At 43.3% G+C, this 57,671-nt stretch carries 53 protein-coding genes and 2 tRNA genes; 20 read left to right on the top strand and 35 right to left on the bottom strand.

Annotated elements, in window-relative coordinates; all coding sequences use genetic code 11:
• Positions 1 to 2: 2 nt before the first annotated feature.
• The 8 genes from VL121_RS12075 to VL121_RS12040 all read right to left on the bottom strand — a co-directional run bounded on the left by VL121_RS12075 (position 3) and on the right by VL121_RS12040 (position 8,279).
• Positions 3 to 770 (bottom strand): slipin family protein, encoded by a 768-nt coding sequence (locus VL121_RS12075; protein WP_325405599.1) that lies wholly within the window; start codon positions 768 to 770, stop codon positions 3 to 5.
• Positions 771 to 792: 22 nt separating this feature from the next.
• The gene (locus tag VL121_RS12070; protein ID WP_325405597.1) at positions 793 to 2,073 is read right to left on the bottom strand and encodes an NfeD family protein; all 1,281 of its coding nucleotides are present in this window, start codon (positions 2,071 to 2,073) and stop codon (positions 793 to 795) included.
• Between the two features lie 213 nt (positions 2,074 to 2,286).
• On the bottom strand, positions 2,287 to 4,215 hold the full coding sequence (locus VL121_RS12065) for a M1 family metallopeptidase (RefSeq protein ID WP_325405595.1): 1,929 nt from the start codon (positions 4,213 to 4,215) through the stop codon (positions 2,287 to 2,289).
• A gap of 159 nt (positions 4,216 to 4,374) precedes the next feature.
• Positions 4,375 to 4,824 (bottom strand): PepSY-like domain-containing protein, encoded by a 450-nt coding sequence (locus VL121_RS12060; protein ID WP_325405593.1) that lies wholly within the window; start codon positions 4,822 to 4,824, stop codon positions 4,375 to 4,377.
• A gap of 425 nt (positions 4,825 to 5,249) precedes the next feature.
• Entirely contained in the window at positions 5,250 to 5,918 is a 669-nt protein-coding gene (gene rsmI, locus VL121_RS12055) for a 16S rRNA (cytidine(1402)-2'-O)-methyltransferase (protein WP_325405591.1), read from the bottom strand.
• A 10-nt stretch (positions 5,919 to 5,928) separates the two neighbouring features.
• Positions 5,929 to 6,183: a phosphoribosylformylglycinamidine synthase subunit PurS gene (gene purS, locus VL121_RS12050; RefSeq protein WP_325405589.1), complete on the bottom strand. Its 255-nt coding sequence runs from the start codon at positions 6,181 to 6,183 to the stop codon at positions 5,929 to 5,931.
• Positions 6,180 to 6,947 carry a CDP-alcohol phosphatidyltransferase family protein gene (locus VL121_RS12045; RefSeq protein WP_325405587.1) on the bottom strand — a complete coding sequence of 256 codons (768 nt, stop codon included), beginning with the start codon at positions 6,945 to 6,947 and terminating at the stop codon, positions 6,180 to 6,182. Before VL121_RS12045 ends, purS begins: the two co-directional genes overlap by 4 nt.
• A 42-nt stretch (positions 6,948 to 6,989) precedes the next feature.
• Entirely contained in the window at positions 6,990 to 8,279 is a 1,290-nt protein-coding gene (locus VL121_RS12040; protein WP_325405585.1) for an aminopeptidase P family protein, read from the bottom strand.
• Positions 8,280 to 8,475: 196 nt separating this feature from the next.
• On the opposite strand from VL121_RS12040, the gene pckA reads away from it, so the two are divergent.
• From pckA to VL121_RS12025, 3 genes are all read left to right on the top strand, one after another.
• On the top strand, positions 8,476 to 10,083 hold the full coding sequence (pckA, locus tag VL121_RS12035; RefSeq protein ID WP_325405583.1) for a phosphoenolpyruvate carboxykinase (ATP): 1,608 nt from the start codon (positions 8,476 to 8,478) through the stop codon (positions 10,081 to 10,083).
• A gap of 30 nt (positions 10,084 to 10,113) precedes the next feature.
• Complete coding sequence (locus tag VL121_RS12030) at positions 10,114 to 10,488, top strand: CoA-binding protein (protein ID WP_325405581.1); 375 nt, start codon at positions 10,114 to 10,116, stop codon at positions 10,486 to 10,488.
• 197 nt (positions 10,489 to 10,685) lie between these two features.
• On the top strand, positions 10,686 to 11,159 hold the full coding sequence (locus VL121_RS12025) for a ribonuclease H-like YkuK family protein (protein ID WP_325405579.1): 474 nt from the start codon (positions 10,686 to 10,688) through the stop codon (positions 11,157 to 11,159).
• Between the two features lie 91 nt (positions 11,160 to 11,250).
• Here the strand turns inward: VL121_RS12025 and yihA are convergent, their stop codons facing one another.
• Positions 11,251 to 12,054, bottom strand: coding sequence for a ribosome biogenesis GTP-binding protein YihA/YsxC (gene yihA / locus VL121_RS12020; RefSeq protein WP_325405577.1), 804 nt, complete (start codon positions 12,052 to 12,054; stop codon positions 11,251 to 11,253).
• 90 nt (positions 12,055 to 12,144) lie between these two features.
• Here yihA and VL121_RS12015 point away from each other — a divergent pair, with 90 nt between their 5' ends.
• The 3 genes from VL121_RS12015 to glk all read left to right on the top strand — a co-directional run bounded on the left by VL121_RS12015 (position 12,145) and on the right by glk (position 16,112).
• Positions 12,145 to 13,377, top strand: a complete 1,233-nt coding sequence (locus tag VL121_RS12015; protein WP_325405575.1) for an isocitrate dehydrogenase (NADP(+)) — start codon at positions 12,145 to 12,147, stop codon at positions 13,375 to 13,377.
• Between the two features lie 388 nt (positions 13,378 to 13,765).
• A complete protein-coding gene (locus VL121_RS12010; RefSeq protein WP_325405573.1) occupies positions 13,766 to 15,022 on the top strand; it encodes an aminotransferase class I/II-fold pyridoxal phosphate-dependent enzyme in 1,257 nt (418 codons plus the stop codon).
• 79 nt (positions 15,023 to 15,101) lie between these two features.
• Positions 15,102 to 16,112, top strand: a complete 1,011-nt coding sequence (glk, locus tag VL121_RS12005) for a glucokinase (protein ID WP_325405571.1) — start codon at positions 15,102 to 15,104, stop codon at positions 16,110 to 16,112.
• A 44-nt stretch (positions 16,113 to 16,156) separates the two neighbouring features.
• On the opposite strand, the gene VL121_RS12000 is transcribed toward glk, so the two are convergent.
• The 6 genes from VL121_RS12000 to VL121_RS11975 form a co-directional block, all read right to left on the bottom strand.
• The gene (locus tag VL121_RS12000; protein WP_325405569.1) at positions 16,157 to 17,017 is read right to left on the bottom strand and encodes a universal stress protein; all 861 of its coding nucleotides are present in this window, start codon (positions 17,015 to 17,017) and stop codon (positions 16,157 to 16,159) included.
• 14 nt (positions 17,018 to 17,031) lie between these two features.
• Entirely contained in the window at positions 17,032 to 17,553 is a 522-nt protein-coding gene (locus VL121_RS11995; protein ID WP_325405567.1) for a DUF2231 domain-containing protein, read from the bottom strand.
• A 118-nt stretch (positions 17,554 to 17,671) separates the two neighbouring features.
• Complete coding sequence (locus VL121_RS11990) at positions 17,672 to 18,676, bottom strand: MlaD family protein (RefSeq protein ID WP_325405565.1); 1,005 nt, start codon at positions 18,674 to 18,676, stop codon at positions 17,672 to 17,674.
• Positions 18,677 to 18,682: 6 nt separating this feature from the next.
• Positions 18,683 to 19,459 (bottom strand): ABC transporter ATP-binding protein, encoded by a 777-nt coding sequence (locus VL121_RS11985; RefSeq protein ID WP_325405563.1) that lies wholly within the window; start codon positions 19,457 to 19,459, stop codon positions 18,683 to 18,685.
• Between the two features lie 6 nt (positions 19,460 to 19,465).
• A complete protein-coding gene (locus VL121_RS11980) occupies positions 19,466 to 20,236 on the bottom strand; it encodes an MlaE family ABC transporter permease (RefSeq protein ID WP_325405561.1) in 771 nt (256 codons plus the stop codon).
• 216 nt (positions 20,237 to 20,452) lie between these two features.
• A complete protein-coding gene (locus VL121_RS11975) occupies positions 20,453 to 20,902 on the bottom strand; it encodes an Hsp20/alpha crystallin family protein (protein ID WP_325405558.1) in 450 nt (149 codons plus the stop codon).
• Positions 20,903 to 21,073: 171 nt separating this feature from the next.
• On the opposite strand from VL121_RS11975, the gene VL121_RS11970 reads away from it, so the two are divergent.
• Complete coding sequence (locus VL121_RS11970; RefSeq protein ID WP_325405556.1) at positions 21,074 to 22,303, top strand: phospholipase D-like domain-containing protein; 1,230 nt, start codon at positions 21,074 to 21,076, stop codon at positions 22,301 to 22,303.
• A 193-nt stretch (positions 22,304 to 22,496) separates the two neighbouring features.
• On the opposite strand, the gene VL121_RS11965 is transcribed toward VL121_RS11970, so the two are convergent.
• Positions 22,497 to 23,798, bottom strand: coding sequence for an amidohydrolase (locus VL121_RS11965; protein WP_325405554.1), 1,302 nt, complete (start codon positions 23,796 to 23,798; stop codon positions 22,497 to 22,499).
• Positions 23,799 to 23,880: 82 nt separating this feature from the next.
• Here VL121_RS11965 and VL121_RS11960 point away from each other — a divergent pair, with 82 nt between their 5' ends.
• Positions 23,881 to 24,984, top strand: a complete 1,104-nt coding sequence (locus VL121_RS11960; protein ID WP_325405551.1) for an acyl-CoA dehydrogenase family protein — start codon at positions 23,881 to 23,883, stop codon at positions 24,982 to 24,984.
• Positions 24,985 to 25,185: 201 nt separating this feature from the next.
• On the opposite strand, the gene VL121_RS11955 is transcribed toward VL121_RS11960, so the two are convergent.
• The 7 genes from VL121_RS11955 to VL121_RS11925 all read right to left on the bottom strand — a co-directional run bounded on the left by VL121_RS11955 (position 25,186) and on the right by VL121_RS11925 (position 33,571).
• Positions 25,186 to 26,046 (bottom strand): glycerophosphodiester phosphodiesterase family protein, encoded by an 861-nt coding sequence (locus VL121_RS11955; RefSeq protein WP_325405549.1) that lies wholly within the window; start codon positions 26,044 to 26,046, stop codon positions 25,186 to 25,188.
• 147 nt (positions 26,047 to 26,193) lie between these two features.
• A complete protein-coding gene (gene pafA, locus VL121_RS11950; protein WP_325405547.1) occupies positions 26,194 to 27,852 on the bottom strand; it encodes an alkaline phosphatase PafA in 1,659 nt (552 codons plus the stop codon).
• Between the two features lie 111 nt (positions 27,853 to 27,963).
• Positions 27,964 to 29,247, bottom strand: a complete 1,284-nt coding sequence (locus VL121_RS11945) for a purple acid phosphatase family protein (RefSeq protein WP_325405545.1) — start codon at positions 29,245 to 29,247, stop codon at positions 27,964 to 27,966.
• Positions 29,248 to 29,307: 60 nt separating this feature from the next.
• Positions 29,308 to 30,594, bottom strand: a complete 1,287-nt coding sequence (locus VL121_RS11940; protein WP_325405543.1) for a purple acid phosphatase family protein — start codon at positions 30,592 to 30,594, stop codon at positions 29,308 to 29,310.
• A gap of 24 nt (positions 30,595 to 30,618) precedes the next feature.
• Positions 30,619 to 31,731 (bottom strand): alkaline phosphatase family protein, encoded by a 1,113-nt coding sequence (locus VL121_RS11935; protein ID WP_325405541.1) that lies wholly within the window; start codon positions 31,729 to 31,731, stop codon positions 30,619 to 30,621.
• Positions 31,732 to 31,741: 10 nt separating this feature from the next.
• Positions 31,742 to 33,388 (bottom strand): glycerophosphodiester phosphodiesterase family protein, encoded by a 1,647-nt coding sequence (locus tag VL121_RS11930; RefSeq protein WP_325405539.1) that lies wholly within the window; start codon positions 33,386 to 33,388, stop codon positions 31,742 to 31,744.
• Positions 33,389 to 33,397: 9 nt separating this feature from the next.
• Positions 33,398 to 33,571 (bottom strand): hypothetical protein, encoded by a 174-nt coding sequence (locus VL121_RS11925; RefSeq protein WP_325405537.1) that lies wholly within the window; start codon positions 33,569 to 33,571, stop codon positions 33,398 to 33,400.
• A 374-nt stretch (positions 33,572 to 33,945) separates the two neighbouring features.
• Between VL121_RS11925 and VL121_RS11920 the strand changes: the two genes are divergently transcribed.
• Complete coding sequence (locus tag VL121_RS11920; RefSeq protein ID WP_325405535.1) at positions 33,946 to 34,947, top strand: SMP-30/gluconolactonase/LRE family protein; 1,002 nt, start codon at positions 33,946 to 33,948, stop codon at positions 34,945 to 34,947.
• Positions 34,948 to 35,184: 237 nt separating this feature from the next.
• Here VL121_RS11920 and VL121_RS11915 read toward each other — a convergent pair whose 3' ends face one another.
• Entirely contained in the window at positions 35,185 to 35,415 is a 231-nt protein-coding gene (locus tag VL121_RS11915; RefSeq protein ID WP_414635415.1) for a type II toxin-antitoxin system RelE/ParE family toxin, read from the bottom strand.
• Positions 35,416 to 35,590: 175 nt separating this feature from the next.
• On the opposite strand from VL121_RS11915, the gene VL121_RS11910 reads away from it, so the two are divergent.
• Positions 35,591 to 35,851, top strand: coding sequence for an MFS transporter (locus VL121_RS11910; protein ID WP_325405531.1), 261 nt, complete (start codon positions 35,591 to 35,593; stop codon positions 35,849 to 35,851).
• Complete coding sequence (locus tag VL121_RS11905) at positions 35,809 to 36,171, top strand: hypothetical protein (RefSeq protein ID WP_325405529.1); 363 nt, start codon at positions 35,809 to 35,811, stop codon at positions 36,169 to 36,171. Before VL121_RS11910 ends, VL121_RS11905 begins: the two co-directional genes overlap by 43 nt.
• Here the strand turns inward: VL121_RS11905 and VL121_RS11900 are convergent.
• Positions 36,152 to 36,379 (bottom strand): DUF2795 domain-containing protein, encoded by a 228-nt coding sequence (locus VL121_RS11900; protein WP_324554678.1) that lies wholly within the window; start codon positions 36,377 to 36,379, stop codon positions 36,152 to 36,154. The two genes, VL121_RS11905 and VL121_RS11900, sit on opposite strands and share 20 nt — an antisense overlap.
• Before the next feature lie 385 nt (positions 36,380 to 36,764).
• Positions 36,765 to 37,364, bottom strand: a complete 600-nt coding sequence (locus VL121_RS11895; protein WP_325405527.1) for a helix-turn-helix domain-containing protein — start codon at positions 37,362 to 37,364, stop codon at positions 36,765 to 36,767.
• A 139-nt stretch (positions 37,365 to 37,503) separates the two neighbouring features.
• On the opposite strand from VL121_RS11895, the gene VL121_RS11890 reads away from it, so the two are divergent.
• The 7 genes from VL121_RS11890 to VL121_RS11860 all read left to right on the top strand — a co-directional run bounded on the left by VL121_RS11890 (position 37,504) and on the right by VL121_RS11860 (position 48,213).
• Complete coding sequence (locus VL121_RS11890; protein WP_325405525.1) at positions 37,504 to 38,592, top strand: zinc-binding dehydrogenase; 1,089 nt, start codon at positions 37,504 to 37,506, stop codon at positions 38,590 to 38,592.
• A gap of 25 nt (positions 38,593 to 38,617) precedes the next feature.
• Positions 38,618 to 39,889 (top strand): MFS transporter, encoded by a 1,272-nt coding sequence (locus tag VL121_RS11885; protein WP_325405523.1) that lies wholly within the window; start codon positions 38,618 to 38,620, stop codon positions 39,887 to 39,889.
• A gap of 92 nt (positions 39,890 to 39,981) precedes the next feature.
• On the top strand, positions 39,982 to 40,536 hold the full coding sequence (locus VL121_RS11880) for an RNA polymerase sigma factor (protein WP_325405521.1): 555 nt from the start codon (positions 39,982 to 39,984) through the stop codon (positions 40,534 to 40,536).
• A gap of 131 nt (positions 40,537 to 40,667) precedes the next feature.
• The gene (locus VL121_RS11875) at positions 40,668 to 41,804 is read left to right on the top strand and encodes a FecR family protein (RefSeq protein WP_325405519.1); all 1,137 of its coding nucleotides are present in this window, start codon (positions 40,668 to 40,670) and stop codon (positions 41,802 to 41,804) included.
• A 106-nt stretch (positions 41,805 to 41,910) separates the two neighbouring features.
• Positions 41,911 to 45,195, top strand: coding sequence for a SusC/RagA family TonB-linked outer membrane protein (locus tag VL121_RS11870; protein WP_325405517.1), 3,285 nt, complete (start codon positions 41,911 to 41,913; stop codon positions 45,193 to 45,195).
• A gap of 24 nt (positions 45,196 to 45,219) precedes the next feature.
• Positions 45,220 to 46,887 (top strand): RagB/SusD family nutrient uptake outer membrane protein, encoded by a 1,668-nt coding sequence (locus tag VL121_RS11865; RefSeq protein WP_325405515.1) that lies wholly within the window; start codon positions 45,220 to 45,222, stop codon positions 46,885 to 46,887.
• Positions 46,888 to 46,917: 30 nt separating this feature from the next.
• On the top strand, positions 46,918 to 48,213 hold the full coding sequence (locus VL121_RS11860; protein ID WP_325405513.1) for a PHP domain-containing protein: 1,296 nt from the start codon (positions 46,918 to 46,920) through the stop codon (positions 48,211 to 48,213).
• Positions 48,214 to 48,548: 335 nt separating this feature from the next.
• On the opposite strand, the gene VL121_RS11855 is transcribed toward VL121_RS11860, so the two are convergent.
• The 5 genes from VL121_RS11855 to VL121_RS11835 form a co-directional block, all read right to left on the bottom strand.
• Positions 48,549 to 49,019: an L-rhamnose mutarotase gene (locus VL121_RS11855; RefSeq protein WP_325405511.1), complete on the bottom strand. Its 471-nt coding sequence runs from the start codon at positions 49,017 to 49,019 to the stop codon at positions 48,549 to 48,551.
• Between the two features lie 54 nt (positions 49,020 to 49,073).
• Positions 49,074 to 50,399, bottom strand: coding sequence for an alpha-L-fucosidase (locus VL121_RS11850; RefSeq protein ID WP_325405509.1), 1,326 nt, complete (start codon positions 50,397 to 50,399; stop codon positions 49,074 to 49,076).
• A 37-nt stretch (positions 50,400 to 50,436) separates the two neighbouring features.
• Complete coding sequence (locus VL121_RS11845; RefSeq protein ID WP_325405507.1) at positions 50,437 to 52,086, bottom strand: sodium:solute symporter; 1,650 nt, start codon at positions 52,084 to 52,086, stop codon at positions 50,437 to 50,439.
• A gap of 133 nt (positions 52,087 to 52,219) precedes the next feature.
• A complete protein-coding gene (locus tag VL121_RS11840; protein ID WP_325405505.1) occupies positions 52,220 to 53,440 on the bottom strand; it encodes an enolase C-terminal domain-like protein in 1,221 nt (406 codons plus the stop codon).
• A 17-nt stretch (positions 53,441 to 53,457) separates the two neighbouring features.
• Entirely contained in the window at positions 53,458 to 54,222 is a 765-nt protein-coding gene (locus VL121_RS11835) for an SDR family NAD(P)-dependent oxidoreductase (RefSeq protein WP_325405503.1), read from the bottom strand.
• Positions 54,223 to 54,352: 130 nt separating this feature from the next.
• On the opposite strand from VL121_RS11835, the gene VL121_RS11830 reads away from it, so the two are divergent.
• A complete protein-coding gene (locus VL121_RS11830) occupies positions 54,353 to 55,222 on the top strand; it encodes an AraC family transcriptional regulator (RefSeq protein ID WP_325405501.1) in 870 nt (289 codons plus the stop codon).
• Positions 55,219 to 55,383, top strand: coding sequence for a hypothetical protein (locus VL121_RS11825; RefSeq protein ID WP_325405499.1), 165 nt, complete (start codon positions 55,219 to 55,221; stop codon positions 55,381 to 55,383). Before VL121_RS11830 ends, VL121_RS11825 begins: the two co-directional genes overlap by 4 nt.
• Before the next feature lie 7 nt (positions 55,384 to 55,390).
• Here VL121_RS11825 and VL121_RS11820 read toward each other — a convergent pair.
• The 4 genes from VL121_RS11820 to VL121_RS11805 form a co-directional block, all read right to left on the bottom strand.
• A tRNA-Pro gene (locus VL121_RS11820) sits at positions 55,391 to 55,457 on the bottom strand.
• Positions 55,443 to 55,694: a GIY-YIG nuclease family protein gene (locus VL121_RS11815; RefSeq protein ID WP_325405497.1), complete on the bottom strand. Its 252-nt coding sequence runs from the start codon at positions 55,692 to 55,694 to the stop codon at positions 55,443 to 55,445. The genes VL121_RS11820 and VL121_RS11815 overlap by 15 nt, the downstream gene beginning before the upstream one ends.
• Positions 55,695 to 55,735: 41 nt before the next feature.
• Positions 55,736 to 55,809, bottom strand: a tRNA-Ala gene (locus tag VL121_RS11810).
• A gap of 296 nt (positions 55,810 to 56,105) precedes the next feature.
• Positions 56,106 to 57,431 carry a citrate (Si)-synthase, eukaryotic gene (locus VL121_RS11805; protein WP_325405495.1) on the bottom strand — a complete coding sequence of 442 codons (1,326 nt, stop codon included), beginning with the start codon at positions 57,429 to 57,431 and terminating at the stop codon, positions 56,106 to 56,108.
• Between the last annotated feature and the right edge of the window lie 240 nt (positions 57,432 to 57,671).

Here is a 57,671-nt window from a genome sequence, read left to right as displayed (position 1 = left end):
CTTTATTTTTCCGGCTTACTCAAAAAGGGTTTTAATATATCAATCGGTATAGGGAAGATAGTAGTTGAATTGTTTTCAGTAGCTATTTCACGCAGGGTTTGCAGGTAACGCAACGTTAGCGCACTGGGCTGATCTGATAATATTTTTGCGGCATCGGCAAGGCGTTGCGAAGCCTGGAACTCACCTTCCGCGGCAATCACTTTGCTTCTCCGCTCCCTTTCCGCCTCCGCCTGTTTGGCCATCGCTCTTTGCATTTCCTGCGGAAGATCAATCTGTTTTACTTCCACATTCGATACTTTAACACCCCAGGGTTCGGTGTGCATGTCAATGATTTGCTGCAGCTTGATATTTATCTTTTCACGTTGTGAAAGCAGGTCATCCAGTTCCGACTGTCCTAATACGCTCCGCAGCGTGGTTTGCGAGAACTGCGAGGTAGCCATCAGGTAATTTTCAACCGCCACTATAGCCTTCTGCGGCTCTACCACCCGGCAATACACCACCGCGCTTACCTTAACCGAAACGTTATCCTGCGTAATAATATCCTGGGTGGGCACATCCATTACCACCACCCGGAGACTCACCTTTACCATTTTATCTATAACAGGAATGAGTATAATAAGTCCGGGGCCTTTTACACCATCGCCCCCAATCAGGCGGCCAAGCCTGAAAATAACGCCTCTTTCGTATTCGCGTAATATACGAACGGAATTAGCAAGAATGATAATCACAAAAAAGAGGAGCACAATAAGTCCGATGGGAAGCTGTTCCATGGTTGTTGTTTTATTTTATGAATTAAACATTGGTCTTTTCAACATATACTTTCAGGTCTTTCATTTCCCGCACTATTACGCTTTCTCCTTTTTTAATTTCACCTCCAACAGATTCGGCATTCCATATTTCTCCTTCCAGCATAATAATACCCATAGGGTTGAGTGTTTCCATAGCAATACCGGTAACGCCCCCAAATCCTTCCCTGCCGGTAACTATTTTTCTTCGCTGCGCTTTTAAGCCCATTCCAACAACAAAAAGAAAAAACAAAGCGGTAACCAATGTAGCGGAAAAAATAACAACCCGGGAAATTTTTGCCAGTTCCAGCCCCGATGTGGTGCGGATAAGCATCATTGAACCAAGCAAAAGAGAAACAATGCCACCAATGGTTAATAAGCCGTGACTTACTATTTTAATCTCAAGAATAAAAAGAATTACGCCAAAAACTATGAGCGCCAGTCCCGCATAGTTAACCGGCAGCGAATGCATGGAATAAAAAGCAAGTATTAAACTGATCACACCTACTATGCCCGGCAGCATAGCGCCGGGATTGTATAGTTCAAACATTATTCCATACATGCCCAGCAGCAGCAGAATATACGCAATGCTGGGGTCGCTGATGATATTCAGCATTTTTTCCCAAACGCTCATGCTGTATGTTTGCACTACAGCATTTTTAGTTTGCAGCACATGCGTTCCAAAAGGAAGCTGAATCACTTTTCCATCTATCTGGCTAAGCAAATCTTTTTCAGTAACAGCAATAATATCAATAACATTTTTCTGCAGGGCTTCTGTTTCGGTTATGGAAACACTATTTCTTACCGCGTCTTCAGCCCAGTCAAGATTGCGGTTGCGTTTATCGGCAATGCTGCGTATAAAAGCCGCCGCATCATTGGTTGCCTTACTGTTCATGGTACTGTCCATTTCACCCTGCATGGCTACAGGATGCGCCGCGCCAATATTGGTAGCAGGCGCCATAGCGGCAATATTCGCGGCCATGGTTATAAAAACACCTGCCGAGCCGGCATGGGCGCCACCGGGAGATACATATACGATTACAGGCACCGGAGACACCAGCAGGTCGCTAACAATATTCCTCGTTGAGGTTAATAACCCACCGGGCGTATTGAGGCGGATGATCAGGCATTCTGCTTTTTCCTGACCTGCTTTTTCAATAGCATTATGAATAAAATCCGCGGAAGCGGGATTAATGGTTCCGTCAATTTTTATAGCCATTACCTTCTGCCCAAGTGCAAAAACCGGGAAAAAAAGTATAAGAAAAAAATATAGTAAAAACCGCTTCATACAAAAATACCCAGATGGCAAACCCTGTAAATAACTCTCCTGTGTAATATACTGAATTTCCGGCAGAGTGAAGCAGGATAGCAGGGGTAAATACAAAATATGAAGCGGGAATTTCCAAATACGAAAAAATACAAAGCGCCAAATAATCCATCCCGCAAGCCTCATGAATTTTACCGCTTCCGAATTCTCACATTTCCACATTTTCACATTTTCCTACCATTTCAACTCCAGCTTGTTGTTCTTCCTGTTCACATCCGCCATGCGCCAGGTAGGGTCTATTTCAATGGACTGCACATTCATTAAACGCTGATCCACTTCAAACACATAAACAGGATGCGTCCACTTCCAGGACTCCTTTACAAGCCGGGGAATATCACCTTCCGCGGGCTTTTCTCCAAACATGCTCAACTGCGGTATATATACTGTTGCTTTCGAGCCGTCTTTGTACTGCAATAACACATCTATGGGCATGGGCACCTGCCCTATCATACGCAGGCGTATTTTTGTTTTGCCGCCCTGCTCCCACAAACTGTCTATACTGTAATCAATAGTTTTGGTAGTGCTTACCCAATATTCTTTGTACCAGTCTAATTGTATGCCACTCACCTTTTCGGCTACACGAATAAAATCATTGGCATTGGGGTGTTTAAACCGCCATTGTTTATAATATTCCAGTAAAGTTTTGTCTCTTAACGAGTCGCTTATAATATATCCTAACTGCGCCAGGAATACGGCCCCTTTCGAATAAGCGGCCCTGGCATAGGCAAAATTCGTATTAAAATGGTCGGCATGCGTGGTTAAAGGTTCTTCCAGCCCGCTTTTCACCAGGCTAAAGTACCCGGCATAGCTGCCGGCATGATACAATGGCAGCTCAGTGCCCGCATAAGAAGGTCCGGTAGAAAGTTCGTTACCCCTTACCGGGCTGTTTTTTTGCTGCTTATAAAAAGCGGAAACCAGGTCTTCCGCATACGTAACAAACCCCTCATCTATCCATGCATACAGCGATTCATTGGTAGCCAGCATCATCTGGTACCAACTGTGCATCCATTCGTGAAAAGCAGTACCGAGGCCCGGACCACTCACTAAAGTTGCCATAGGATATTCCATTCCTCCATCACCCCCATGTATAAACGAATATTGTTTATAGGGATATTCACCAAAATGTTTTTCAATGAACGGTAATACTATTACTGCTGCATCGGCTACTTCTTTCCACGCGTTGTCATTAGCGGTATCATTGGGTTTGTTTTTATATAAAACGTGAATGGTGGGACCGTTTGGAATGTCGCGGGTTATATGTTTAAACTCCGTATCGGCTGCCCAAACAAAGTCGTGTACATTAGGCGCGGTAAAACGCCAGGTTAAGGTATTGCCCTGCTGACGAACCACTTTTGTTCCTTTTTTTTCATATCCATACCCTACCTGGTTTGCGTTTTGTAAATAACCGGTACCGCCAATAATATAATTTTTATCGAGGGTAATATTTACTTCATAATCGCCCCATACGCCATAAAACTCCCTTGCCACGTAAGGGGTAGGATGCCAGCCTTCTTCATCATATTCACATAGCTTAGGGTACCACTGACTCATAGAATAACGCACGCCGGTATTGGGGTTATCTCTTCCCGCCCGCCTGATCTGGAGCGGCACCTGCGCTTCAAAGTCCATATCAAATACCACTTTTGATTTAGGCGGTATGGGCTTGGTTAACCGTACTTCCAGGATGGTTTCCTGTACTTTAAACGCCTGGGAAGCACCATTCATTTTCAGAGAAAGAATTTTTTGATACCCGGTCTCATCCGGCTCCAGGTGCCGGATGCGGTCTCTCACGCGGCTGTCCCAATCCTTAATGATCTGATTATCTGCCGTGCGAAATTCAATATTGCCCAGCTCGCGGCTGCGCATATCCATCATGCTGTTGGGCTGAAACGCATTCCAGTATAAATGATAAAACACTTTATACAAAGTATCGGGCGAATTATTCCAGTACTCTAACTTTTGCTTCCCTTTCAGCCGGTTGGTCTGTACATTCATATCAATATCCATCACATACTTCACCTTTTGCTGCCAGCGGTCTGACTGGGCAAAAGCAATAGAATAGCCACTACATAAAAACAATGCTACGAGTAATATCCTGTTCATCCCGGAATAATATTTTATTATTTCAATATAGCCAAAGATAATAAGGCCGCCAGTATACAGCCCGCATTATAAAAATTAAAAGGTGAAAGGCTAAAGAGGGTTTTCCTCTTACCTCCCACCTCTTACTATCTTACTATTCTTACCCTTTACTATCTTACCCTATAATGTAAGATTATCCTTCAGCAACTTTCCCTTCTCATTAAAAAGTAAATTTTTTTGCTGGATATCCGATTTAGCTACACGTATCCGGTATTGTTTTACATCATCGGGCAGTTCAATCTCGTACACGGATTTTATTTCCCATTCCGAATATTTACTCTTTTCAAATCCATCATTTACTTTACGGGAAAGGTCGCTTATTTCCAATTGCTTTTCTGTACTCAGCCATCCTCCCTTTTTATTGAATTTTGCTTCATATTTATTGCCATCCTGCTCAAAACTGGCTACAAATGCGCTCAGGTTATCTCTCCATTCCACATTTTTAGCATCGTCATATTTTTCTGAAAAAGCATTGGTAACTTCCGCAGGTATTTTCCTGATCTGGGCATTAACTGTTTGCATACAACTTACGGCACTGATCAATACGGCTAAAAAAAATAGTCTTTTCATGATGTTGATTTTTTAAATATAGATGCAATTTCATGCCATGAACTTCAATAAACATATTTTGACTGGTAAAAAAAGCTTAAATATGAGTTTATGATTTATGGTTTTATCTGGGTTGCCCCCCTCAGTTTCCCATTTTCAATTAATAAATGTTCTTTTTACTTTTTCTCTTGAAAGAAAAAGTAGCAAAAAAGTTCAAGCACGGATGAGGATACGACACATCCGTGCACACGCCTTGATTTAGCTATGTTACTACTGTAGCTTAAGCTATATATCCCTGATAAATATGCAAAGAGCCTGAAATATTGTTACTTTACGAGATTTATAGTTCCCAACCGCTATTGCATAACATAAAAGTTAGAGAACCATACTGCTTTGCGACTGATCCACCCGATCTTATTTTCACATTTTCAAATTTTCAAATTCTCTCATTGCTCTTTACCACTTACTACTACTACAATCTCTCCTTTTACCGTTTTGGCATTAAAGTAATCGCACACTTCACGCAAACTGCCTCTTTTATTTTCTTCAAACATTTTAGTGAGTTCCCTGCTTACACAACACTGTCTTTCTTCACCAAAAAACTGTATACAGGTTTCTAAGGTTTTCACCAGGCGCATGGGCGATTCATAAAAAACAATGGTGCGTTCTTCTTCGGCCAATTTTTTAAATAAGGTTTGCCGTCCTTTTTTTAATGGTAAAAATCCTTCAAAACAAAACCGGTTGATGGGTAGCCCACTGTTCACCAATGCCGGCACAAATGCCGTAGCCCCTGGCAGGCATTCCACCCTGATATTATTTTTTACGCATTCTCTTACCAGTAAAAACGCGGGATCGGAAATACCCGGTGTGCCCGCATCCGTAAGCATGGCCATAGTTTTACCTGCCAGCATCTGCTCCACCAAATGATGCACTATTTTATGTTCGTTGTGCTGGTGATGCGGTGTAACGGGCTTTAGTATATCGTAGTGCCGGAGCAATACCGATGACGTGCGGGTGTCTTCCGCCAGTATGAGGTCAGCGCTCTTTAAAACCGCTACCGCCCTGAAACTAATGTCGGCAAGATTACCTATCGGAGATGGAACAATGTAAAGCATAATTGCTCCTTTAGGCAGCGGGGGCTACCATTATCTCAAAATATTCCATTACCTGGTTGGCTAACAATTTTTGCGAAGCTTCCTCCGCTATTTTTTTCGCTTCTTCGGCAGATCCCGCTTCTACCTGCAGGGTAATGCGTTTTCCAATGCGAACGTCTTCCACACCTTTCAGTCCCAGATTGCTTAACCCGCTCATTACCGCTTTCCCCTGCGGGTCCAGTAATTCTTTCAGCGGCATAATGTTGATATGAACAGCGTAGGTCATGATGCTATTTTATTTTTGAGCGGCAAAGATAACAGAATGTAGGCGATAAAAATAAGCGGAACCGCAGTCCATCTGAACAATACTACAAGCGATATCGCCAGTATAACCAGTATCCATTTGGACACATTGTTCTTAAAGGAATAATCTTTAAACTTAAGGCTCATAACGGGCATATTAGATACCATTAGCCAGCTCAGCAATAATACTACCGCATACCATATCCATTTATTCAAAAAAATACCGGTAACAGCCGCCACAGAGCTGTGCCAAAAGATAAGCGGAAAGGAAGCAACCAGCAAACCCACAGCAGGCACGGGTACGCCTTTAAAGTGATAGGTTTGCGTTTCATCTAAGTTAAACCTTGCCAAACGCCATGCCGCGGCACAGGGCAACAGCAATGCCGGCAGCAGCCATGCAAAAGAAGCGTCTAACCCGTTTTCCTCCCTTGCCACCGATAAGCGCAAAAACTGGTAAATAATCAGTGCGGGCGCCACGCCAAAGCTTACCACATCCGCCAGCGAATCCAATTGTTTGCCCATACCGGATGTTGTTTTCATTAACCGGGCAACAAAACCATCAAAAAAGTCAACTACCGCCGCCAGGGCAATAAACAACGATGCCAGGAATATTTGCTCCGGCATATTCATCATTTGAACACCATCGCCGGTAGTTACTAAACCAATGCCGCTTTGCAGTATTACAATAATAGCCAAACAACCAAAAACCAGGTTGAGGAGTGTAAATAAATTAGGGATATGCTTCATTAATGGTGCAATTTGTAATACTGTATTATGTAAGCTGGTTCGTTATTTTTTCATCAGGGCTTCTATTTCTCCGGTAGTAATCGGAATTTTCTTCATCAAATCTTTATTGCCATTTTTAGTAACCCAGAAATTATTTTCGATGCGTACGCCAATCTGCTCTTCTTCAATATAAATACCGGGTTCTATGGTAAATACCATGCCTGCCTGTACAGGTTCGGTTCGCGTACCCAGGTCGTGTACATCCACGCCCAGGTGATGCGAAATGCCATGATATAAATATTTCCGGTAAGCCCTGTTTTCCGGGTCTTCATTTTTTATATCCTCTTTCTTCAGCAGGCCAATCTTCAAAAATTGCTTCGTTGCTTCCTCCCCCACTTTTTCGGTATAATCAACCATCGTAATGCCGGGCTTTAAAATAGAAGCGGCGTAATGGTGCAAATGCAAACAGGCATCATACACCACCTTCTGGCGTTTGGTAAACTTTCCGTTTACCGGAACCGTGCGGGTAAGATCGGCGCAATAGCCGCCATATTCCGCCCCAAAATCCATTAATACCAGTTCCCCGTTTTTGCACTCATTATTGTTAGACACATAATGCAGGGTTCTTGCCCTGTCGCCGCTGGCGATGATAGAACCATATGCAGGGCCGGTAGCCCGGTTGCGTAAAAACTCGTGCAAAATTTCCGCTTCTATTTCATATTCCATCACACCCGGACGAATAAACGACAATAAGCGCCTGAACGTTTTTTCCGTTATATCCATGGCCTGCTGCATTACTTCTATTTCAAGCGGTGTTTTAATGCCCCTTAATTCTTTCAATATCCTGGCGCTGCGCCTGTATTCGTGCAAGGGATAGCGGCGCCGCATTTGTCTTGCATAACGGTAATCTCTTACCGGAACTATATTTGTCTTCCTGTCGTTTTCATTTGTATTCAGATACATGCTATCTGCCAAATGGATCCAGGGCTGAAGCAATGCCTCCAGCGTATCTAACCAAACAATTGTTGAAATACCCGATATGGCTTCGGCTTCCTTGGCCCGCAGGCGGCGCCCGTCCCATTTCTCCTTTAGCTCATTGGGACGAACCAGCACCAGCACTTCCCTGTATTTTTTATCGGGGTTGCCCGGAAAAAGAATCAGCATGGAGTCTTCCTGTTCAACACCGGTAAGCCAGTATAAATCCGAATTCTGCTTAAACGGAAAAAGTGCATCGCCATTCGATGGTAATTCATCATTGCTGTTGAATATGGCAATGGCGTTTTTCTCCATACGCGCGGTAAATCTTTTGCGGTTCTGAATAAAGATTTCAGGATTTAACGGCAGATATTTCATGGCATAATGCTTTACCCGGTTGAATAATAACGCAATATCCGCATAAAATGCGGGGTTGCAAAAAATCTGACCTATTCCCCCGTTCCGGAAAATACTAACCCTACTTTTTGCGGCTGAATAAAGCAGTAGTTAAAAAACTAACGATCGTTAGGTTTTTAGAAATTTGATCTTTAGCTTTGCCTTTCAAATTTATCATATGTCAGTACCGGTATTCCTGTTTTCACCTCAAAAGCTTACGCATTACGGATTAAAAGTTTCGGATCATATGCATTACCAGTCCACCCCGGAAGACCTGGTAAACGCAACGCTCCGTTTAAGGCAAGGAGTGCTGAGTAACACCGGTGCACTGGTAGTAAAAACCGGGAAATTTACCGGGCGCAGTCCGCAGGACAGGTTTATAGTAAAAGACAATATCACCGAAAACAGCATTAACTGGAACGATATTAATCAACCGCTGGAAGAACATTACTTCAATATCATCTTCGGGCATATTACCACCTACCTCAATGAGCAACCCGAACTTTGGGTAAGAGATTGCTATGCCTGTGCCAACGCGGACTTCCGGCTCAATATCCGTATCGTAAATGAAAAGCCCTGGATCAATTTATTCGCCTGCAATATGTTCCTCCGGCCAACGGATGGGGAACTGGAATATTTTAGTCCGCACTGGCATATTTTTTCGGCGCCCGGATTGCAATTACCACAGCAAGCATGCGGTATAAGGCAGGGCAACGCGGTGGTGATCAGCTTTAAGCACAAAATGATATTAATAGCCGGAACCGCCTATACGGGCGAAATTAAAAAGGCTGTTTTTTCGGTATTGAATTACCTGCTGCCTGCTGAAAACAAAGTATTGGGTATGCATTGCGCCGCCAATATTGGCGAAAAAGCAGATACCGCTCTTTTTTTCGGATTAAGCGGCACGGGCAAAACCACGCTCAGCACATCGCCGGAACGTAAATTAATAGGAGATGATGAACATGGATGGAGCGATGAAGGTATTTTTAATTTTGAAGGAGGCTGTTACGCCAAATGTTTTGAACTGGAAGAAGAAAAAGAGCCCAACATTTATAAAGCTATACGCTATGGCGCTTTGGTAGAAAATACCCATTTTATTAAAGGGTCGCGGCAAATCAATTTTTTTGATAAAAGCATTACTGAAAACACGCGGGTGTCTTACCCGCTGCATTTTATACCCGGTGGGGCTGAGCCTTCGCGTGGCCCTTCACCCGGTCATATTTTCTTTTTAACCTGCGATGCCTATGGCGTGCTTCCACCCATTTCAAAACTCAATCATGCGCAGGCAATGTATCATTTCATTAGTGGCTATACCGCCAAGGTTGCCGGAACAGAAACGGGTATTACAGAGCCGAAAGTGGTTTTCAGCGCCTGTTTTGGAGCGCCTTTTCTTCCATTGCATCCGGCAGTGTACACGAAAATGCTGGGTGAAAAACTGCAAAAATATGAAGCGGATGTATGGCTGATCAATACCGGCTGGAGTGGAGGCGCTTACGGAACAGGCAAACGTATTCCATTGCGCTATACCCGTGCCATGATCAATGCCGCACTGCAGGGCACTTTAATGAATGTGGTATACAGCACCGATAAATTTTTTGGACTGGCTGTACCCCAAAGCTGCCCGGACGTTCCTTACAGCATCATTAATCCTGAAAGTGCCTGGAATGATAAAAATGCCTACGTGCAAACCGCTAAAAAATTAGCCTGGGCGTTTATTAAAAATTTTGAGCAGTACCCGGATAAGGTTCCTGATGATATAATGGGAGGAGGTCCGGTATTGCTTTAAGCCATAACTTTGCCTATCACCTCTTGTATTATGCCAGCAACAGAAAAAAAGAAAACGCTTATCCTGGGTGCATCGCCCAACCCTCAACGATATAGCTATCTTGCACTTGACCGCCTCCGCAATGCCGGACACGAAGTAGTGGCCATTGGAAAAACGAATGCAATAGTAAAAGATGTTCCTGTTGATACAGCAAAAAAACCATACCCCGGTGTGCATACGGTAACACTCTACCTGAACCCTGCTCACCAGGAAGAATACTACGATTACATTTTATCGCTTCATCCCCAACGGATCATTTTTAATCCCGGTGCGGAAAATGAGGCATTGCAGCGCATTGCCAGTGAAAATGGTATTGAAACAATGGAAGCATGTACATTAGTTTTGCTCAGTACGGGGCAATACTGAAAATACAGATCAGGCAAAATTCAAATCCGGTGGAGGCTGTCAGCGTTCAGCTATGTGTTATGAGCAAAAAAGAAGTACCCAGCCTGTCGTTAGTAGTTATTTGCTGATACCTGATCGCTCGTTCTCCAACAGAATATTAACCTAACGGTAATGAGCATATTCAGAAAAAAACGTACATTGGGAAAACCTATTCATGTATGTTATGGAGAAGATTTAACGGAGAACGTATTCACCTCCCCATCAAAGAAGAAGTAAAGGAAGCCATCATTCGCGAAACGCAAAAGGGCTTTCACTTAAAAGTTTGTATTGGCACAGACTCACAGGTAAAAGGCGCTGAAACGGAATTTGCAACGGTAATCGTATTCCTACGGGAAGGCCGCGGCGGCTTTATGTTCATTCATAACGAAAAAACCGGCAAGCAGTATTCCATTAAGGAAAGAATGCTGGTAGAGGTGGCCAAGAGCATAGAGATCGCTTATGAATTATGTGATCTGTTTACCGAATTTGATGTTGATATGGAAGTGCATGCCGACATCAACACCAATCCTCATTTTAAAAGTAATGAAGCCCTGCGCGAAGCCATGGGCTACATACTGGGGATGGGATTTGCGTTCAAAGCCAAGCCGGAAGCCTTTGCCAGCAGCAGTTGCGCCAATAAGGTGGTTAATTAGGCGTGAGAGGAAAAACGTGAGCGGCGAATAGTGAATAGTGCCTGGCATTTCTTGTCTGACATTTCACATGTATCGTTTTTCGTTTCACATTTCACCCTTGCCTATTCACATCCTGCTTAGGCCCACCTGCTGCAAATGCTTCATTCCATTTTTCTATAGCGTCCAGTATCTTATCTTTACCCAGTTTTTTAACCGTGCTGGTAATGAAATGCGCAGGCAAAAACTGCCAGGTTTTACGCATGGCGCTTAGAAAGGCTTTGATATTTTTACTTACTTCTAATTGCGTTGTTTTATCGGCTTTAGTGAACACTATGCAAAAAGGCACTTCCCATTCGCCCAGGCGGTTCACAAATTCCAGGTCGGCCTTTTGCGGACTATGCCGGCTGTCAATCAATACAAACACATTTACCAGGTTCTCCCTTTTTCGCAGGTACGCTTCAATCATTTCGCTCCAGTTCCTGCGTTGCTGCTGCGATACTTTTGCGAACCCGTAACCCGGCAAATCAACAATATACCATTGCGCTTTACGCTTCCTTTCGGTATCGCTTACCATTTCAAAATGGTTGATCATCTGCGTTTTACCCGGGGTGCCGGAGGTTTTGGCCAGTTTCTGGTTATTGCTCAGCATATTGATCAGTGAAGATTTTCCCACATTACTCCTCCCTATAAAAGCATATTCCGGGCGGTCAGCCTTCGGGCATTGCAAATAACCGGGGCTGCTGATCAGGTAAGTGGCAGAAGTAATAACCATAGGTGCAAGATACAATGAGAAACGGAGGTATGAGCTATCAGCCGTCAGCCAGGAGCTAAAACCACTAACGACAGTCCAGGTATTTCTTTTCTTACCGGAACTTATACCCTGCAACTTGTACCCTGCACCCTGTCTCCTGTCCATTTCCCAACTTTACAGGTTCAATACTTTCAAATCAGGATTCAGGATGTACATTTGCCAACAATTATATACTATAACCTTAAAAATTCTGGCATGGCAGAAAAAATTAAAGTGGCTAATCCGGTAGTTGAACTGGATGGAGATGAAATGACAAGGATCATATGGAAGTTTATTAAAGACAAGCTGATCCTGCCTTATCTTGACATTGATATTAAATACTACGACCTAGGTATTGAACACCGCGATCAAACCAACGACCAGGTAACCATAGAGGCAGCTTCTGCTATTAAACAATATGGTGTTGGCATTAAATGCGCCACCATTACGCCCGATGAAGCAAGGGTTAAAGAATTTAACCTGAAACAAATGTGGAAAAGCCCGAACGGCACTATCCGGAATATACTGGATGGCACGGTTTTTCGCGAACCCATTGTAATGAAAAATGTTCCCAGGCTGGTAACCAACTGGACGGCGCCTATTATTGTTGGCCGTCATGCTTTTGGCGACCAGTACCGGGCAACCGATACCGTAATCAAAGGCAAAGGGAAACTCACCATGACCTTCACTCCAGAAGACGGCAGCGCACCTGAAGTTTTTGAAGTGTTCGATTTTAAGGGAGGCGGCGTAGCCCTGAGCATGTACAATACAGATGAAAGCATACAAGGTTTTGCCAGGAGCTGCTTCAATATGGCGTTAAGCAAGCAATGGCCATTATATCTTTCTACAAAGAACACGATCCTTAAAAAATACGATGGAAGGTTTAAAGATATTTTCCAGGATATTTATGAGCAGGAGTTTAAAGCGCAGTTTGAAGCGGCAGGCATTGTATACGAACACCGTCTGATTGACGACATGGTAGCCAGCGCCTTAAAATGGAACGGTAATTTTGTATGGGCCTGTAAAAACTATGATGGCGATGTGCAAAGTGATTCTGTTGCGCAGGGATTTGGCTCTTTAGGCTTAATGACATCGGTACTCATTACCCCCGATGGTAAAACGCTGGAAGCAGAAGCGGCACATGGAACCGTTACCCGTCACTTCCGCGATCACCAGGCAGGGAAACCCACTTCTACCAATCCCATTGCTTCTATTTTTGCATGGACAAGAGGCTTGGCCTTCCGCGGAAAGTTAGACAATAACCAGCAGCTTATTGATTTCAGTCACGCGCTGGAAGCGGTTTGTATAGAAACGGTAGAAGGCGGTAAAATGACAAAGGACCTTGCCATTTGTATACATGGCAATAAAGTAAAGCTTGGCGAACATTATCTCAACACCGAAGATTTCTTAGAAGCCATCAATAATAATCTTTCGGCGAAGCTGAAATAAAAACGGGCATAATTACTTTTTTGTAAAATACGCTATTTAAAGAAATAATTTCAGATGGCGCGTCAACAAAAAACAATCCTGTACCTGTAATGTATAGTTGAAAGCATATCAAATTTCATTAAAGACTAAAGTGCATCACAATAAACCGGTGCACTTTTTCTTTATGCCTGTCTTGCGCGTTACGGCATGCTAACCGCTTTGTAACAGCAGAACACAACCCATACCAGTAAGGGGTTTCCACCGGCTTTTATTTTTCCCCCCTATAGAATAGCACAAAAATACTACCTTCGCAGCATTCTATCTTGCCGCCAGTACTCCATACTACCTGACCTGTGAGAAGTACTGTCTTTGCACCGTTTTTTTATTATTGTTTTAATTACATTACCGTATGGCTGATATTTTTGAAAGACTAACAAAGAACTACGGGCCTTTGGGCCAGCATCGTGAACGTGCGCATGGCTATTTCGCTTTTCCGAAATTAGAAGGAGACATTGGCAACCATATGACCTTTCGGGGAAAAGATATGATTGTATGGAGCCTGAACAATTATCTTGGGCTGGCTAACCACCCGGAGGTACGAAAAACGGATGCCGAAGCCGCGGCGCAATTTGGGCTTGCACTACCCATGGGCGCCCGTATGATGAGCGGCAATACCCACTATCATGAACAATTAGAAAGTGAGCTGGCCGAGTTTGAGCAAAAAGAAGACGCTGTTTTACTGAACTATGGTTACCAGGGCATGGTAAGCATTATAGATGTATTGTGCAACCGGCATGATGTGATTGTATATGACGCGGAAAGCCACGCCTGCATTATTGATGGCGTACGGCTGCACGCGGGACAAAGATTTGTTTTTAAACACAATAATATAGCCGACTTTGAAAAGCAACTGCAGCGTGCCGAAGCTTTAATTAAAAAACAAAACGGAGGGGGAATACTGGTTATTACGGAAGGCGTGTTTGGCATGGCCGGTGACCAGGGAAAATTAAAAGAAATTACCGCGCTTAAAGATAAATACGCATTCAGGCTACTGGTGGATGATGCACACGGGTTTGGCACATTGGGTAAAACCGGTGCGGGAGCGGGAGAAGAGCAGGGCGTGCAGGATAAAATTGATCTTTATTTTTCTACTTTCGCAAAGTCAATGGCTTCCATAGGCGCTTTTGTTGCCGGCGATAAACCCATTGTAGATTATATCCGCTATAATATCCGCAGCCAGATCTTTGCCAAAAGTTTACCTATGCCCTTAGTTATGGGTAACCTTAAACGGCTTGAACTGTTGCGTTCGCACCCCGAACTAAAAGAACAGTTGTGGAAAAACGCGCTTTCCCTTCAAAAAGGACTGAAAGATAAAGGATTTGATACCGGCAATACAGATTCCGTTGTTACCCCGGTATATATGAAAGGCGGCGTGGAAGAAGCTACCGCAATGGTAATGGATCTAAGAGAAAACTATGGTATCTTTTGTTCTATTGTGGTATATCCTGTTATTCCCAAAGGACATATCATTTACAGGCTTATTCCTACCTCTACACATACACAGGAAGATATTGAACAAACGCTGAATGCATTTGAGGAAACAAAGAAAAAATTAGATATCGGATTGTATAAAGTAGCTGAAATTCCCGCGATGGCTGATGTGTAGGAAGAAACCAGCCTGGGAGAATATAGCCTAACACCTCATTCGCTGTGTTCTCCTTTTCATTACCATTCATTTATACCGCATGCTACTATCCTTTAATCAATCTCAACAAGCTGTTAACGGAAGCATTGTGTTTGCAGGCGATGTGGGCGCCACCAAAACCAATCTTGCTTTATACAGGATAGAAAACAACAACTATCACTTATTGCAGGAAGCAAAGCTGGTGTCGAAAGACTATAATAACATCACTGAACTTACCCGGCAGTTTACCCTGCATACTCCGCAACCGGATGCCATTTGCTTTGGCGTTGCCGGACCGGTATTGAACGGGCATGCCACGCTCTCTAATTTACGATGGGAGATAGACATAAAAGAAATTTCGGCGCAATACCCAACCGCGAATGTTCATCTTATTAATGACCTGAAGGCAACCGCTTACGGCCTGGCGGTGCTTGGGGAAAATGATGTAAAAGTTATTCATGAAGGCAGTGCAATGCCTGTGGGAAATGCCGCTGTAATAGCACCCGGCACAGGGCTTGGCGAAGCAGGTATGTACTGGGACGGAAAATATTTTCATCCTTTTGCAACAGAAGGAGGACATGCCGATTTTGCCGCCAGGAACAACCTCGATTTTGAATTATACACTTTTCTGCAGCAACAATTTAAGCATGTGAGCTGGGAAAGATTAGTATGCGGTCCGGGCATTGTAAACATGTATAGGTTTTTTCGGGATGTAAAGAAAATGGAGGAACCCGGCTGGCTGGCGCAAAAGATGCGCAATGCAGATGAGGCGGCTACCATTAGTGAATGTGTTGAACAAAGCATGCTTTGCAAAACAACCATGCAGCATTTTGTGCGCTACCTGGCTTATGAATCTGCCAACTTAGTATTAAAACTAAATGCCACAGGCGGGCTGTTTATAGGCGGAGGTATAGCGCCGCAAATCATTCATCTTTTGGAGAACGATGCGTTTTATACTTCATTCCGGCAGAGCGGGCGATTGAATTTTTTATTAGAGAAAGTTCCTGTAAAATTAATATTAAACGCAAAAACGGCATTGCTTGGAGCGGCTTATTACGCCGCAACACAATGATTCGCGCCTGCGAAACGAAAATTAAACTGCCGCGCGGCAACTACTTATTCCTCGTCCTCCTTATTTGCCGGGATAACCAAAAGCGGAATAGTGGTATGATACGACATCCTCCTGGTAACACTCGGACGAAAGACCCTGTCCCACAAGCTCCGCTGGTAGGTAATCATAGCCAGTATGTCTATATCATTGTTTTTGATATAATCCTGCAAAGCATCTTCAAACTTATGTCCGAAAAGGTGGCTGGTAATGATTGATTCCGTATTAAGCTGTTTCTTTAGCTTTCTCTCATAGTCTGCCATATTCATACCGTGCTCTAAAAACAGGGCAGCATCGGCAGTATCTTCATCGGTAAATATTACGGCATGCAAAGTAGCTTTAAAAGCGTTTCTCAAACCAATTATGTGTTCCAGCACGTGCCTGTCTTCCTCGAAAAAGCTGGTGGCTAATAAAATTTTCGCGGGAACCTTCCAGTTATATTCATAAGGTATAACCAGTACAGGTATTTTGGCTTTGCCCGTTAAACCGGCTGTTTTACTTCCCCATATGCTATCTTTTAAACCGTTTATTCCAAAAGTACCCATTACTATAAGCTCAATATTCTTTTCTTTACTCAGTTCCAGAATATTTTCATCTACGGCACCTTCCCGGAGAAAGGTTCGTATTTCTACAGACTCCGTTTCTGCGATGCTTGTTTTAACCTGGTCCAGCCGTTTTTGAACTTCTTCTAAGATGGTACTGTGTTTTTCCTGTGCTATATCCACACGTTCGCCATATAAACTGTCTGTTCTGTCCACCACATGAAGCAGGTTAATTTCAATAGGGTAAAATTTAGCGGTTTGTACTGCAAAATTTAAAGCATTTGCCGCACAGGAAGAAAAGTCAGTTGGTACAAGTATTTTTTTCATTACCGTTTGAAAATTTATGAAGTTTTATGTGATGATGCACTTAGGTTCACTGGAATACTATTAATGAACTGACCGGGTAAATTTTGCGAAACCGCCGGTGCAGACATTTCTGTATGCCTTATTTTACCTCCCAGGTAACTGGCTCTTGCGGTTAAAACAAAAGTAATAATAGCAAAGATCAATACGATAATTGAAACAGGCGATGCCATTTTTTTATTTTTCACTTCTGCATAAAACCCAAACACGGCTAAAATTCCCATGGCTCCGATCAGGTAAATAGCTGTTTCTCCGGCTTCTTCATGGTCATGGATCAACGTTTTGGATATTCCCTCAATTTTTTCTGCCACATCTTCTGCCGCTTCACCCGTATTAAACGTAACGAGTCCGCCTAAGCTCGCGGCCAGGAATAAAAAATAAGCTACCATCTTTATTTCCTTCTTCCGGGAGATAATACCCCATATCAGTATTATAATACCAAAAATTATTGCCAATACCGGAATATGGTTGGTGAGCAGATGCATATAAGCCTGGTTCATATATGTGATTTAAGTGATAAGAAATATTTTGTTAAAGCTACTTTGGATACCTTCTCTTTACCAAAACTTTGATCAGGAGAAAAGATGAGATCAATCAACATTTGCACAAAAAGGAAACTCAGTCCGCTTGTGATTTTTGCAGCGCTTCTTTTGCCTGTTTCCTTTCAAGCTTTCTGAAATAACCACGAACCAAAAAACTATGCTTCATTCCCTCCATAACCTCATTAAAATGCTGCGTGCTTTGCTGAATATTATCAAGGCTGACCGTAATGGATTTAACGATGGCAGAATCTTTAAGCAAAGCGTTAACAGCGCCTTTCCCATCGTTAATATCATGTTTAATGCCATTAGCAACGAGGGAAAGTTCTTTTGCCAGTGTATCTGCCTGGACGGCAACCTGTTTAATCCGCACTATGGCTTCGTTCAGGTTTTCTGCAAAAGAAGTGTCTGTTAATATAGCGCCCAGCGACCCCTTTCCACTTTTTACATCCAGCACCATATTATCCAAATCGGTCAGCATCGTATTTGCCTTAGCGGCGGCCGCCCTTATATTTACCATTGACGCGCTTACATTTCGCGATAATGAACTGTCGGCTAACAATGCCCATAAAGCAGGGCTGTTGTTTATCCGCAGCAAAGCACCTTTAAGTTCGGCGGCAACCACCGCAAGATCATCGTTTGTGCCGGAAAGCGTATTCACCATGCCATTCATATCAACCGAGGGCTGTGTTACCAGCACATCGCCCGGGCTAATGAGGTCTGCATCGCCTGGCGCAGGCGTAATATTAAGCACTTTATTTCCCATCAGTCCGTCTGTTGCAATAGTAACCTTTGCGTTTTTACGGATATATTGTTTCATCTTATTTTCAATGAGCAGTTCCACTTCTATCTGCTCATCATTCAAAATAGTTATTTTCTTTACCGTGCCTACCTGTATACCGGCATACCGCACATTGTTCCCCGGCGTTAACCCCTGCACATTTCCAAAATGAGCCTTCACGGCAAACGTAGCACCAAAGATGTTTTTGTTTTTACCAATCATGTACAAAAGCAGGATCAGGAAAGTTAGTGCGGCCAATACAAATATACCCAGCTTAAGATTTGAAAATGATTTTGTTGCCATAACAGTTTATTCAAAAAACGCTTTTATCGCAGGATCTTTCGATTGTACCAGCTCATCGTAAGTGCCCTCCCTGTAGTTCCGTCCGTTTATCAGCATAACCACCCGGTCTGCCACCATGCGCACACAATTCATATCATGAGAAATGATCAGTGAAGCCGCATGATACTTTTGCTGTACTTCCTTGATCAAATCAATAATCTCCCTGCTGGTAATAGGATCTAACCCCGTAGTGGGTTCATCGTACAGGATAATAGCAGGCTTCAGTATCAAAGTCCTAGCCAACGCTATCCTTTTGCGCATACCGCCTGATAATTCTGCCGGCATCATATCAATGGTATGTGCCAGTTTAACATCTGCCAGCGCATCCTTTACCAATTGATCAACTCCCCCCTGCTTTAGACTAATGGAATGCCGCCTCAGCGGAAATTCCAGGTTCTGCCTTACCGTCATTGAATCGTATAAGGCATTGCTCTGAAACAAAAAACCGATCTTCATCCTGATCTTGTCCAGTCCTTCATCGTTCAGCTCCGGAATATTTTCACCCAGCACTTTAATGGTGCCGCTGTCGGGCCTGAGCAAACCAATAATACATTTGATCAGCACCGATTTACCCGAGCCTGACTTTCCCAATACTACCACATTTTCGCTATTATGTAAGCTTACATTGCAATCAATAAGCACCTTGTGACTGCCAAACGATTTGTACAAATTACGAACCACCAGTACCGCTTCACCCCGCATAAGGTTTTGTTCCCGCTTTTCTATGTCTTCCGTTATATGCATATGTTTTTAATTCAGCCCCAGCACATCGGTTACCTGTACTGCAATAAGATCAATAATAAATATGAGTACAGAAGACAGCACTACGGCCGAATTGGCCGATTGCCCCACACCCTCCGTTCCCTTTTTGGAATAATATCCTTTATAGCAACCTACTATCCCTACCGCAAAACCGAAAAAAAAGGATTTAACAAAAGCCGGAAGCACATCGCCAAAGGAAAGATTCCGGAATACTTTTGTCCAGAACAGGTCAAAACTGGTAACTCCGCTCATATTTACGCCCAGGTAAGTTCCGTATAGCGCCACCGCATCACCCAGCATAACGAGCAGTGGCAGTGTAAAAGTAGCCGCCAAAACCCTTGTTACCACCAGGTATTTAAAAGGATTGGTACCGGATACTTCCATAGCGTCTATTTGTTCCGTTACTTTCATAGAACCCAGTTCCGCCCCAATGCTGCTGGCAATTTTTCCCGCAAAAATAAGTGCAGTAATAACCGGGCCAATTTCACGAATAATGGCAATGCCTACCATAGCAGGTAACTGCGATTCCACACCATAATCTATCAAAAAAGGCCGTATTTGCAATGTTAACACCAGCCCCATAATAAAAGTGGTGAGCATTACCAGCGGCAGGGATTTATAGCCAATGATAAAACATTGCCTGAAAAATTCTGCTGTTTCATAGTGGGGCTTAAACCATTGAGAAAATAACCTGCCGGTAAAACGGGCTATTTCTCCTGCTTCTTCAAAAAAGTTTTTCCAGAACCGGGAACGCAACATACTTTAAAAATACTCAAATATTACAGCACGGCCACATATGGTATTCATTTCAAATCATCCTCACGTACGTAAAGTACTCCCGTTAAGGTAATAAAAGCAAAAACATAGTTCAGTCTGTTCGGCTTACTATACAAAACCGGGCAATTCAACCCGGTTACCTTTTGTGATTACAGCTATATGGAAATAAGCATACGGCAGAACTGATCGCCTGGTAAACTAATAAACAATTATCTTGTCTATCGTGCGGATGCATTCCTTATCTGATTTAGGAAAATTAAACCGGAGTATACCTGCCCTGTATTCAGCTCTTACAAAATCCGCATCAATATATTTGGGCAAAATAACAGCATGCTCAAAACAATCGCAGCAGCCTTCGTGCAAATGATACCCGGATTGCTCACCGGATTGCGTGTTCGGGCATAAGCCGTATATGTTTAGTTTATTCCCTTCAAACGTAACCATAAAGTTTTCCTTACTATAGCCCGGAACTTCAATTTCAATACTGTAGCAACATGAAGTTTCGTTGATCATTAGGGAAGGTTTCAGTTTTTTATCGGATGCTTTTTTTAGCTGCTGCATCACTTTTGACCAGTTATACGCAGGCGGATGATAGGCCCCGGGGTATTCATGAGAATCCGTTTTAGGTTGATTGCTGAATGTGATCATATGAACGCGGTATATGTAGTGAATAATTTTGCATGTCTGCATATTACCCTCTTTTATAGAAACAAAATATGACTACCTTACTGAAGCTTTATGATCCTCATCATCATGCACTTTTAAACCCGAATTGAACTACGTTTACAATAAAATCTATATTTACAAAAAGACTGTATTTTGAAAACCGGATATGCTACAGGCAGCATCATAAAAAATAAAAAGCGTTGGCCGGTTGAAAAAAAGCGGTCCACCGAAGGATATACCACGAATAATACCGTAAGGTTTATTCGCGGCGGAGCTGCGTATTTTAACCAGATGCTGCAGATGATTGACCAGGCAAAGCAAAGCATACACTTACAGACTTATATTTTTGATGATGATGCAACCGGCAGATTAGTAGGGGACGCGCTGAAAAAAGCCGCGCAAAGAGGCGTTAATGTATATATGATGGCCGATGGTTATGCATCCAGGGCCTTATCGGGGTCATTTATCCATGAGCTCATAACAGCGGGCGTGCATTTTCGTTTTTTTGAGCCCCTGATCCGGAGTAAGCATTTCTATTTTGGCAGGCGGCTGCATCATAAAATTATAGTAGCAGATACCCAATGCGCCATGGTAGGCGGTTTAAATATTACGGAACGGTATAACGACCGGCCGGGCTATACGGCATGGCTGGATTTTGCCGTATGGGTGAAGGGAGAGATTGTAAAAGAACTATGTACGCTTTGCTGGAAAACATGGAAAGGATTTCCGGTAAAAACAGGCGTATTACCCTGTGAACAGGAATACCTGTACACTCCCCCCATTACCGGAACTACAAGCCGGGTACGCATGCGCATTAACGATTGGGTGCGCAATAAAAATGAAATATCGGGCAGCTACATGGAAATGCTGAAAACCGCGCAATCGCATGTAGTTATTTTATGCAGCTATTTTTTGCCCGGTGCAATGTTCAGGAAAAAACTTTCACTTGCCGCGAAAAGAGGGGTAAAGATCAAAATCATTCTGGCCGGGTTATCAGATATAAAACTGGCAAAGTATGCCGAGCGATATATTTATGACTGGTTATTGCGGAACAATATTGCCATTTACGAGTACCAGGGAAATGTTTTGCATGGTAAGGTGTCGGTTTGTGATAGCGCATGGTTAACTATTGGCTCCTATAATATTAATAATATCAGCGCTCATGCCAGCATTGAGCTAAACCTTGATATACGCGACCAGCATTTTGCGGCGGAAGTGGAGGCAGTATTTGAAGCTATTATTGAAAAGGAATGCATTCATGTAACAAGGGAAAGGCTTATTCAAAAACGCAGCCTGCTGAAGCGTTTTATATGGTGGTGCTCCTATCAAACCGTTAAAGGACTGATCTATCTTTTTACCTTCTATTTCAGGAAAAGAAATTAAGGAAATACAAAGCGCCGAGAACCAAATGATAAGAACCAAACCCGTCCGCAGTGGCGGATAAAATTCAAATACTAAATCAGAAACTACAAATCTGAAATTCTAAGGAGAAGAGAAAGGCGAGAGGTGAAAGAAGGCGTATTCATTCTATCGTTAGTAGCTACTCACCTGATGCCTGGTACCTCTTACCTGAAACCTACTTCCCCTTCATCTTTCCATAATCCATCACTATATTACAAAACGCTTTTACTCCTGTATCCAGCCTGCTGTCGTCTATATAAAAATCGGGTGTATGGTGTGCCGCGGCCTTTTTAGGGTCCTGCCCTGCAGGCATCCCACCCAGGAAGAAAAAGAAGGCCGGCGCTTTATCGCCGAAAAAGGAAAAATCTTCCGCGCCTGTTGTCCATTCGGTTTCATATACCTTTTCTTTTCCGGCGGCGGCTTCTAATGAAGGAAGCATCAGCTTCACCAAAGCAGGGTTGTTGTACGTTACTTTTGTTTTGGTATCAATGGCTACTTCTGCCGTGGCGCCGCCGGCAGCGGCAATATGATTGACGGTTTTGCGTATTCTTTCATGCACATCCTTATGCATATCCTCATCCAGGGTCCTGATGGTTCCTTCCATGATGAGCTCCTCGGGAATGATATTACTCCTTACACCACTGTGTATTTTACCCACGGTAATTACCACCGGCGCTTTGGTAAGGTTTTGCTGGCGGCTTACAATGGTTTGTAAGCCCTGGATGATCTGTGACGCAATTACAATAGGGTCTACCCCGCTCCATGGCTGGGAGCCATGAGATTGCTTTCCTTTCACCTTAATGGTAAACCAGTCGCTTGCAGCCATTTCGGCGCCTGACTTATATTTTATTTCTCCAACAGGTGTTGCCGAATTAATATGCAACCCGAAAATGGCATCCACTTTCGGGTTGTCCATTACCCCTTCTTTGATCATTAAAGGCGCCCCGCCTTCTTCATCACCGGGCGGACCTTCTTCCGCAGGCTGGAAAATAAATTTCACAGTGCCGGAAATGTCTTTTTTCATGGAGCTTAACACAGCCGCTGTTCCCATTAATATAGCCATATGGCTGTCGTGGCCACAAGCATGCATAACCGGTACCGTTTCTCCAAGATATTCTCCTTCCGCTTTTGAAGCAAAAGGAATATCCACTCTTTCCTTAACCGGCAATCCGTCCATATCGGCCCTTAAAGCAATAACAGGACCAGGCTTACCACCTTTTAAAATACCTACTACGCCGGTTCTGGCGATGCCGGTTTGTACCTCCAGTCCAAGTTTTTTAAAATGGACGGTAATATATTCCGCTGTTTTAATTTCCCTGTTCGATAGTTCAGGATGTTCATGCAAATATCTCCGCCACTGAATCATTTCCGGAAGTATCGCGCCGGTTTTAGCAGCAACCTGCTCCTTAAAGTTCTGCCCCGAAACAGGCGCACAGCTTATTACCAGTAGTATTACAAAAGAAAAATATTTTTTCATACGCTACTATTTACATTTTTGAAAGTAGGATTTTTTTACGAACCGGGTGGCAGTGCCTACATTTGGCGTGATTTATATAATTATGAATAACCATCCTTCACCGCTTTTAACCGCTGAATCCATTATCCTTATCAAACAGTATGCCGCAGCGGCAGAACAAATGGAACAACTGCACCCGGAACAACTGAAATTAATTTACGCGCAAAACTGGTTCAACCTTTTTGTGCCTCACGCCATGGGCGGACTTGGCTTGCCACTGCCCCAAGCGGTGTATTTACAGGAACTTTTAGCATATGCGGATGCCAGTACAGGCTGGACCGTTACCCTGTGCAGCGGCGCTAACTGGTTTATCGGTTTTATGGAAGAATCCACTGCCACTTCTTTTTTCTCCGATAAGCAGGTATGCCTTGCCGGTAGTGGTGTGGCTTCGGGGAAAGCCACGCTTACCCAAAACGGCTACATGGTAAATGGCCGCTGGAAATACGCAACGGGCGCCCCTTATGCCACCGCGTTTACGGCTAACTGCATGATTGAAAAAGACGGGGAACCGGTATTGCAGGCCGATGGCTCACCCGTTGTAAAAACATTTATTTTCAGGAAGGAAGAAGTGGAAATACACAACAACTGGAATACCAGCGGCATGAAAGCTACTGCAAGCCATTCTTTCAGTGTAAAAGCATTGCATGTAGCAAAAAACAGGTGCTTTATTATTGAACAGCAACATGCCCGCTTACCGGATGCCGTTTTTTATTTCCCTTTTCAGGCTTTCGCGGAAGTAACGCTAACAGCCAATTATTCCGGCATGGCTTTTCATTTTATAGACGAGTGTAAAATTCTTTTCGAAGAAAGGATCAAACGTCATGGCTATGCCATAAAGGAAGCCTGTGAAATGCTGGAAATATTAGGACGTACAAAAAGTAAGCTGGAAGACGCACGGCAGCTTTTTTATGATGCACTGGAAAAAACATGGAAAGCTGGCTGCGAAGAAAAGCGATGGAGCGCTTCCATGCTTAAAAACCTGGGAGAAACCTGCAGATCAATGGTTAAACTGGCGCGTAATGCAGTGGATGATCTTTATCCTTACTGCGGGATGATTGCGGCAGAACAGGGGTCGGACATTAACCGGGTATGGCGCGATTTTCATACCGCAAGCCTCCACGCCGTGTTTACTTTCGGATGCGGATAAGGGATATTTGAAGTTTATAGTTTGTGGTTTATAGTTTATGAAATGTAAAGTACCAAGAACCAAATGATAAGAACCAAACAAAACTCAAATGCTAAATCCGTGATGTGCTACTCACCACTCACTACTAACATCTCACCATTCACTTGCGGTCTGACCCTTCCTTCATCGCGTACCAACCGCTTCCATTTCCACATTTTCAAATTACCTGTGTAAGCTTCTTAACTTCAGGTATGCCATCAGTTCTTCATACAAATCAGTTTGTATAATATTGGTATGCTGCATTTGCAGTAAGGAATCAAATCCACTGTTTCTTTCCGCCCTTTCCATTTTATCATACCTGCCCAGGGCATTCATCCAAAGCCTTATGCCTTTTCCACGAATTACTCCCATTAATGAATCGGAGTAAAATTTAGCATCGGCATGTATCACCGGAATTTCAATGCCCTGGTTAAATATACCGTCCACATCTTCCCTGCTGTAGGCACGCATCATGAATTGTATTTTTTTATTCATCCTGCGTAAGGCAGGCGCATCCTTATAATCGTACAAAAAAAATAAAGCCTGTTTTTCTATTTTAGTTTTTCTCAGCAATCTGGCTGTTGATTTGGCTGCTCTTTTTCCTTCAGCTTTATAATCAATATCCAGCATTACCTTTCCCTTCACCAACTCCAGCACTTCCTTAAATGTGGGAATTTTTTCTGTAGTAGGTTTACCGTTATGCAAAAGAAAAAGTTGTTGCAGTTCGGCATAGGTCATATTTGCAACAAGTCCTTTACCGGTGGTAGTGCGGTCAACGGTTTTATCGTGCATAATGATCATCACACCGTCTTTGGTTTCCCGGATGTCGGTTTCAATAAAATCCACACCAAGCCGTATCGCCGCTTTCATGGCAGCGATAGAATTTTCAGGGAAATCAGGATGCTCCGCCCTGTGTGCGGCTACCAGCACCCTGTCCGGACGGTTATGAAAATCATACAGGATGCTGTCTAAGGTAGACTGCGCAATGGCAAGTACCGTAATGCATACGATGCCAAGCGATAAGAATATGCGTTTGTAATACATGTTTTTGAAATGGATAAAGGTCAATTCCAACGGTTGTCAGCAGTTAGCTATGAGCAATACAAAGCAGGAGTAAACGAACTTTCCCCTGCACCTTGTAACCTGTAACCCGCACCACCACTGACTACTCACTACTCACTATTCACAGGCTTATCTTCCCCCCGTTACTTCCGTAATAGGTTCCCCGATAGCGCCGCTGGGCATTTGTATATGCAGCAATGCGGCTAATGTAGGAGCTATATCTGTCATGCCCGTTACCCGGTTAGTGTAGCCGGGCTTTATTTTCCATCCCATCCATACCAGCGGAATATGCGCATCGTAAGGATACCATGTGCCATGCGTGGCGCCTTTGATGCTTCCGCCTTTCCAGGTGGGTTGTGGTATTACCATAAAATCACCGCTGCGTTTTACATAATACCCTTTAATGAGCATGGACTTTATATGGTCGGGAATGGGCGCTGTACCCAATGCTTCGCTTTCCAGCACATTGGCAATGCCGGGAACTTTCAGTAAAATTTCTTTTATAGTACGGCCTACGTCACTGCGGCTGATTCCCTTTTTATCAAACGCTTCCCAGTTCATATACAACTGGTAATTGGTAAAGGAAAACACAGGTTTTTCAACGCCGTATTTTTCTTTCAAGCCATCTAACACCGCTTTGGAGAAATCTTTATCCTGGATGGCGCCCGAAGGCATTTTATTTTCCAGATAAAATCCGGGAGACTCTGATACGCCATGATCGGCAGTAATGAAATAGAGATAGTTGCCTTTACCAAACCTTTTATCTAAATAAGTAAAAAAATCGGCGAGCTCCTTATCCAAACGCAGGTAATTATCTTCAATTTCTATAGAATTCGGACCGTAGGTATGTCCAATGGCATCAGGACTGGAAAAGCTTACCGCTAAAAAATCGGTGAACTTTCCACCACCCAAATTATATCCTTCAATAGCCGCTTTGGCAAAATCAAAAGTAAGGGTATTACCATAAGGCGTTGTGCGTACCGCTCCATAATTTTTGCCGGTGAACTGTTTGAGGTTGTGCGGAAAAACAGGTTTCGCCTCTCCGTTAGCTGTACTCTCGTACGATTTATCATCCGCCGTGCTTAAGGTATAGGTATTGATGGGATAAAGTGTGTTCCAGTCATTCTTATAATAATTATCTACAACTTTTTTGTCGTTAAAGCGTTTAGCCCATTCCGGTAGTTCTTTCATGTAATAGGTGCTGGTAACAAAATTTCCATCCTGTCCATTATACCAGAAAGCACCTGTAGCAGCATGCCCGGCAGGTAAAATGGAAGCCCTGTCTTTAATGGCAACACCAACGGTTTTGCTTTGAAAGTTTGATGCTATGCGCAACTGGTCGGTGATAGTAGTTGCGAGGTTGTTATGAGGCGACTGCCCTGTGCCGCCTTCCGCCGATCCTACAAGGTTAACCGACTCGTCATCCACACAGCCAATTTCCTTACCTATAGAACGTTCGTACCAGCCGTTACCTACTATTCCGTGTACAGCAGGCGAAGTTCCGGTATATACAGAAGCATGTCCACAACCCGTAATAGTTGGAGAATAGTCAATCAGTGTATTCTCGCAGGAAAATCCTTCCTTTATCAGCCTTTTAAATCCGCCTTCCGTGTACCGGTTCTGAAAGCGGTATAAATAATCCCAGCGCATCTGGTCTACCATCATACCCACTATTATTTTGGGCTGCTGCGGCGTGGAAGAAGTGCTCTTTGCAGCGGTTTGTGCATGTGCCATACATACAAATAACATCATTACCAAACCGGAGAAGCAGTACTTAAATTTCATCATTAGGTATATTTTATTTTGACAAATACAGTTTTAGCAAACAAATTAACACGATTTAACTAAAAGAACTGCGTTTCCAGATGAGTTCTTTTTTGATTAACCAATCATAAACAATTATTTCAGATTGATAAGCTTATTCTTTTTTCCTTTTCTTTTTACCAGTTCAAAGGCATCAAACAATTCACCTGTTACCGTATACGAACGATACGAAAGCTTCTTTCTATTTATTGTTATTAACTGGTAGAGCTGCAGATGACCACCGCTTTTATCGGCCCATGCGGGCTTATCATCCGCATACATCTTTGATCCGCTCATAGACACCACGTACATGGTGGGCGATGTGCCGCTGTTATAAGGCATAGGAATTTTCTGCATACCCCGTCCATACGCATGATCGTGTCCCTGCAGTACCAGGTCTACCTTATACTTATTAAATATGGGTTGAAAATTTTCCCGCAGGTTTTTATTATCGCGGTTAGCCTTTACCGGATACACCGGGTGATGAAATACCACACATGTCCATTGATTAGGATTATTGGATAAAATATTTTCCAGCCAGTCTATTTGCTTTTGCATTCCCTCACCGCCAAACCAGATGGACTGCGAATTGAGGGAAATAAAACGCACGCCCTGCACATCGGAATAATAACAGGTTTCTTCTAATCCTGCGGGACCATTTTCGGGTAGTGTAAACTGCGGCCGCCATAAAGCGGTTAGTTCGTTCACCCCCTCCGCATTATCAGCATGCTCATGATTGCCCGGCGACATCATGCCGGGTATGGTGCTGTGAATAAAACCTCCCCCGTAAAATAATTCGCCCCATTCATGATCAATACGTCCCCTGTTTACAATATCTCCCGCATACATAATAAGTTTTGCGTCCGGCATTTTGGTATACGCTTCACGAATTACTGCCGGCCAAAAAGTTCTCATACCCTGCTGCACATCTCCCATATAAATAAAGGAAAAAGGCTCACCCGCATTTCCTGCAGTTTTTACATGAAACCATTCGCTCCGGTGGTCGCCATTGCCCACACGGTACATATACCGGGTTCCGGGCTGCAGACTATTAAACACTACTGAATGATAATTGGCTACAATTCCGGTATGCGTTACCGTTTCGGTTTTAGCCTTTACCGTAGTGGCTTTTGCAGCATCGGCCGGGTTAGAAGCGGCAATCGTAATTTCGGCAGTGCCTGAAGTAATGCTATCGTGTGTACGCCAGTTAACCGCCAGGGATGTGGAAGGATCTGCCGTTACATTCAGTACGATCCTGTCTGGATAAGAAGAGGGAGGATAGGGATTAGCCTGCTGTGCCTGCGCTTTTGCGAAAATCAGTATAGCAAAACAACAAGCCAAGTTGTTCCTGAAAATATGGCGATTAATTTTTACCCGCATAATATTGGATGACAAATGATGAATGACGACAGAAAGTTTGAACGATATATTTTTTCCTGTTTATTTCTTTTCAACCAGCCTATTGTTTTTGCCTTTTTGTTTTACCAGGTCAAACGCATCATAAAGTTCCCCGGCAGCCGTGTAAGCTTTGTAATGCAGTGTATTTCCTTCAACCGTTACCAACTGGTAAAGCTGGGTATAGGTAGCCGATACGTCCATCCAGCCACCTTCAAATTTGGATGACATTTTAGAACCGCTTACTGATAATATATAAACGGTTCCAGATTTTTCATCCTTCGTTGCACCCGGTATTTTTTGCATCCCCCGCGCATACGCATGGTCGTGACCCTGCAGCACAATATCCACCTTATATTTATCAAACAACGGTTTAAAGGTATTGCGCATCCGTATATTATCGCGTGTGGGGCGTATAGAATAAAAGGGATGGTGAAACAAAATGGTGGTCCATTGGTTGGGATTATTGCGCAGCAGCGAATCTACCCATACTTTTTGCTTTTGCAGGTCTTCATCCGACTCTTCTACCCTGTAAGAGTTGATGGAAATGAAACGCATGCCCTGCACATCGGCGTAATAACATGATTCCTTTAAACCTTCCGGCCCGTTTTCGGGAAGTGAGAATTGCGGGCGCCAGAAAGCCGAAAGCGTATCTCCGGTGCGGGCATATTCATGATTTCCGGGTGAATGCATACCAGGTATCATGCTGTGTATAAAACTCCCGCCATAAAACAGTTCTCCCCATTCTAAATCGCTGTTTCCGCGGTTTACAATATCACCCGCATATAAAATTAAATTGGCATCAGGCATTTTAGTATATGCATCCCTTATTACCCTTGGCCACAATGTTTTTATTCCGGACTGCACATCACCCAAATAAATAAACGAAAGTTTATCTCCGGATTTTCCCGCCGTTTTGGTATGAAACCATTCACTCCAGTGAGCACCCTGCCCAACCCTGTACATGTATAATGTTTTAGGAATAAGACCAGACACGGTAACCGAATGATAGTTGGCAGCAATATCTTCAAATTGAAACGCTTCGCTTTTTGCCTGCTTCCGCAATGCTTTGTCAACAGCACGGGGATCGGCTGTAACGGGCATAATTTCCAGGAAACCTTCTCTAACAGTATCGCATGTGCGCCAGTTTACGGCTATTGATGTAGACGGATCCCGGGTAACATTCAGCACAATCCTGTCCGGGTTGGGAGCGGGAGGAAAAGGGTTTACCGTTGATGTTTGCGCCTGCACCGCCATGCAAAAAACAACGCATAAGCTAACAAAGCCGGCACACCGGTAACCTTTCTCTTTCCTGTTGTTCATTCCAGTCATGCAAATAATGGTATTGGTTTATGATCAGTCCTTCATCTCTTTTATTTCTTCAGCTATTGGATGATCGGCCTGGTAGCGCAGTTCCAGCAGGGAGGCAATGGTTTGTGCGGATTGTTTCTGATACAATTGCATAACTGTTTTTACTTCTCCTTTGGCTGGTATGCCGGGTCCCATCACCGCTATCCACATCTCATGCGAATCCGCAACGCCTCCGCTGCCATGTCCAGTCCACTGATCTTTATTAATATCGCCCCGGCCATGATCCGTTGTAATAAAAAGCGCGGTTTTGTTCCTGTACTCCGGTGTACGCTGCACATATTCCCATATCTCCTTTATCCATGTATCTACCTGCCTGGCGGCGTCTAAGTAATCTTTGTATCGGCCTGCATGCGCCCATTCATCGGTTTCACCATAGCCTATAAAAAGCACACGCGGCTTTTTCTCCTTCAGGTATTCCGTAGCCGCATAATGGGTAAACACATCAAGACATTCTCCTTCGCCAAAAGGTTTATAGGAGTTTTTAAGCATGGCATTAATCAGCTCTTCTTTGGGTGTTGGATGACCACCACCGGCAGAACTGAAAGCCGACACTACCGGGAACCCGCAACGTTCCTTATTAAGAATACGGTCAAAGGCTCCCCATGCGCCATAAGCCGCTACCCTGCCTTTAAATCCTCCCTGCCGGTTAATGTATTCCAGCACGGTGGTATGCGGGTTGGGCTTATACTCATTGGAATTAATAGCGGTATCGGGGTAGCCCGTAAAAATTTCATTATATCCGGGATAAGAGAACCAGTAAGGGTTGGCAACATCTACCTTATTGCCGTAAGCGCGGTTGCCGTAGAGCTGCCCTTTTTGCGCAATACTATCCCAGAAAAAAGGTAACAGCTTTTTCCTCCGCTCCGTTTCATTTGCGGCCCAATAATTTTCAAATATTCTTGCACTGTCTCCGCGCCCCTGGTTAAACCGGCCATTAGCGGCAATAAGGCTGTCCATACCTTTGTACAATTCCTGCCAGCGTAAACCATCGGTGGTGATAACGATTACGTTTTCAATTTTACCTTCTGCATTGTGTATAGTATTGCCGGCACAGCCATAAAGAACAGCCCATACTGCCAGCAGCATTATTTTATTCATACAGTTATTTTTATTTTGCGGGATAATATTTTTCAAGCCATAAAAAAGTTTTGGTAAATACATCAACGGCCGATGCAGGGCCAACACCATGCTTTTCACCGGGGTAAATTTCCAGTTGGGCCGGTATTCCCAACGCCTGTAATTTTTGATACAGGTTCTGTGCCTGGCTCACATTTACTAAAGGATCTTCCCCGCCATGAAACAAAATGGTAGGCGTCCCTGTTTCTTTAGTGAGCCGGTAAGCAGGGCTGGCATCTTTGGCTACCTGCGCATTTTCATCTTTTTCACCCAGAAAATTAATAACGGTTTTATCTGCGTTGCTGCCATCGGGGCGTACCGATTTGTCGGTAAAATCTGTTGGTCCCCACAGGTCAATTACCGTCTTCACCTGTTTCGCGTTATCATATCCGTAAGCGTACAGCATGGCCAAATGAGCGCCGGCGCTGCCGCCCATCAACGCGTATTCATTGCCGTTATATTTATATTTGGCCGCGTTTTTAGCAATAAACTCCAGCGCTTTCTGCACATCTTCTATCTGCGCAGGAAAACGATCCTGCCCGTCTTTCACCAACCGGTAGTTCATGGAAACAACCAGGTAACCACGTTTACCCACCAGTTCTTCAATCAATTGTTTGGGAAACTCCTCTTTATCGCCACCGGTCCAGCCGCCGCCATGTATATATACTATTACCCTGGCATTGGGCTGCATATCCTTCGGAAAATAAGCGTCAAACCTATTTTCATCGCCGGGCGCCTGGCCATATTTTATGTTTTTGAGCTCCCTGTAGGTTTTTTTCTTGTACTTCGTGTAAGGATCTTCTTTAGCCAAATCTTTTCCCAGTCCGTTGCGTAAGCCGCTTTTGTTTAAATAAGCGATCAACGCTTCGGGATGGTCGGTCTGGATGCCCTGTATACCTCTTTGCAGCGCCTGGTTCCAGTCATCGGCGCCTTCATGATCGCTTTGTACATCTAACCATACCGCTACCCCGTTATCATTCGCCGTTGCCACCATTTCCTTGTCGTAGATATTATCTACCACTTCAATGGTTCCCTGTTCCAGGAAAAAGGTTAGCTGCTCTTTATTTTTCACCTCTTCCAAAACGCTGGTAATTAAAGGCATACCCGGCGCCGTTTTTCTCCACTCCCTGTACTGTGGTATTTTATTTACATATACCACTACCTGCTTTTCCATGCCGGCTTCCTGTATCTGCCTGTATGTTTCCGTTACACCGGCATCTTTAAAATCGAGATAGATATTGATCTTGCCTTTGGCTGCCTTCAGCACTGCGCTGAAAGTGGGAATGCGGTATGTTTTTTTAGTGGGATTGTTTTTATCCGCTACTTTCAGTTGTTGTAATTCCGCCAGCGTAAGGTCTTTAATATTACCCGTACCATTGGTCATACGGTTAACCGTACCATCATGATGAATAACCAGGTACCCGTCTTTAGTGGTACGCAGGTCAATCTCCACGTAATCGGCGCCACTTTTAATAGCCGCTTTTACAGACTCAAGCGTATTTTCAGGTACTTTAACATGGTTACCCCGGTGGGCAATTACAGCCAGCTTATACTTTGTTTCAGGGAGCGGCGCTTTTTCCTGCGAAAAAACAAAGCAAGCGGAGAGCAATAAAAATAATATAAGGGATATCCTTCTCATAAAGGGGTTTTATTTTTCTTTTATTTGTTCAATAGCCGGCGCCACGGAATATGCGGCAGTAAATATTTTTACCGGCAGGAACGCGATGGGTTGGACTATAATATTTCCAATTGTATTTTGAGCGGAGCCCGGAAACCGCTGCTGCAATGCCAGGGTGCAACAGGATATAATCTTAATTCTCATTATTTACTTTTTAGGGAGGCTAAAAGTAAAAATACATACTCATATTTTGAAGGAAAAAATACATTGTTGAGTAACTACTAATGATAGATCGAATACTCCTTCTTTCACCGCTCTCTTTTCACCTCTGTCCGTTCTGCTTATAGCTGACTGCTTCCGCCGGATTGGCTTTTTTTTATCTGGAGTTTATAGTCAGAACAAGATTTCCCTGATACCGGATACATTTCAAATTGTTGTATTTATGCAGGCAGTGAAGACACTGCCCACGGCGGATGCCCCGGTTGGAGAGACACCAACCGGCAACGATTTGAAATACACCCCTGCCACCTGTTCCTCCCAATATATTATCTTCATACCTCATTATCAATTGCCGCTATATGAATAAATTGTTGTTCTTTCTGGCTTTTGCCGCTTTTATGGCCTGCAAGGATAAAATGCCTGCCCTGCAATCCATTGGATCCATTCAAAGCCTTGATCCTTCATTAGAAAAAATCATAGACACAACAGCGCCTGTTGAAATTATTGCTGAAGGATTCAAGTGGACAGAAGGCCCTTTATGGTTGGAAAATGAAAAGATGCTCCTGTTCTCTGATATTCCTCCCAACAAAATATTCAAATGGACGGAAGCCAAAGGCGCTGAATTATACCTCACACCTTCGGGCTACACCGGCGCCATTCCACGAACAGGCGAGCCGGGTTCCAATGCCCTGCTGCTGAACAGGGAAAGTAAATTAGTACTGTGCCAGCATGGCGACCGGCGGATGGCTATGATGAATGCGCCGTTGAATGCACCACAGCCTGTATTTACTTCGCTGGCGGATCATTACCAGGGAAAGCGTTTCAACAGTCCTAATGACGCGGTATTCAGGAGCAATGGCGATCTTTTTTTTACCGACCCGGCATACGGCCTGGAAAAAGCAATGGATGACCCTGCTAAGGAAATTCCGTTCCAGGGCGTGTACAAAGTAAACAGCCGGGGAGAAGTGCGCTTACTAACCGATGCCATTACCCGCCCTAACGGGATTGCTTTTATCAACAATGAAAAAACGCTTATTGTAGCCAACTCCGACCCACAGAAGCCCGTGTGGTATATGTTTGACATAGATGGTAACGACAGCCTGCATAATGAAAGATTACTGTTTGACGCAACGGAAGCATCAAAAAAAGAGCAGGGCATGCCGGACGGACTGAAGGTTGACGGGCAGGGAAATGTTTTTGCAACCGGGCCGGGCGGAGTATGGATATTCAATGCGTTGGGGAAACTGGCAGGAAAGATATCGGTTCCGCAACCATGCAGCAATGTAGCGCTGGCCGAGGGCGGCAAAACGCTGTATATTACGGCAAACATGTATGTGCTGAGGGTACGGATGAGGAAATAAGTTCAGGACATGCTATTTGCAAAGTGTGGTTGCTCCAGAAGTGAACCGAGCTGCGCCTCTGCATCAATTCAGCACAGGGGTTTCATGGCTTCCCACAATGGCTTTTTATGCAGACCCCGGCGCGACACAATAAAAAGACAACCAATGCAATGGGTAATACGATTTTGTACACGGCTTTCCTATTAGTAAGCATCAGGTGAATATTAAATTGTATGGACAGCAGCCGCCATAAAAGATTTAGCCGGCTGGTGCGCAGGCAGCTATTTTAGCAACATGTAAATTCCCTGAATTATTATTCCGGTATTTGTCTGGCGGATACATTTCCGGATGAGCAGCAAGCCTGCGGGTTGAGGTTAAAATATCCGTCATCACTTTCTCTGCGTTTTGATAAGAGTCCAGCAAAATATAACGATATGCTTTTTCCAGTTGGTGTTGTGGCCGGGGAGACCATCTTACTTCCCTTACCATTTAGCTGCCCATTTTTCCATTTCGTTCTTGTAATATAGTTGCCTGCCTCCACTTCTGTCAATGCTTCATCTATCTCTTTGCTATACTGCTCCATACTGATACGATCAGTAGCTTCATTGTGTCGTTGTAAAACAGAACCGTTTGTGATTTATATTGCTCTACATTGCTTTGTCACATGAATACAAAACTCATTTTCTGGAGCATCGTAATTGCTTTGGGCGGATTGTTGTTTGGCATGGATGTAGCGGTTATTTCCGGTGCAGAACAGCAGATACAGGAAATATGGCATCTTAGTGATGTGCTTCATGGTCAGGCTCTCACCTCTGCATTATACGGTGCTATTACAGGTGCATTATTGAGTGGTATTCCGGCAGGAAAATATGGCAGAAAAAAGTGCTGTTTTGGATTGGAATCGTTTTTTTTATTTCGGCATTAGGCGGCGTAGCAGCCGCTTTTCATTTTCATTATCCCGGTGCTTTCATTGTACCCGTATTGCTTTTCATTTTTATTGCATCGCATGCTATCGGGCAGGGTGCTGCTATTCGGGTATTCATTTCCGAGATATTCCTGTTTTTTATGTTCATGATGGTGCTGCAACTGCTGTGGGTGATTTTTGAAATGATAGAAACAAAAGGTGTGTTATTAGAAGCGATGGAAAGAAAGCTGAGCAAAAAAACAGGTAAGTTTTTTGTTTCCGGCTCCGGCCATCGGTGCTTTATTAACAGAGATATTACAATCAATATTCATCCTGGTTAAATAAAAAATCTGCCTGCGTGGGATAATCCGGCCAAATTTCTTCCATTGATTCATATACGTAAGAATCGTCTTCACTTTCCAGTGTCTGAATATTCTCTATCACTTCCACAGGAGAGCCGGAACGGATCGTATAATCTATTAATTCATCTTTTGTTGCCGGCCAGGGCGCATCGTCAAGGTGCCTTGCTAATTCTAATGTCCAGTACATAAAATTTATTTGAGGACGCGAAGATAACCTATTTGTTGCGATGGGGCTTCACAGCTATTGCGTATGGGGTAAAACCCCGCTGAATGTTCAATATATACCGTAAACAACAGCTCAGCGCGGGGTTTCATAGCTGCCCGCAATGGCTTTTGATGAAGGCTGCTGTGCAACTTACAGTATTCATCTCTTTTGTTGTTGCTTTAGTGTTATTGCATCCACAAGAGCAACTGCTCATACAATCGGCAACGAGTCCGAAAAGATTATTAAAATTACGAAATGAGGGTCTTTAGGACGGTGAAGATCATTTCGCTCAAAGGAAGCGGAAATAACATTTATGGCCGGAAGCAGCGTTTCGTAAAAAAGCGCAAAAATGAAAGTAGTGTAATTTCTATTTGGGTTCAGTAAATAAATACAGCACCAGTAACAATGAGGGCTTTTTAGATTCATTTATCGGAACATGGGGAATATTGCCGTCAAAAAATAAGGAATCGCCTTGCGTCATTTTAAAATATTTATCCTCCAGAAAATATTTCACTGAGCCCTTAATAAGGTAGATATATTCGAAGCCTGCGGTGGTAACAAGGGGGCGTTTGGCATTTGGACTAAGTTCGAGTAAGGATAACTGAAAAGATTGTACGCTCACTACATGTTCGAGTATTGAATAATAATCGAAGCCACTGGCGTTTTCCTCTTTTACATAAGATGCGTAATCAGCCTTTGGAATAAAAATATATCCCGGGAATTTGGTTTCATTATTCAACTCCGAGAAGAAAACCTCCGGCGAAACATCCAGCTTATTTATAATAGCAAATAATGTGGGTATTGTTGGGATCATTCGTCCATTTTCAATCTTTGATAACATTGCCGAACTAATATTAGCTTCCGCGGCCAGCTCTAACAATTTGAGATCCTTTTCTTTGCGATGTTTTCTTATACGGTCACCTATTTTATAATAAATCAGGTTTTCTTTTGAGACAGTTTTACGCATTGCTCTAATATTATGGCGCAAAACTATAACTATTTCTTAATAGGAAATTTTTATTTAATATTTTTCTTGGATATGTCACTTTAAGAAATATATTTGCTAATATGAAAATTAATTTCTTATAAAGAAATATTGATTGTCGATGAAAAAAGGTAGACTGATAATCTTTCATGGAGTGGGGCAGCCCCTGGAAATGCAAAATCGCAACCTTCGAAATGTACAAAAAGGTGAAATTCTTGTCCGCAATATTTATACTACCATTTGCGGAAGCGATCTTCATACTTATGCAGGCGTCCGGAAGGAAAAATGTCCAACGGTACTTGGGCATGAAATAGTTGGGGAAATCGAAATGATAGAAAGCAGCCATAGCCACCAGGATTACCAGGGCCGGCAATTGAATATTGGGGATATTATTACCTGGACAATTTTTGCAAGTGATCCGCTTTCTTCGAATGCACTTGACGGCATGCCGCAAAAGGGAGATAATCTTTTTAAATATGGACACGGATTGGTTGACGGGAACGATGATTTCCACGGTGGGTTGGGTGAATATTGTTTTATAAAAAAGGGATCATGTATATTAAAGATTCCTGCCGCATTGCCTTTACCCATTGCCGCCACTATTAATTGTGCCATTGCCACTGTGGCCGGTGCTATCCGGCTTGCCGGAAATTTGAAAAATAAGAACATTGCCATTTTTGGTATGGGAACACTCGGTGTTACTTGTGCAGCAATGTGTAAAGATGCCGGGGCAGCGTGGGTAGGCGCCGCAGATATTGAGCATAAAAGAATACAGGATGCACTTTTGTTCGGAGCCGATGAGGCCGTTAACATTAAGGATGAACAAACAATCCTTGCCGGAAAATTCAACTCAAATTTTTTTACGAAGAGCATAGATGTAGTATTTGACATGAGCGGTTCTCCGGATGCTATGGAAAACGGCTTGTCTATGCTTGCTGTTGGAGGAGTAGCGGTTTGGGTAGGAGCGGTATTCAGCAGTCGCAAATTGCAAATTGATGCAGAAGTAATTATTCGCAATCTGCTAACGATTAAAGGCCTTCACAATTATAATTACGAAGATTTTAATTATGCGCTGGATTTTCTAAACCGCAACTGGCAGCGGTATCCTTTTGACCGTGTTGTGGAAAAGGAATTTACACTGGATACCGCTACTGAGGCATTTGATTACGCCTTAGCGCACAAGCCCCTCAGAGTTGGAATTAAAATATAACCCTACCATTATAACTATTACTGCCATGACCCATATAAACAGTTTCAGAAAGCAACAGTGGATAATGTTGTTAATAACCATGTTTTGTTACCTGTTTTATTATACGGGCAGGCACAATTTTGGCTGGGCAGCCAGCGGAATGTCCGCTGAGCTTGGTATTTCTTACACTACTGTGGGCTGGATCAGTTTTTTCATGCTGATGGGTTACGCAGTTGGGCAGTTGATCAACGGTAACCTGGCAGATTATGTTGGAGCACGCAGCATGATCTTCATGGGTGCACTGCTGTCCGTTGGGGCCAATATTGCAATTAGTTTTACGACCGAAGTACTTCCTGTTTTTATACTATGGGCTTTGAACGGATATTTTCAATCAATGGCGTGGGCGCCTGGAAGCCGGATTATTACAAACTGGTGGAAACCTGGGGAAAGAGGAAAGGCTTTTGGATTTTATACAATGGCCGCGGGTTTTTCCTCCGTGCTGACCTATTTGATATCCATTTTTTTACTGCAGAAAGATATATCATGGCGTTACCTGTTCAGATTGCCTGTACTGTCATTACTGGCAGCATCTGTTATCTTTTATCTTGTTATCCGTAATAAGCCTTCAGATAAAGGATTTAAGGATATGCATAACGGAGAAAATGATTTGGAACCCACCACCTGGAGACAGCGGTATAAATTTGTTTTTAAAAATAAGCGCTTTTTGATTGCTTCCCTGGCCATAGGTTTTCAAAGTATGGCCAGGTATGGTCTTATTTTTTGGGTGCCTGTTCACTTTTTAGGGCAAAATTGGAAAGATGCTCCACAAAATTTATGGGCCACCTTTTTAATGCCTGTAGGAATGGCCCTTGGAGCCTTGACTTTCGGAACGCTTTCGGATAGTGTTTTTAAAGGCGACCGCCCCCGTTCAATAGCCACAGGTATGATGATTAGCGCAGCGATTTCATTACTTATTTTTTTTACGCATAGCAATAACATACGCTGGGATGGATTTCTGATGTTTTGTGCAGGGTTTTTTATTTACGGCGTGCAGGCAAACTTCTGGCCGATGAGTCCGGAACTGTTAGGAGAGAAATATGTAGGAACGGGAGTTGGCATAATGAACATGAGTGCCTATTTATTTGCCGCCATCGGAGAGCCGGTACTCGGTAAAATTATTGATGTAACCGGTGATACCGCTTTTGTTTTTCTGGCGGTTGCTGTTATATCAGTAACCTGTACCTGCATAATTTCATTTTGCAGGTACAATGTTGAAAAACCAATATTGTCTGTAGTAAAAGTTCAATCAGCGCGATAATAGTTTTAGGATCAAAGCCTATTTTTTTTGTTATGCTCAATTTGTGATTGGTTATGATTGTTATTGAATGTTCACATAATGAGAATCTGCATTTGAAAAAATTGTCACAGGGCGATGAAGACGCCTTTCGCTTCCTGTATGATAAGTACCATAAAGGAATTTATTACCTGGCTGTTAAACTTTTAAAATCGGATTCAATTGCCGAGGATGTATTACAGGAAGTGTATTCGATTATTTGGATGAACAGGCTGAAAATGGCTACTGTTGTAAATTTTCGCAAGTACATTAATACAGTCGCAATCAATCACATTCACAATCTGCTTAAGCGGAGAGCTTTTGCTAATGATTTTATCAGGGAAGAATTACTGGAACGGCGGCAATTTAAAAGCAATGGAATGGATGTTGTAGACAGTCGTGAAATGCAGTCATTGCTGGCTGAAGCTATCCTCCGGTTGGCTCCGCAGCAAAGAAGGGTGTTTGAATTGAGTCGTATATATGGATTTAAACATGACGAAATTGCCCTCCAATTGAATATCTCAAAAGAAACCGTAAAAAAGCACTGTATGCGAGCAGTGCAGGTTATTAAAAACGCCCTTCTTAAAAGCGGAATCTATCCCGTTTATCTTTTTTTCCTGTTTCTCATATAAAAAATAATTCCAACTACCCCTCAATTGCATTTCAATTGTCCCTTTGATCAGGGATTCAATTTAATTGATGTTTCCATTTTTTATTTATGTACATAACCCCGTCCAGGATAAAATATTTACTCAGGCAATATATGAATGATAATTGCACCGGAGAGGAAGTGAATGAATTGATGGAAGCAATACGTCTGGGATGTCATGATGATATTGTAGTGGAATTTATGGAAGAAAACATTTTGCATCTCGAGAATGATGGTCAGCCCGACTTACCCGATGAAAAGGCAATGGTGATTTATAAAAAACTTCTTCCTTTATCGCGTCCTGCTTGTTTTCTTGTCAAACCTTCATACTGGAAAAGAATTGCTGCAGCGGCTTCTGTCATTATAGGGCTTGGCCTATATGCATATCTTTTTTCCGGTGGGGAAAATAAAAACGCAGTTCTCTCTTCTGTGATACCGAAAATTGTTGAAACGGATGTGGCGCCCGGCACAGATGGCGCTATGCTGACGCTTGCTGATGGTAGCCACATATTCCTGGACAGTTCAAATAATGGAATAACTGTGGCACAGGGCGCCACGGTTATAAAGAATCTGAACGGTTCCATTATTTACACTGCAAAAGATTCCGGTTCAGCAGTCATGTACAACACGATGACCACCCCCAAAGCCAGGACTTTCCAACTCACGCTTGCAGATGGTAGTCGCGTGTGGCTCAATGCAGAAAGCTCAATTACTTATCCTACCCATTTTCCTGGTAAAGAACGATGCGTTATCATTAGCGGTGAAGCTTACTTTGAGATTGCCGGCGATCCGGAGCGGAAATTTATTGTGCGTGCTGGAGATATTACTACAGAGGTATTGGGTACCCATTTTAATATCAACACCTATAAAGAGGAATCATTACAAAAAGTAACGCTTTTGGAAGGCAGCGTAAAAATTACCGCTGGCGCCTCTGATCTGGTAATCACGCCGGGAACACAGGCCGTTTTTTCGCAGGGAAAGTTGAAGGTCAACAATAGCGTTGACGTTGAACAGGTTGTTGCCTGGAAAAATGGAGCATTTACATTCAGGCAAACTGATATCGGAGAAGTACTTCGGCAACTGTCGCGCTGGTATGATGTGGAGATCATTTATCCTGATGGAATTTTTCATAAACTGGTAAGTGGTTCCATGGGCCGCGATCTCAACCTGACTGAGGTTATGCAGGTTTTGAAGGGACTGGGGGTGAAAAGCAAAATTGAAGAGGGAAAATTATACGTATCTCAATATTAAAATACCAGAAGTGGGTCAAGCACTCCTGGTATGTTTCTGAATTTAATCTCTGAAAAACCATTGGACCGTTTTACAAATTTTTTAAACTCAAAACTTGTACAAAAGTATGAAAATTTTTGCTTTTTGTAACCGGCGTATCATAGCCTTGTTCAGGATGGCGCATGTGAGCCGGTTCGTAACACAAACATGGATGGTTATGCGATTGACCTTTATGCTTCTAACTGCCTTCTGTATGCAGGTCTCTGCCAAATCATGGTCGCAGAGTATTACGTTGAAAGGTAATGAAGTTACCCTGGAGCATGTTTTTTATGAAGTTCAGAAACAGACGGGGTATTTCGTGATTTATGATGCGGAGATATTGAAAATTTCAAAGCCGGTGACCGTTCATTCTGTCGGGGTGCCTCTCGGAAAGTTCATGGATGATATATTGAAAGATCAACCCCTTACTTATTTTCTTAAGAAAACAACAATTGTTATTGAGCGAACGGAAAAAGCGCCGCTATTAAAAAGCGATGTTCCCGATATGCCTCAGGAACTTATCGTAACCCGTGGTCGCATTGTAGACGAAACCGGAGAACCTGTAAATGGTGCTACTGTAAAAGTTAAAGGTCGTAACATCGGTACTTCAACCGATGTAAATGGAGAATTTATGCTGTCCGGGCTGGAAGAAAATGCCATCCTGGAAATTTCCGGTATTAATATCCAGACCTTCGAAATAAAACTGGCTGGCAGAACGGACCTGGGTAATATTCCTGCAAAAAAAAGGGTGACTGAAGCCGAAGCTGTTGTAGTTGTCGGATATGGTACGCAGAAAAGATCCGATCTCACAGGGACTGTCGCCTCTGTTCCAAAGGAAAGGCTCGACATGGTTCCCAACACCAATATTGCCCAGGCTATTCAGGGCGCCATTCCCGGCGTTATTGTACAAACCACAACAGCAGGAGCAGAGCCGGCTCAATCATTAATGATTAGAGGGCGCAAATCAATACGGGCATCCAATTCCCCTCTGCTGGTAGTAGATGGTATCCCATACAGTGGTAGTATAAGCGACCTTAATCCAAATGATGTTAAATCAATAGAAGTGCTGAAAGATGCATCCTCTGCTGCAATATACGGCTCTCGTGGAGCTAATGGTGTTATTCTCGTTACCACCAAACAAGGTAAAAAGGGTAAGATGCAGGTTTCCTACAACCTAAAGCATGCTATTCAAAACTTTACGAATGTTCCCGATGTGATGACAGGCGATGAATTTTATGAATACAAAATGATGAGAAGTCCGATTGGGATGACTGCCTTTGAGCAGGGTATATACGATGAAAAAAAATGGGTAAACTGGTACGATCTGGCCACACGCACAGGAAGAAGCCAGGATCATGAGTTGTCCGTTTCAGGCGGCGCGGAGCATGTTACTTATTATGTTTCCGGTGGTTTGCTGGATGTAAAAGGAGTTACGATCAACGATAATTTTAAAAGAGCAACAGGCAGGGTTAACCTGGAAGTAAATATGACCCCCTGGCTTACACTGGGGACCCGCACTCAAATGTCGTACACCAACAGGAACGGCGCGCCACCTGACTTCAACTGGGTGTATTATTCTAACCCCCTTACACAACCCTTTGATGACAATGGTAACCTTACCCTGTTCCCCTATGCGGGAAATGAAGACATCGGGAATCCCCTGGAAGGCACTTTATGGACCAATAAAAATGAATCGCAGCAGATTATAACCAACAACTACCTGCGGGTTGATGTTCCCTTCGTTAAAGGGCTGTCTTATTTATTGAATACAGGGTACCGGTCAACGAAAGCGTCAGGATATAATTATGCAGCAAGGAACTCCACAACGGGGCTGAAAAATGCCGGAAGCGCATCCAGTTTTAACAATGATCATCGAAATGCCGTTCTTGAAAATATCCTTTCTTATAGCAAATCGTTTGGAAAACATAACTTGGCAGCAACTGCTGTATATAGTTTTGAAGAAACGGAAAATGCCACTACCAATATTACAGCCCGTGGCTTTCCACACGACTTTCTGACCATATACTCTATTTCTCAGGCAGTGTTCAGTCAGCCTTCGTACGGCTATGATAAGTCCAACCTGATTTCGCAAATGTTTCGGTTGAACTACGGTTATGATAACAGGTATCTCGTAACGCTAACCGGCAGGCGGGATGGTTATTCGGGTTTCGGCGACCGCACGAAATGGGGCGTCTTCCCATCGGTAGCGGTGGGATGGAACCTGGCAAATGAAGCGTTTTTTCCCTGGAAAGATCAATTTTCTGAATTAAAACTGAGGGCGTCCTGGGGTGAGAACGGCAACCAGGCACTGGAGTCATACACAACCATATCACGGCTTTCCGGATATAATATAATTGACGGTGGTATTACCCAGTCGGGATATATCCCGAGTGTGTTAGGGCAGGATAATCTGGGTTGGGAAACCTCACGGACATTTAATCTGGGCTTGGATCTGGGTCTCTTTTCCGGAAGGCTTACTGCAGGGTTGAATATATTCAAGACCAGCACATTTGACTTGTTGCTGAACCGTAGCATTTCACCGGTTCACGGACTTTCCTCCATTACTCAAAATATCGGAAAAACAGAAAATAAGGGCCTCGAAATGTCACTTCAGTTCAGAACGATAAAAAGAAATTCGTTCGGGTGGTCCACACAGGGAAACCTTTCCTTTCTTAAGAACAAAATCATTGACCTCTATGGTAATGGCCTGAATGATATGGGAAATCTTTGGTTTATTGGAAGCCCGATAGCCGTAAATTTTGATTATGTCGTTGAAGGCGTCTGGCAGGAAAATGAGGCCGAGGAAGCGGCCGGATGGAAATCAAAACCAGGGTTTGTGAAAATCCGGGATATTAACAAAGATGGTAAACTGACTTCGGATGACAGGCAGATCATCGGACAAAAAGATCCGAAATTTATCTGGGGACTGGGAAATACATTCACCTACAAAAACTTTAATCTGATTGTTTTTATTCATGGAGTACATGGCTCTACCAGAACCAGTGGATTAATGACAGACAGGGAAACCTGGGGGGTGGATCTCAGACGAAATACAATCAACAAGAACTGGTGGACTCCTCAAAACCCTACAAATGATTATGTGATGAATCATTTAGATGCCGAGTTAATGTCTGGAATCAGGGGTGTATGGTATGAAAGCGCGGATTTTGTAAGACTGAAGGATGTTACCCTGTCTTACAACCTTTCAGAACGGCTGCTTCAAAAATTGCGATTGGACAGGCTCCGTTTTTTTGTAACGGGCCGCAACCTGTATACGATTACCAATTGGACCGGCCTCGACCCGGAAGTGGCCTCGCAGCTGGCAATGCCACTTCAGAAAGAATATGTGTTTGGAATTAATCTGGGTTTGTAAACCTCTCTTAAAATTGAACTGATTATGAAACTTATAATTAAAATAGCGATTCTTTCAACCGTGATCATGAGTTTGGGTTGTTCCAAATTTGGCGACAATATTCTCAAGGAACAACCGCCCCATATTATAACAGCTGTAACATTGTATAAAACCTATGATGGTTTTAATGCCGGAGTAAACGGTTTATATTCTTTGATCAGGGATACTAAAAAAGGTGAAAATGATTACATGGGCGCCAATCTTGTGAATGGCACCGACAATATTGCAACCAATTATGTGTATCTCGGCTTTGAGCATATCGCAGAAAGCTGGGGAAATATAAATAATCCCACACATGGCCAGTATATACGGCAGTTCACGCTGCTATATAGAATAATCAATACAGCCAATACAATTATCAACAGGGCCGAAGATGAGGACGTAAACTGGGTGGGCGGAAGCAGAAGCGCTGAAGAAAACAAAAATTATGTTGTGGCGGATGCCAGGGCGATTCGCGCATGGGCATACAGGCATCTGACTTATGGTTGGGGCGATGTGCCTTTAAACATTGAAGAATCTGCCGGGTCCAACATCAAGACAGATTGGGAACGTGCACCAGCCGGTGAGGTGAAACAAATGATTATTGACGATCTCGAATTTGCCGAGCAACACATTCCTGTTGAACCTGAGTATAGCAGCAGGTTAACCAAAGGCGCAGTTCAAACTTATCTGGCTGAAATGTATCTGGCGGTGAACAATCCTGAACGCGCACTCTTCTGGGCAGATAAGGCTATCAGTTCGCCGGCGTACCGGCTGGTCACTGCCCGCTACGGTGTACATCAGGATAAACCCGGTGTTCCATTTATGGATATGTTCAAAGCTGGCAATGAAAACAGGGCCGAGGGTAATTCAGAAGCTTTATGGGTCTGGCAGTTTGGAATCAATGTTGTGGGTGGCAGCAGCCATAGTTCTATCTTTTTTCATGTTGGCAGATACTGGAATATTCAGGTAGATGGTATTACACCATTGCAACTGACTGCTGAAAGAGGTGGAAGAGGCGTAGCACGTATGTCGTTCACGAAATTTGCACTCGACCTGTACGAGCCGAATGACGACAGGGGATCTGATCATGCCATCCGAAAATATTTTGTATTGAAAAGTGCTTCAGAAAACGCTCCTTATGCGGCCGACAGGTTACCTGCCGGATATTCATATGGAGATACTATTCACCTGGATTGGAGTGGAGACCTGACCCCCACTACCAAATTCGATCCCAAATGGCCCTTCTCCAGGAAGTTCGATGACGGGCACAATCCGAACAACCTCGCCGATGGGGCATCTTATAATAGTTTGCCCATATTAAGACTGGCAGAAACATATCTCCTTAAGGCAGAGGCCCAGTTTTTGCTTGGTGATCTGCCCGGCGCAGCGGAAACCATTAATGTGGTGAGAAGAAGATCGAATGCTTCCGACATTGATGCCTCACAGGTTACGCTGGACTTTATCCTTGATGAAAGATCAAGGGAATTGATTTTGGAAGAAGACCGGCGATGGACATTATTGAGAACCAAAAAATGGCTGGAACGCACAAGGCTATATAATAAAAATGGTGGACAGCTTATAACGGAAAGGGACACCCTTTTTCCCATACCGCAAAGGTTGATTGATGCTAATCTTACCAAAGAAATGCCTCAAAACCCCGGTTATAATTAAAATCCCGGTTATCAATTATAAAAAGTGGTTATGACGATCAAAAAATATTTAGCGGTTTTACCTGTTTGCCTTGTACTTGCGATTTTCTCTTTTTCCAATGCTGCCAACACAAAGAAAAAAAACTTTGCCGTCAGCAATCCATATGAGCATATCCATTGGGAAACTATCCAGCGGCATAAAGCCAATCTTCATGCGCATACACTTCAAAGTGATGGATACCATAAGGTAAAAGTGGTGGCAGAAGCATATAAAAGAGCAGGATATTCCATTCTGTCTCTTACCGACCATGATTGGAACTGGCCCAATGCCCGTTTGAGCTGGGGGCTCATTTCAGAAGAAGAAGCAACTCCTTATCCATTAGGTGGATTGCCTGAAAATTTTCCAGCCAATACCACCTGGCCGTGGAAAAATTATGGTTCCCCTTCGCCGGAGGCATTGGGTATGTTGGGAATCCAGGGAGGAGAACTAACCTTTCGCCATCACATGGGCAGTTATTTTTCTGATTACGGCGTATGGTATGACAGGACTGGCAACAGGGCGCCTTACGGAGGAATCGTGGATAAAACCGGCCGGGAAATATTTGAAGATGATCAATTGGCAGACATTAAAAAGAAAGGTGGGCTGGCTATAATCAATCATCCCGGTATACCTGCCAAATTTGAATGGTTTGAGCGCAAATCGCTTGACTGGTATGTGGACCGGTTTAAAAACAATTCATCCGATTGCCTGGTAGGCATGGAAATCACTAACAACACACCGGAAACAGAAACATATGATGAAGGTCTTTGGGACCAGTTGCTGGCCAGGTTTATGCCTGGCCGGCCAGTATGGGGATTTGGTAATGACGATATGCATACGTTTGAAACAGGGCGAAAAGGCGACCATGGCGGTGGTAGCAAAAATACCTTTACAGTTTTCCTGCTCGATACATTAACGCAGGCTTCTGTACGGGAAGCAATGAAAAACGGAAGCTTTTACTTCTGTAAATCTTCCCGGCAGAGCAACCTTCAATTTAATGATCTTGATTTATTTCCATCCATTCAAAATATAAAAATAGATGAAAATAAAGGTGTCATATCTGTTGAAGCAACAAACTTTGATCAAATCCGGTGGATTTCTTCACCTGTCTCTTTGCAACCGGTTGAAGACTATAAAAAAAGCGATCAACCCTGGCCGTTAGGCCTGCTGGTGCATGATGGGCCAACTTTAAACTATAAAAAAATGAAGGGTATAAAAAATTACGTTAGACTCGAGTTGGAAAGAAAAATTAACGGGCATTCCTATCGCACCTTTACCAATCCAATTGGTATCACAGTAAAAGAATAAGAGGGCGCTTCCGGTGTTTGAAATTGAATGATATCCCATAGGCTCCTTTAAACAAGAGCGGAATACGAACGAATAAATGAAATCCTTTGAAAATAACAGGGCGCAGTTTAATTACTGCTTCCTGTTTCTTCAGTTAACCTCAATCTGTTTTTTCTTCCCACCTGAATGAACACGGATTTGCTGATTTCACCTTTCTCTTAAGCGATGCGCTTCAGCAAATTAATCCCCGGTTGCATCCACTCTTTCCAAAATATTTCCAACTTACAGGTTCATGCATCAGGAATTTTTAAGTTGCCTGATACCAGCGTCTACCCTGCAGCATAATGCGGCCCGGCTTAATCGTAATGAAATACCTCTTCCATAACGGACCAGGTTTCGCCTTTTGCCGCAGCATCTGGTAGTGGTATTTGTGTTGGTGCTGTTTCCTTCCACCAGCGTTGGGTGGCGGTATCGGCAGCCATTTTTTTCATGTCCCCGGCAAAATCATTGCCGGTATATTCGAAATAGCTGAACAGGTAGGGTTTATTGTCTATCTCTTTTACGTAAATAGAGTAGTTGCGCATATTGCATTCCGTTATCTTTTTCAAAACGTCAGGCCATACGGCTGCGTGCAGTTCTTTATAGTAAGCAAGTTTTCCAGATTCAAGGCCTGTAATCATTCCGTATCGTTTAATCTTTGCTGCTTCTCTTGTAACAGACAGGGTAGGGCTGCTTTCTGTTGTATCCTTTTGGAGTGCAGTGTTACAGGATGCCAGGAAAAGAAATATTGCCCATGTTGAAATGAGAGCGGTTGTTATTAACTTCATCTTACTGCTTTTTTTGACGATACGTTTGTATTTCGGGGTATCAGCCAGTGCCTGCTATTTTATGACTGGTATGTTTTCGGCACTGCCATCCAGTTCCAATACAATAATGTATTCCATTTTTCCCGCCAGTGAAGCCGGAAGCAATACACGAAATGTTTCAGTTCCCTTTTCAATGGAAACCTTTTCGCCTTTCATTGTATGCGCTTTGATGATATTGCTGCCCGGAATATTTTTCAAAGCAATCACAGCAGTATCTGTATTCAGCACATGCAGGAAAATTTTATTTCCTTTTCGGGTGGTAGCATAATTTGATCCGGGCTCATAAGGTCCTCCTTTTGTATGGTAGATGGCTTCGCCATTGAGTTTTAGCCAGTCGCCGACCTCTTGTAAACGGCTTACCTGTCTTGCTTCGATACGGCCATCAGGCATGGGCCCAACGTTCAATAAAAGATTTCCGTTGCCACCTGCTGTCCTGGAAAGGATGTTCAGGCATTGTTGCAACGTTTTCATTTTATCATTCGGCTTCCAGGACCATTGGGTGCAAATGGTAAAACAGCTTTCCCAGGGCGTTTGCATATTAAGCCTGCCTACCACCTGCTCAGGTGTGTCGTAATCCCCAATCATTTTTGACGCATCAATGGCTTTATTTTCCATTGCGGCAAATTCTTTTCCCAGCCGGTTATTGATGATGATAGCAGGGTTCAATTTTTTAAGGTAAGCATATATATCTTTTCCCATTGCATTGGTCCAGGGGCTTTCCCATTGTCCGTCAAAAAAAATCATATACGGGTCATAGCCGGTGATCAGTTCCTTTAACTGATTTTTCATAAACTGGATGTATCTGTTCATATCTGATTTTGGATCAGGCATCGGGCTGCCAAGGTGGGTATGCAGAGGATAGTCGGGATGATACCAGTCGAGCACAGAATAATAAATACAAAATTTGATGCCTTGTTTTTTACAGGCTTGCATTAATGCCTTTACAATATCTTTTTTGTACGGTGTGTTCATAATATTGTAGTCCGTGAACTTTGTGGGCCACAAACAAAATCCATCGTGATGACGGGCAGTGATGGTAAGATATTTCATCCCTGCGTCTTTAGCTGTTTTTACCCAGTCATCGGCGTTGAATAAAACAGGGTTAAATTCTTTGTAAAGATTATCATATTCTGCTGTGGGTACTTCACGACCTCTCGACCAGCCGATTTCCGTACCCCGCAAACTCACCGGTCCCCAATGGATAAACATACCGAAACGCATATCCATAAAATCATTAAGTGATCCGGTAGTGGCTCTATTAGAAACAGCCTGTCCCTTTGTTTCAACGCCTACAAAAGTTGTTAAGAGAAAAAACGAAATGAATATTTTTTTATAGTGCATGGTATGTATTTTAAGAAGTTCTATTCTTTTTTATGGTTTATCTGAATATTGAGTATAGCGTTGTCAATATCAAAAGCAGTATTATTGACAGTATTTTGTAGTTACCGATTCCGCTCCATCCTTTGCTCTGTAGCGGTTCCCAAAAAGATTTCCAGTATAGTTTGCTGCTCTGTTCTGTATGCTTAACCGGAAAGATGTAAGATAACGTAACCTGCATCAACACACAAACGGCAAAAAGATAGAAAGCCATCATCATAAATGGCACACTGCCCAATACGGATTCCGGCAATAATTTATTCAAGATATACACAGCGGCTCCCAGGGCGGAACCCAGCCACAAAGTATATTGGGCTGAAATGGCCGAGGCTTTTTTCCAGAAAATGCCCAATAAAAAAACACAGGTGATCGGCGGTGCAATATGGGCTATTACATCATTGATCCCTTCAAACAAACTTTGGTATTGATTCAGTAATGGAAGCAGGCAAATGGAAAATACCAGCGCAATGCCAGCCGACCATCTTCCTGCCTGTACCAGCTTTTTGTCTGATGTTTGAGGTTTAATCCTTTTATACAGGTCATAACTGGTTAAGGTGGCGATGGAGTTCAATGCTCCTGCTATCTGGCTCATCAGTCCGGATAATAAAGCTGCAACTAAGATGCCTACAAGACCCGTTGGAACAAGCTGCGTTATCATTAATGTGTAAATTCCCTTTGTGTTTAGCATTGTGTCTCCATTCACGCCGGTTTGTTGCAGGCTGCTTAAATCAAGCACGTTGGAATGATATAAGACATAAGCAAGCAGGCCCGGCACCACGAAAATAAACACAGGTAATATTTTTATAAATCCACAAAACAATGCGCCTGCCCGTGCATGATTTTCATCTTTGGCTCCCAATGCTCTTTGCACAATGGTCTGGTCGGCGCACCAGTACCATATCCCCAATACAGGATAACCCAAAAACACCGCGAGCCAGCTCATGCCACTGGGATCGCCCACAGGACGCAACATGCTGAGTTTATCCAGTGAATTATTTTCTTTCAATACTGCTGTCACATTGTCCCAACTACCCACTTTGTGCCAGGCAAAAAAGGTGATGATGAGGGCGCCGGTTATTAGTACAATACTTTGAATGGATTCGGTTACGACTACCGCCCTCAATCCACCGATAATAGTATACAGGCCGGTAAGTACAGCAATCACAATGATGCTGGTATACATGTTAACGCCAAATAATGTTTCCAATACAATGCCCCCTGCCAAAAAGGAAAAAGCAATGTGTATGATGATCGCTGATATGATGGAAATGAAAGCTAACCAGTCGCGGCAGGCTTTATTGTAACGTCTTTCCAGAAAGTCCGGAAGCGTAGAAACACCGGAACGGATATAGAAAGGAATAAATAATAAGGCCAATAAAATAAGCACAAAGGCAGCCATCCATTCAAAATTGCCATTCAGCAAACCTGTATCAAATCCGCTTTGGGCAAGACTTACAAGATGGAGGCATGAAATGTTAGTGGCAAACAATGCCAGTCCTATCATAGGCCAGCGCAACGTTTTGCCGGCTAAAAAATAATCTTTCGAAGACGTGGGTTCCTTCTTTTTTTTACCTGCGCCTGCCCAAAGTCCGATCGTTACAATAAACAGGATATAAGCAATCGTGATAATGATGTCGGGGGTGCTGACCATTCTTATTTATTTATTTAGTCGTTAGAACTGCTTTGACACTCATTTTTTAGGCAAAGTGATCAGGTCTCTTATAAAACAATTTGTGTAATCCTGGTGACAGATATGCGGACTCCCGGCATCTTGCTGCTTATTCTTATATTAAATCGCAACTGCTACCCGGCTCCTGTGGTGTTACATATGTGCCATGTTCAATTTTTACCGGATATACAAAATGTTCTTTTAAATGCGGAATGTGTTCCAGGAATAATGCTTCATGTCCCATGGCAATATGATTAAACAATACAAGATGCTGGTGCAATTGGCCCATGTCTCCTACATGTGGTACCACCGGTACGCCAAATTTTTTGCAAAGCAAACTAATCGTAATAAACTCGCTCACACCGCCTACACGCACTGCATCTACCTGAACAAATCCGGCGCAACCCGTTTGCAAATAGTTTTTAAATACAATACGGTTGGGAACATGCTCCCCCAGCGCCAGTTTTACCGGTGCTATTGCTTTAGCCAGTGTTTGATGTGCCAGCACATCATCCGGGTGCGTTGGCTCTTCAACCCAGTAGGGGTTCATTTTTTTAAATTCATTGCAGATAGCAATAGCCTGCGGCAGGGTCCACTGCTGATTGGCATCGAGCATTACCTTTGCATCTGCACCAGCAGCATCCCGCACAATATTTGCCCTGCGAATATCCCTTTGGGGGTTTGAAGAACCCACTTTTAATTTCATGGCCGTGAAGCCTCTGGCAATTGCATTTTTGCAGTTCTCTTTTACCTGGTTATCATCATAATTAAACCAACCCACCGAAGTATCATAGCCAGGGTAACCTTTTTGTAAAATGTTCATACGGCCGGACTTACCAGCTAATTGCACTTTTAATAAATCAAGCGCTTCTTCTTTTGTCAATACATCTTCCAAATAAGAAAGGTCAAGGGTGTTTACTATTTGTTCGGGAGATAAATCAATGAGTAATTTCCAAAGTGGCACCCCTCTTTTTTTTGCCCACAGATCATAACATGCATTTGTAACCGAGGCCAGTCCCAGGTGAACTACGCCTTTATGCGGTCCCAGCCACCTGAATTGCTGGTCGTTTGACAGTTTATTAAATGTGTCACCGAAACTGTGCATCAATTCTTCAATATCCCGGCCTTTCAGTTTCCCGGCATAAAACTGCGCTGCCCCGCATACCAGATCGTTTCCGTCACCAAGTGTAAATGCCAAACCGGTACCGGTTTCTCCACTATCATCGGTTAAACCGGTGACAGCATAGGAGTATTGCGGGTTTTTATGAATGGCATCGCTGCCTGCATTGGACCGCAGGGTAAATCTTTTATCGTGTATTTCTATCTTCTTTATCATAAAGTATTTAACAGCTTTTATAATAACTTTCGGTAACCCAGTTCGGCGCCGCCACTTACCGGCAGTATACAGCCCGTAATAAATCTTGCCGAATCACTCAATAAGAAAACAGCAACATCACCAATTACATCGCCTCCTGGCATGCTGCCAAGGGGTTGCAGTTTGTCCAGGTATTTCACCATTTCATCCGCATGGGGTTGCTCTTTAATCCACGATTCCAGCATAGGTGTTTTAACGGCGGCTGGAGCAATAGCATTTACCCTTATGCCCCAGGGCGCATAGTCAAGCGCCATAGCCTTGGTTAATGCATTCACAGCGCCTTTGGTGGCAACATAGGCAGCATGGTTATCCTGGCCAATAGATCCCACCAGCGAACCGGTGTTGAGTACTGTTCCTTTGGACAATTTCAAAAGATCAATACCATGTTTAGTGGTCAGTAAAATGCTTTTTACATTTACATTGAACAGGGTGTCCCATTGTTCGTCAGTAGTTGCGTGCAAGGGTTGAGATGGATGAGCAGTAGCAGCATTGTTGTGGATCGCATCAAGCCTTTTGAATTTATCTGAAATGATATTGAAAAGACATTTCACTTCATTTTCGATGGAAATATCGCATACCAGGTATTGATGGCCATGGCCGTTTAATAAAGAAAGTTTATCCCTATTTTCGGGGCTTTTATCAGCAATACAAACAAGAGCGCCGGCTTTGGCATAGGCCTTCGCACACTCCCATCCTATACCATCGCCGCCACCTGTTAGAAGAATAACTTTGTTAGAAAGCATTACGTTTGTTTTACTTCAATGTTCGAGATAGCAAAATTACCTGCCGGTTTTTAAATTGTATGATCCGTTATTGACAATTGCTTACTTTATATTAGCCAATTGATAAATAAATTTGAATATTGCAGCTAATATGAAACCTGTTTTTGCTAAAGTGCTGGAGGGATGGGATAATGAAGTGTATGCTACCCGGTATATTGACCGTCCTTATTTCACCACCGAATTTCACTTTCACAAGGAGTGCCAGTTGAGTTATATTTTAGAAGGTGAGGGCACAAGAATCATCGGGGATAGCGTTGAGAAATTTACGAGTGACGAATTGATCCTTTTGGGCAGCAACATTCCTCATGTATGGCACAATGAAGAAAAAAACTTAAATAAAAGAGCAAAACAAAAAAAGCATGCCAGATCTGTTGCGCTATTTTTTGATCCGGATAAATTAATTAAACTGTTATCCTGCTTTTATAATACAAAGAAACTGGAACAGGTGCTGCAAACCGCCAGAAGAGGAATAAGTTTTCATGGTTCTGCCAAAGAGCAGTTGAAAACGCTGTTATTTAAAATGGCAGATGCAGAACGATCAGAAAAACTGATCTTGTTATTACAACTGTTACAGATTTTATGTGTCACAAAAAAATATCAGTTGCTGGCAGGTGCAGGTTATATCAATACATACCATGCGAGGGATAATGAAAGAATTGACAAAGTGTTTAAATACCTGTTCAATAACTTTTCCACTGAAATAAAACTGGACGATGTGGCTGCTCTTGCTAATATGAATAAGCAGGCTTTTTGCCGCTTTTTTAAAGCCCGGACACAAAAAACAGTGGTGGAGTTTATTAACGAAATACGGATTGCCCAGGCTATTAAACTGATAACAGCAAAGGATGCAGCCATTAAAGCCATAGCTTATGAATGCGGCTATAACAGCATTTCCAACTTCAATAAATTTTTTAAGCTTATAACAGGTAAAACGCCTTCCGCGTTTAAGCAACAAGTTTGAAATATACTGCAGTTAGTTATTGCCCGGTATTGCAATACCCCCATTCTTACATACGCATCATTTACAGCAAATACGACCTGCAAACCCCAATGGATAAACCTGGGAAAGCGAGGGGCAGGATAAAAGAAATTACTCTGCACCTGAGCGCTAACGGGCCTTGATTTGTTGTGGAGGTTACCGGAGTCGAACCGGTGACCTTCCCGCAAGCCTGCGGGACGCGCTAACCAGCAGTGCTGATCAGCCACTCAATATATTTCCGGCTTTTTTTCTTCTTGATTTCTGTCTCCCTTTTTATCGCTTCGCCCCGCGTTTCAAAAACCGCTGCATAAACCAATTTCCAGTCGTTCGCTTTTTTGGTAGACTTACTTCCAGAATTATTATGACGGAAAAGCCTGTCTTCCATAGCTTCACTCTGACCAATGTAATATTGATCTAAAATGGCGGAATGTAAAATGTATACCGTAAATGACATAAACTAAAAAGACCCGTAATGATACGGGCCTTGATTTGTTGTGGAGGTTACCGGAGTCGAACCGGTGACCTTTTGCATGCCATGCAAACGCTCTAGCCAGCTGAGCTAAACCCCCATGTTTTTTTATAAGAACTTTTAAACGGATTGCTACAACCAGTGACCTTCCCGATTTCCATCGGGACGCTCTAGCCAGCTGAGCTAAACCCCATATTTTTTACGAGCTTTTAAAAGAAGTATTTCTGCCGGGCTTCCCAATTTCCATAGGGACGCTCTGCGCATCTGAACTAAACCCCTTTTTTTTCCTGTTTACGGGATTGCAAATATAGAGCGCTATGCCTTTCCATCAAAATAAAAAACCAGGCGGTTGAACAGCCTGGTAGACATTTTAAATAATCAAAATACTTTCAACCTTTAATCTCCCCAAATTTCTCCTTTACCATCAAGCCAATCTTTTACCAATGCCGTGGTAACAGATTTGGGGCGCTCTATCGGAAGACCCAAAGCCCTGTCCCAGCACAAATTGGCCAGTACGCCTAAGGAACGGCTAACGCCAAACAATACCGTATAAAATTCGTATTCAACCAATCCATAATGCACCAGCAACGCCCCGCTATGCGCGTCAACATTTGGCCAGGGGTTTTTTACTTTACCCAGCGATTTTAATATGCCCGGCACCACTTCATATACCCGCCATACCGTGTTCACCAAAGGATCGTTGGGCATGTGTTTTTTACCAAATTCCATCTGAGCCGAAAACCGGGGATCCGTTTTACGCAATACAGCATGCCCGTAACCAGGCACTACTTTCCCTTCTTTCAGGGTTTTCTTTACATATTTTTCTATTTGCGCTTTAGATGGCAATTCCACATCCAGCTCCCTGCGCATTTCATATATCCATTTAATTACTTCCTGGTTCGCTAATCCGTGTAAAGGCCCTGCCAGCCCGTTCATGCCTGCCGCCAGGCTCAGATAGGGATCGCTTAATGCCGAACCTACCAGGTGCGTTGCATGCGCCGACACGTTACCGCCCTCATGATCTGCATGAATGGTCATATACAATCGCATCAGTTCTTTAAAACTATCATCCTCAAAGCCCAGCATATGGGCAAAATTACCCGACCAGTCAAGCAACCCATCAGGCTGTATATGCTTTTCATCTTTGTACTTACGGCGATAAATATATGCTGCTACCCTGGGCAAGCGGGCTATCAGGTTCATTGCATCATCATACACGGCATCCCAGTAATCTTTTTTGTTCAGGCCTTCTCCATATTTACGCACAAAAGTGCTTTCGGTTTGCAGCGCCATAATAGCTACTACAAACTGCGTCATGGGATGAGATGATTTAGGCAATGCTTCTATTGCGTCAAAAACATGATTGGGTACATGGGAGCGGCGCTGCCAGGCATTTGTAATATCATTTACATCGTTCTCCGCCGGCAACTCTCCCATCAGCATCAGGTAAAATAATCCTTCCGGAAGCGGCTCGTTTCCATTAGGCGCTTTAGGCAGTTTTTTCTGCAGATCCGGAATAGTGAAGCCCCTGAAACGAATACCTTCCTGCGCATCAAGCAACGATGTTTCGCTTACCAGTCCGGTTATGCCCCGCATGCCCTGGTACACCTGGGAAAGGATTACTTCCCCTATTTTTTTATTGCCATGTTCTTTAAGAATATCTTTGATCTCTCCCGATAATTCATCAGCTTTCGCTTTAAACCTTTCTTTTATTGTTGCCATATATAAGTGTTTTGGATAATTCTCCGATTGTATATTAAGCAGGGCCACAAGAGCGCTAAAGTTAGCTAAAACACAGCTAAAAGCAGTCAAAAATCAAATGTTTCAAATAATTTATTTGACTTATATAAACCAATTGTGTTAAATAAGAGCAGGAATTTTATGAAAACCAGCACTTTGTTTTCTTCCGCATTTCCCTTCTGTTGAAAGTGAATACAAGTTTGCTATTTAGGCGCCTTGCGG

It is taken from the genome of Agriterribacter sp. (assembly GCF_035497235.1).
GTDB lineage: Bacteria > Bacteroidota > Bacteroidia > Chitinophagales > Chitinophagaceae > Agriterribacter.
Note: the sequence above shows the minus strand (reverse complement) of the source record. Positions and strands in the feature narration are given on the sequence as shown.

Excerpts from the sequence above, each read along its gene's own strand:
- VL121_RS12075 (WP_325405599.1), bottom strand. The coding sequence starts at position 770 with ATGGAACAGCTTCCCATCGGACTTATTGTGCTCCTCTTTTTTGTGATT.
- VL121_RS12070 (WP_325405597.1), bottom strand. The coding sequence starts at position 2,073 with ATGAAGCGGTTTTTACTATATTTTTTTCTTATACTTTTTTTCCCGGTT.
- VL121_RS12065 (WP_325405595.1), bottom strand. The coding sequence starts at position 4,215 with ATGAACAGGATATTACTCGTAGCATTGTTTTTATGTAGTGGCTATTCT.
- VL121_RS12060 (WP_325405593.1), bottom strand. The coding sequence starts at position 4,824 with ATGAAAAGACTATTTTTTTTAGCCGTATTGATCAGTGCCGTAAGTTGT.
- rsmI (WP_325405591.1), bottom strand. The coding sequence starts at position 5,918 with ATGCTTTACATTGTTCCATCTCCGATAGGTAATCTTGCCGACATTAGT.
- purS (WP_325405589.1), bottom strand. The coding sequence starts at position 6,183 with ATGACCTACGCTGTTCATATCAACATTATGCCGCTGAAAGAATTACTG.
- VL121_RS12045 (WP_325405587.1), bottom strand. The coding sequence starts at position 6,947 with ATGAAGCATATCCCTAATTTATTTACACTCCTCAACCTGGTTTTTGGT.
- VL121_RS12040 (WP_325405585.1), bottom strand. The coding sequence starts at position 8,279 with ATGAAATATCTGCCGTTAAATCCTGAAATCTTTATTCAGAACCGCAAA.
- pckA (WP_325405583.1), top strand. The coding sequence starts at position 8,476 with ATGTCAGTACCGGTATTCCTGTTTTCACCTCAAAAGCTTACGCATTAC.
- VL121_RS12030 (WP_325405581.1), top strand. The coding sequence starts at position 10,114 with ATGCCAGCAACAGAAAAAAAGAAAACGCTTATCCTGGGTGCATCGCCC.
- VL121_RS12025 (WP_325405579.1), top strand. The coding sequence starts at position 10,686 with ATGTTATGGAGAAGATTTAACGGAGAACGTATTCACCTCCCCATCAAA.
- yihA (WP_325405577.1), bottom strand. The coding sequence starts at position 12,054 with ATGGACAGGAGACAGGGTGCAGGGTACAAGTTGCAGGGTATAAGTTCC.
- VL121_RS12015 (WP_325405575.1), top strand. The coding sequence starts at position 12,145 with ATGGCAGAAAAAATTAAAGTGGCTAATCCGGTAGTTGAACTGGATGGA.
- VL121_RS12010 (WP_325405573.1), top strand. The coding sequence starts at position 13,766 with ATGGCTGATATTTTTGAAAGACTAACAAAGAACTACGGGCCTTTGGGC.
- glk (WP_325405571.1), top strand. The coding sequence starts at position 15,102 with ATGCTACTATCCTTTAATCAATCTCAACAAGCTGTTAACGGAAGCATT.
- VL121_RS12000 (WP_325405569.1), bottom strand. The coding sequence starts at position 17,017 with ATGAAAAAAATACTTGTACCAACTGACTTTTCTTCCTGTGCGGCAAAT.
- VL121_RS11995 (WP_325405567.1), bottom strand. The coding sequence starts at position 17,553 with ATGAACCAGGCTTATATGCATCTGCTCACCAACCATATTCCGGTATTG.
- VL121_RS11990 (WP_325405565.1), bottom strand. The coding sequence starts at position 18,676 with ATGGCAACAAAATCATTTTCAAATCTTAAGCTGGGTATATTTGTATTG.
- VL121_RS11985 (WP_325405563.1), bottom strand. The coding sequence starts at position 19,459 with ATGCATATAACGGAAGACATAGAAAAGCGGGAACAAAACCTTATGCGG.
- VL121_RS11980 (WP_325405561.1), bottom strand. The coding sequence starts at position 20,236 with ATGTTGCGTTCCCGGTTCTGGAAAAACTTTTTTGAAGAAGCAGGAGAA.
- VL121_RS11975 (WP_325405558.1), bottom strand. The coding sequence starts at position 20,902 with ATGATCACATTCAGCAATCAACCTAAAACGGATTCTCATGAATACCCC.
- VL121_RS11965 (WP_325405554.1), bottom strand. The coding sequence starts at position 23,798 with ATGAAAAAATATTTTTCTTTTGTAATACTACTGGTAATAAGCTGTGCG.
- VL121_RS11960 (WP_325405551.1), top strand. The coding sequence starts at position 23,881 with ATGAATAACCATCCTTCACCGCTTTTAACCGCTGAATCCATTATCCTT.
- VL121_RS11955 (WP_325405549.1), bottom strand. The coding sequence starts at position 26,046 with ATGTATTACAAACGCATATTCTTATCGCTTGGCATCGTATGCATTACG.
- pafA (WP_325405547.1), bottom strand. The coding sequence starts at position 27,852 with ATGATGAAATTTAAGTACTGCTTCTCCGGTTTGGTAATGATGTTATTT.
- VL121_RS11945 (WP_325405545.1), bottom strand. The coding sequence starts at position 29,247 with ATGCGGGTAAAAATTAATCGCCATATTTTCAGGAACAACTTGGCTTGT.
- VL121_RS11940 (WP_325405543.1), bottom strand. The coding sequence starts at position 30,594 with ATGACTGGAATGAACAACAGGAAAGAGAAAGGTTACCGGTGTGCCGGC.
- VL121_RS11935 (WP_325405541.1), bottom strand. The coding sequence starts at position 31,731 with ATGAATAAAATAATGCTGCTGGCAGTATGGGCTGTTCTTTATGGCTGT.
- VL121_RS11930 (WP_325405539.1), bottom strand. The coding sequence starts at position 33,388 with ATGAGAAGGATATCCCTTATATTATTTTTATTGCTCTCCGCTTGCTTT.
- VL121_RS11925 (WP_325405537.1), bottom strand. The coding sequence starts at position 33,571 with ATGAGAATTAAGATTATATCCTGTTGCACCCTGGCATTGCAGCAGCGG.
- VL121_RS11920 (WP_325405535.1), top strand. The coding sequence starts at position 33,946 with ATGAATAAATTGTTGTTCTTTCTGGCTTTTGCCGCTTTTATGGCCTGC.
- VL121_RS11915 (WP_414635415.1), bottom strand. The coding sequence starts at position 35,415 with ATGGTAAGGGAAGTAAGATGGTCTCCCCGGCCACAACACCAACTGGAA.
- VL121_RS11910 (WP_325405531.1), top strand. The coding sequence starts at position 35,591 with ATGAATACAAAACTCATTTTCTGGAGCATCGTAATTGCTTTGGGCGGA.
- VL121_RS11900 (WP_324554678.1), bottom strand. The coding sequence starts at position 36,379 with ATGTACTGGACATTAGAATTAGCAAGGCACCTTGACGATGCGCCCTGG.
- VL121_RS11895 (WP_325405527.1), bottom strand. The coding sequence starts at position 37,364 with ATGCGTAAAACTGTCTCAAAAGAAAACCTGATTTATTATAAAATAGGT.
- VL121_RS11890 (WP_325405525.1), top strand. The coding sequence starts at position 37,504 with ATGAAAAAAGGTAGACTGATAATCTTTCATGGAGTGGGGCAGCCCCTG.
- VL121_RS11885 (WP_325405523.1), top strand. The coding sequence starts at position 38,618 with ATGACCCATATAAACAGTTTCAGAAAGCAACAGTGGATAATGTTGTTA.
- VL121_RS11875 (WP_325405519.1), top strand. The coding sequence starts at position 40,668 with ATGAATGATAATTGCACCGGAGAGGAAGTGAATGAATTGATGGAAGCA.
- VL121_RS11870 (WP_325405517.1), top strand. The coding sequence starts at position 41,911 with ATGAAAATTTTTGCTTTTTGTAACCGGCGTATCATAGCCTTGTTCAGG.
- VL121_RS11865 (WP_325405515.1), top strand. The coding sequence starts at position 45,220 with ATGAAACTTATAATTAAAATAGCGATTCTTTCAACCGTGATCATGAGT.
- VL121_RS11860 (WP_325405513.1), top strand. The coding sequence starts at position 46,918 with ATGACGATCAAAAAATATTTAGCGGTTTTACCTGTTTGCCTTGTACTT.
- VL121_RS11855 (WP_325405511.1), bottom strand. The coding sequence starts at position 49,019 with ATGAAGTTAATAACAACCGCTCTCATTTCAACATGGGCAATATTTCTT.
- VL121_RS11850 (WP_325405509.1), bottom strand. The coding sequence starts at position 50,399 with ATGCACTATAAAAAAATATTCATTTCGTTTTTTCTCTTAACAACTTTT.
- VL121_RS11845 (WP_325405507.1), bottom strand. The coding sequence starts at position 52,086 with ATGGTCAGCACCCCCGACATCATTATCACGATTGCTTATATCCTGTTT.
- VL121_RS11840 (WP_325405505.1), bottom strand. The coding sequence starts at position 53,440 with ATGATAAAGAAGATAGAAATACACGATAAAAGATTTACCCTGCGGTCC.
- VL121_RS11835 (WP_325405503.1), bottom strand. The coding sequence starts at position 54,222 with ATGCTTTCTAACAAAGTTATTCTTCTAACAGGTGGCGGCGATGGTATA.
- VL121_RS11830 (WP_325405501.1), top strand. The coding sequence starts at position 54,353 with ATGAAACCTGTTTTTGCTAAAGTGCTGGAGGGATGGGATAATGAAGTG.
- VL121_RS11815 (WP_325405497.1), bottom strand. The coding sequence starts at position 55,694 with ATGTCATTTACGGTATACATTTTACATTCCGCCATTTTAGATCAATAT.
- VL121_RS11805 (WP_325405495.1), bottom strand. The coding sequence starts at position 57,431 with ATGGCAACAATAAAAGAAAGGTTTAAAGCGAAAGCTGATGAATTATCG.